The sequence below is a fragment of the Streptomyces sp. HNM0575 genome (assembly GCF_012726265.1).
Classification (GTDB): domain Bacteria; phylum Actinomycetota; class Actinomycetes; order Streptomycetales; family Streptomycetaceae; genus Streptomyces.
This window is the reverse complement of record NZ_JAASAG010000009.1, coordinates 229,438-287,108: the sequence shown is the minus strand read 5'-3', so window position 1 is coordinate 287,108 and position 57,671 is coordinate 229,438. Positions and strand designations below refer to the sequence as shown.

The following is a 57,671-nucleotide window of genomic DNA, read 5'->3' as shown; positions in this document are numbered from 1 at the left end:
ACGGTACGGCGCCACCGCGTCCCCCGCGCATGCGCTGGACCATCGTCACTCACCCACGGTTCGTGCTCGTGGTGCTGCCCGCCAGCCCGGCGGCCTTCGCCGCGGCCACCGTGGCGTACGTCGTGCTGCCGCCGCTGGTGATCGACCAAGTACACGGCCACGCACCGATGTTCAGCGGCCTGGTCGTGGGGGTGACGATCGCGACGGGCGTCGCCGTGCAGCCGCTCGCCACATGGCTGGACCAGGCGGGCAGCGCGCGCTCCACGCTGGTCGCCATGGCCACCGTCGTGGTCGGGCTCCTGGCGGGCGCCGTCGCCGTGTATCTGGACTCCCCGCTGCTGGTGCTGCCCGCCGCCGTGGTCCTCGGCGCCGGCTACGGGCTGACCCTCGCGTCCGGGCTGAAGGAGATCGAACGGCTCGCGCACGGGCCCGCGTTGCCCACCGCCTCCTCGGTCTACCAGGGCGCCACCCACAGCGGTTTCCTCGCGCCGCTCCTCCTCGCGATGAGCGCGGGAGCCGCCCCCTATCCGGCACTTCTGGTGGGACTGGCCGCGGTCGGCGTGCTCTTCCTCGGGATCACGGCGTTCTACAGCCGCCGCCATCTGCCCGCCGTGATGGGAGCCGCCCAGGAGCCGCCTTCGGCACCCGAGCCGGGACCGTCCGAGCGGGCCCGGGCAGAGAGAAGCGCGACGCGGGACGAGTGACCGTACGGCGCGGGGCCCCGGCGGGCCGCCCGTTCCGTACGTACGGACGAGACGGCCGCCGAGGCCCCGGGTCTGCGTTCAGCGTGTGAACACCGGTCAGCCGGTGAACAGTTGTAGTGCCGCCTTGACGGCGTTGAACAGGCCGTACGCCAGGACGAGGACGACGAACGTCCACGCCACGGACCGAGCCGGTCCGTGCGTCCGGTCCGGCCCGGCTTCGGTGTCGCGCGTCCCGTCCCATCGGGCCGGTGAATACACCGCGTTCAGCCGAGGCACCCTCCGCCAGGTCGCACGGTCGACTCGTCGTCGCGCGGTGCCGGAACGGGGATCGAGGCGGGGATCGAGGCGGTGCAGCGCACACGCCCTTCAGGCGGCTTGCCGGGCCGCCCTCACGCCTTTCTCAAGGTGATCGCGCCAGCTTACGATTTCGCCGGCGTCCGGCCGCGCCGGTTCGGTACGCAGCGCACAGCCGGAAGGGGAGCCAATGACGCGCAACGGACTGGCCGACCTGGCGGCGTGGGCCAGCGATCGGCTTCCCCGGTTGATCGACGACGCACACGCCACGGTCCTCGACCGCATCGAGATCTACCGCGACGGCGAGCCCGTGTCCTCCGAGGATCTGCGGCGCTCCATCGCGCACAACCTGCGGGCCATGGTCGGCGCCATCGGTCACCCGCAGGACTCTCTCGACCTGTCCGCCCCCCGGGAGACGGGCCACCGCCGCGCGCATCAAGGGGTGCCGCTTCCCGAGGTGCTCCAGGCGTACCGGATCAGCTTCGCCACCCTGTGGGACGCGCTGGTGGAGCACGCCCGCCGCGGTCAACGGCCGTCCATGGCGGACACGTTGCTCACCGCCGCCAGCATGATCTGGCAGCTCACCGACGAGCACGCCCTGGCTCTCACCGAGGCGTACCGTGCCGCCACCGCCGAGCTGCTGCTCGCTCAGCAGCAGCGCCGCTCCGCCCTCGTGGAGGCGCTGCTCACCGGCGGTCCCGGTCCGGAGGTCGGCCCCTGGGAGGCGGCCAACCTGCTCGGGCTGCCCCCTGACGCGCAGGTGGTGGTCGTCGCCGCGGAGACGCGCGGCCTCGCCGAGGAAAGCCTCCCCGGCATCGAACGCAGGCTGGCCGCGCACGGAATCGTCTCCGGGTGGCGGCTGACTCCGGCGCTGCAACTCGGGATCGTCTCCCTGCACAGCGACGTACGCGAGACCGCGCTGGCCGTGCTGCGTGAGGCCGCCGGCGCCCGCACCGGCGTCAGCCCGCCCTACCAGTCGCTGGCCGACAGCCCCCGTGCGCTGCAACTGGCCCGGACGGCGCTCGCCACCCTTCCCGCGGGACGGGCCGAGGTCCGGATGTTCAGCCCCAGCCCGCTCGCCGCGCTCATGGCCTGCGATCCCGGCGAGGGCCGGCGTCTCGCCAAGGAGGTCCTCGGCGCCGTACTCGAACTCTCCCCGGACGACCGTGCCGTGCTGCTGGACACCCTCAACGCCTATCTCGACCATGACGGTTCCAGCGAGCGCGCCGCCGAGGTCCTCTACTGCCACCCCAACACCGTTCGCTACCGGCTGCGCCGCGTACACGAACTCACCGGACGGTCACTGTCCGACCCGCGCGGCATCGCCGAACTGGCCACCGCCGCCGACGCCCTGAGCCTCAGCTCCAACGTCCTGCTGCAAAACGGTCACTCGTCACGCTCCCAGTGAGCCACCGCGTGCGTCTTCCACGACCGTCCCCACCACGAGACGGCAGCCACGGGTGATGCGGCCCGGGGGGATCTCATCGGCGGGTCGCTCCGCGTCGATGTCGAGAGTGCCAAGGCGCACTGACAGCGCGAACAAGAAGACCGGCGCAGACAGGGTCCGGCCGCCCGCGGGCGATAGCCTGGCGATCTCTCGTGAGAAAGACGCTTAAGGGGATCGATGGCGCATCAAGGGCAACCGCAGCACGTGTTGGCACCGCCGGCCAAGGCGGCGATCTTCCTCGTGGTCACGGTCCGTGCGGGTGCCGAGGAGGACGCGCGGGATCTGCTGTCCGATCTCGCGGGGCTGACCCGAGCAGTGGGTTTCCGCAATCCCGAGGGCGAGTTGAGCAGCGTGGTGGGAGTGGGCGCGGAGCTGTGGGACCGGCTCTACGACGCACCGCGCCCCGCGGGCCTGCACCCGTTCCGTACGGTGGCCGGCGCGGTGCACACGGCGGTCTCGACCCCGGGCGACCTGCTCTTCCATCTGCGGGCCGGCCGGATGGACCTGTGCTTCGAACTGGCCCGGCAGATCATGGACCGGCTGGCCGGGTGCGTGGACGTCGCCGACGAGGTGCACGGGTTCCGGTACTTCGACGAGAGGGACCTCCTGGGGTTCGTCGACGGCACCGAGAGCCCGTCCGGTCCGTCCGCGCTCGCCGTCGTGCACATCGGAGACGAGGACCCGGCCTACACCGGTGGCAGCTACGTCGTCGTGCAGAAGTACCTGCACGACCTGGACGCCTGGGGCGCCCTGCCGATCGAGGAACAGGAACAGGCGATAGGCCGCCGGAAGCTCAGCGACATCGAACTGCCCGACGCGGACAAGGCGTCGAATTCCCACGTGGCGTTGAACACGATCGTGGATCCGGACGGCACCGAGCACAAGATCGTGCGGGACAACATGCCCTTCGGTGCCGTCGGCGACCGGGAATTCGGCACCTACTTCATCGGGTACGCCGTCAACCCCGACGTGATCGAGCGAATGCTCCGGAACATGTTCATCGGCGACCCGCCCGGAAACCACGACCGCATTCTCGACTTCTCCACAGCGGTCACCGGCGGACTCTTCTACGTCCCCACCACGGAGTTCCTGGACGACCAGCCTCCGCGCCCCACCGTCTCGGCCGCGACCGCGGCCGCGACCGCGACCGCGACGGCGGCCGCGACCGACGCAACCGCGGAACCGCCGCGTCCGGACGGCTCGTTGGAGATCGGCAGCCTGAGAGGGGCGGGCCGCGTCACTGGTGACCGCTGACGAGCGCCACACCCGCCTCGGCCGTGAACACGAGGAATGTGAACGACTCTTGGAGGTACAGCTCCACTTCCGCGGAGTCATGGCTCAGGTAACCGACCGAGACGTCCTGGCCGATCCCCAGCTCGAAGTCGCCGCCGCGCGTGGTCAGCAGGAACGCACCGTCGATGGCCGGGGCCCAGACGATTTCGCCGCCGACGACCTGGCGCAGGTGGTCGTGGATCGGGTAGCCGTTGTCCGAAGCCTCGCTCACCGTGGTGAAGGCGTCCGCGGACATCGCGAGCGCGTACGGGCCCTCGACGCCCGCGAGCCGCAGTGAGCTGACGGCGCGGCTCACCACTTCCGGATACTCGCGGGCCTGCGCGGGGAGCGCGAGGGGCGCGTTCGAGGACTCGGCACGGATGCCCCTGATGGCTGCCGCTCCATAGCCTTCGAAGACCGCGCGGTCCTCCGAGAGCGCCAGCCGTCGAGCGGCTTCCTTCACCGGACCCCAGTCCGCGTCCTTCGCTCCCTGCTCCACGCTGTCGACCTGTGCGCGGGAGACGCTGAACGGAACGCGAAGCTGCACCAGCGGTTGGGCGCGGCGGAGATCGGCGAACACGCCGTCGGCAGGCGGCTGGATCGTGTCCAGGTGTCCCGTGGAGAGTGCCGCCAGCTTCACCCCCGCCGGCTCGGGCACGTCCACGAGCCGTCGCGCGGCGACATTGCGCTGGAACGTGCGCCGGGCCTCGGCCTCCAAGTCCGCCCAGGCGGCGTCGGATACGGGGGCGAGCTCGCGGTGCAGGTTGTTCATGGGGGCAGCGCTCCGATTCAGGTAAACATTACGAAAGCCACGTTGAGGGGATGCGGCTCATCGCGGCTTCCTGAGTCAACCTATCGTGCGGCAGAGTACCGGCACAGCATTACGGCGGCTGGTTTGGCCTCCACGACAACCGGGGTTGTGTATCGCACTACGACCTTGCGTCGCCGCACACACGCACGCGTGAAATCACCCTGCCGTAAGCCTTCGGCGTCGTAAGCCCACGGTCTTACGCGACCGGGCCGGACCGCCGAGACGGAGCGCGAACTGTGAATGATTTGCGTCACCTTGCGTCCGTCGGGTCCGGACGGCGTCGGAGCCGCGGACCGGGATGAATGAAGCCGGTGAATGAAGCTACTGCATGGAACCCTCGCCCCTGTCGTCGCTGTGCGGCGTTTGTCCCGTGCGACAAGGCCGTTTGTTGCCGGTGCCAGCGCTGGAATGGAAGGCTTTCGGAATCCGGCGCTCGGCCATAGCGTCCAGGGTGAGCAGCTCCCGTTGCGGGCTTTTCAAGATGGTTTATCGAATGCATGCAGGGTGATGAACGATGCGCTATGAAGTGACGGAAGCCGATACGGCGATGGCGATCGGCAGCGGCGATGTGCCCGTTCTCGCCACCCCGCGGTTGATCACGTGGATGGAAGCAGAGACCGTACGGTCGGCCACGCCGCTCGTCGCAGACGGCCAGACGACGGTGGGGACCGCCGTCCGCGTCGACCACCGCCGTGCCACACCGGTGGGCGGGGTGGTCGAGGTGACGGCCGAACTTCCGGCCACCGCAGCCGGCCGGAAGCTCACCTTCGCCGTGCGCGCCGTGGACGACTGCGGTGAGCTTGTCGCGGCAGGGGAGATGGACCGGGCGATCGTCGACCGGCAGCGGTTCCTGCCGGTGACGTCTGCTTCGAGCGGGCACAGCCTGGCGGGATAGCGCTCCCGGTATCGCGCCGCCCGTCTCATGAAGAGCAGCGGGGCAGATCAGACCCCGGGCCCTGCCCGGGATCAGCTGCTGACGATTCCGACGACGAGGTTGATCGCCGTGGCCAGGATGCTGGTGCCGAAGGCGTAGGACAGCAGGCAGTGCCGCAGCGCCATCGCACGGATCGCTGAATTCGAGACGTCCGTGTCGGAGACCTGATACGTCATGCTGAGGTTGTAGCTGAAGTAGAAGAAGTCCCGGTACGCGGGCGGTTGGTCGGAGTTGAAGTCGATCCCGCCCGCGGCGTCCACGTAGTAGAGATACGCGTAGCGAGTCGCATACATCAGATGCAGTGCCGCCCATGCCATGAATACGCCGGCGAGCGCCGCCGCGGCGTGGCTGGTGTCGGAGTTTCCGAGCAGAAGCACCACGATTCCGCCCAGGCCGCACAGAGCGGCCGCGATGACGACGAGTTCCTCGGTGAGGGGGCGGAAGTCCTCGCGTCCCGCATTGCGGCGGGTGGAATCGGCATCCATCGGCCAGAGCACCGTCCAGCCGGCCACCACGAAGCAGGTTTCGGTCGCGGCGATGGCCGCAAGAATGCCGAGCGGGGTGTCGACCGAAAATCCGACGACAGTGCCGATCGCCACTCCGACGACTGCCGCGGCGGCAAGCCGGGTAACAGCGGATATCGGCAACCAGGCGCTGTTCATGGAGGTCAACGATAGCGGCCTCCTCGCCGATCAGCGTGCCGCTGATGGCGTCTCAGGACGCTGTCGCGCGGGCGTGCTCACGGCCGTCGCTCCACACGCGCTCCGCCGTCACCCACGGCGCCCGAGGGCGAACCAGAAGACGGGGGAGTCCGGCACGGCAGGGTCGAGGACGGCGGGCAGCGCGCGGCCGGTCCCGCCGACAAGGTCCGACGGCTCCGCCAGGGCCGCGCTCCAGCCGTGCCCGGCGAGCCACGCTTCGGGATCGGTGACCGTACTGCCGAACGCGGAGCCGTTGGCCGCCAGGGTCTGCGTGCCGGCTGCGAACGCCTCGCTCCGCAGCGCCTCCGGGTATGCGTGGTCGGCGATCAGGCGGCTGCCGGGCGCCGCCAGCGCGGTGATGCGGGACAGCAGCCCGTCGTCGTCGGCGAGGTACATCAGCAGCCCCTCGACCAGCCACAGTGAGGGCTGTTCCGGCCGGAACCCGCCGTCCAGCAGCGGCGATTCCCAGTCGTCGTCCAAGTCGGCGCGGACCGCCGTGCGTTCGCAGGACGCCCGGGCGCCGACGGCGGCCAGTGTCTCCTGCTTGAAGGCGATCAGCTCCGGGAAGTCGATCTCGAACAGCCGGACGTCGCCGGGCCAGGACAGCCGATAGGCGCGCGCGTCCAACCCCGCGGCGGGCAGCACGACTTGGCGTACGCCCTCCTCGCATACCGCACGCAGCGTCCAGTCGTCGAACAGCCGGGTGCGCAGCGCGACGTAGTCGCCCATCGCGGGGCAGAGGTCGCTGAGCGTGCCGCCGTCCTGGAGCCATGGGAAGGGCCCGTCCGCCGGTGCCGCGGCGTCGACGAAGGCGCCCGCCAGCGGATCGTCGACCAGTCGGTCCTCGCGCGCCGTCTCGACGCGCCGCTCGTTCGCCATGGCGACGGCCGTCAACGCGACGCCGTGCGTGGGGGATTGGGTCATCTTCGCTCCTCGGGTACGGGCGGCGGGGGTGCGCGACGGCGAGGGCCGGGGCGCGGAGGGACGGCGACGACGCAGCACCGGCAGCGCGGGCGGCGCAGCGGGCACGCCTACTTCTTCAGGGCGTCCGCGAAGACCGGGACGACCTTCTTCAGCGCGTACGGGGTGGAGAGCACCGAGTCCGTGGCGAAGGCGGAGCTGAGCTTCTTGTCGCCGAAGACCACGGAGTGGCCCTTGCGCACCGACGGAACGGCGCGGAAGAGCGGGTCCTCACGGACCTTGTCCGCGGAGACGCCGATCGGGGAGACGACGGTGAGGTCGGCGTCGAGCAGGTCGAGGTTCTCGCGGGCGACCGGCACCGAGAAGGCCTTCCCCGCCCTGGCCTCGACCTTCGGGTTGTTGCGGAAGCCCAGGCGTTCGACGAAGTCGACGCGTCCGCCGCCGCGTACGTACGCGCCGTAGGCGTCGGCCGTACGCGACCCCAGCGTGACGGTCGTGCCCTTGAACTCCGGGTGCGCCTTGACCGCCTCGGCGAACGCGCGGTCGTTCCGGGCGATGAGGCGGCGGGCGCGCTCCTCGCGGCCGAGTGCCTTGGCGACCAGCTTGGTCTGCTGCTCCCAGCTGATCTGGTACTGGTCGCCGCCCTCGGGCACGCCCACGGTCGGCGCGATCTTCTTCAGGGTGTCGTAACGCTCCCTGGTGCCACTGGACTTGGTGTCCAGGATCAGGTCCGGCCGGAGGCCGGCGATCTTCTCGTACTCCGGCTCCAGCGTGCCGATCTTCTTCGGGCTCTTCGTGTAGCGTCCCTCGGCCCAGGGGCCGACGCCGTCGCCGCCGAAGGCCAGCCAGTCGCTCTGCGCGACCGGCTGCACCCCCAGCGCCAGTGCGGTCTCGGCGTCTCCCCAGCCCAGAGCGACCACGCGCTTCGGCTTCTCCGGCACCGAGACCTCTCCGAACTTCGTGGTGACCGTACGGCCGCCCGCGGCGTCTCCGTTCCCGTCACCCGTGGTGCCGCAGCCGGTGAGCCCCAGGAGCAGGGCACCCAGGGCGAGTGCGGCAGTGGTGGTGCGGCGCGTCCCAACTCCCGGGCGGCGCGGGGCAGTCGGGCGGCGGAAGGAGACCGGTGCCGGCGCGGGGACCTGGCTCGGCTTGCGCGGGGGATGAGCAACGGGTGTCATCTTGGTTAGGTTAGCCTAAGTTAAGTGAGAGGGGGCTGCTCGCGTGCGGACGGGACGGCCGTTCTCAGTCCCCGGCGACCACGTGGTGCCGCCCGATCGGCACGATCATCGGTGTGTGCGACGACGGGTCGGTGACCACCGAGCAGCGCATGCCGAAGACTTCGGTGACCAGCTCCTCGGTCACGACGTCCGACGGCCGGCCCTCCGCGACGATGCCGCCGTCCTTCATCACGACGAGGTGATCGGCGTACCGGCAGGCGAGGTTGAGGTCGTGCAGCACCACGACGACCGTGGTGGCGGCCGCGCGGTTCAGATCGGTCAGCAGGTCCAGCACGTCGAGTTGGTGGCTCACGTCCAGGAACGTGGTCGGCTCGTCCAGCAGCAGGATGTCGGTGCCCTGGGCGAGTGCCATGGCGATCCACACCCGCTGCCGCTGTCCGCCGGAGAGTTCGCCCACCGGGCGCTCCGCCAGCTCCAGCACGTCCGTTGCCAGCATGGCGCGCGCGACGGCCGTGTCGTCCTCGGCCGTCCGCCTGCGGAACCAGTCCTGGTGCGGATAGCGGCCGCGGCCGACCAGGTCGGCGACCGTGATGCCCTCGGGGGCCACCGGGGCCTGCGGCAGGATGCCGAGCACCGTCGCGATCTGCTTCGTCGGCAGTTCGCCGAGGCTCCGGCCGTCCAGCCGTACGGTGCCGGCCGTGGGGGACAGCAGCCGGGCCAGCGCGCGCAACAGCGTTGACTTTCCACAGGCGTTGGGCCCGACGATCATCGTCACCGCGCCCGGCGGCACGTCCGCCGTCAGGCCCGAGATCACCTCGCGGTCGCCGTAGCCGAGGTGCATCTCCCGTGTGCCCAGGGTGTGTTGGGCACCTCCCTCGACCTGCCGCCCGTCCTTCGCGTACACCGCCACCGTCAACCGCCTTTCCCCACCCGGTTCGTACGCGCCAGCAGCCACAGCAGATACGGCGCCCCGATCACGCTCGTCACCACGCCCACCGGGAACTGCGTCTCCCCGAGCAGATGCTGCGCCACGAAGTCGGCGAGCAGGACGATGAGCGAGCCCAGCAGCGCCGAGTGCGTCAGCGCCGGGCCGCGCGAGGGTGCCAGGCGGCGGGCGATCGGGGCCGATACGAACGCCACGAACGCCACCGGCCCCGCGGCCGCCGTCGCCGCGGCGGACAGCCCCACCGCGCATGCCAGCAGCGCGACCCTGCTGCGCTGCACGGCCGCACCGAGTCCGCCCGCCGTCTCGTCGCCCAGCTCCAGCACCCGCAGCGTGCGCGCGGCAAGGAAGGTGAGCGGCGTGAGCACTGCCAGGGCGCCCAGCAGCGGCCAGACGTGCTTCCAGGAGCGCTCGTTGAGGCTGCCGGTGAGCCAGACCAGGGCCTGCTGCGCCTCGGTCACCTCGGAGCGGGTCAGTACGTAGGAGATGAGACTGGAGAGCGCAGCACCCACGCCGATGCCGACGAGCACCAGGCGGTACCCGGCGACGCCCCGCCGCCACGCGAGCGCGTAGATCAGGGCGCTCGCCACCAGCGCCCCGGCAAGCGCCATGCCGGACAGCGCGATACCGGACAGCCCGAACACGAGGCTGCCCAGTACGGCTGCCGCACTCGCTCCGGCGCTGATGCCGATGATGTCGGGGCTGGCGAGGGGGTTGCGCAGCATGGTCTGGAAGACCGCGCCCGACATGCCGAACGCCGCCCCCGTCAGCAGCCCGGTGAGCGCCCGGGGCAGCCGCAGGTCGAGCAGGACGAAGCGGCTGCCGCCGGTACCCCCGCCGGCAAGGGTGCGCAGCAACTCCGGGACGGGGATGGCCACTTCGCCGTATGACAGGCTCGCGCACAGCACGGCGAGCACTCCCGCGGCGAGCACGCCGGCGACGGCCGCCGAGCGGACGGCCGGTGCGCGGCGGGCACGGCGCACCTCCCGTACGGCGGCGGCGACTTGGGCCTCGGAGAACACCGGCGGGCCCGTGCCGGTCGGCGCGCCCGTGCCGTTCCGCTCGCCGAGCGGCATGGCGTCGGGTGCGGTGAGCCCGGCCACAGCGTGCGCGTGCGGGTGCGGGTGCGGGTGCTGATCCCGGCGGCCGTTCACAGCTCGGCCGTCTTCCGGCGCCGTACCAGCGCGACGAAGGGCACCGCGCCGATCGCCGCGGTGACGATGCCGGCCTGCACCTCGCCCGGCCAGGCGATCAGACGGCCGGCCAGGTCGGCGAGGAGGAGCAGTACCGGTGCCAACAGCGCGCTGTAGGGCAGGATCCAGCGGTAGTCGGGCCCGGTGAGCAGCCGCGCCGCGTGCGGCACCACGAGGCCGACGAAACCGATCGGCCCGGCCACGACGGTCGCCCCGCCCGCGAGCAGCACCACGGCGGCCACGGCCCCGGCCCGTGCCGCCCCCACCCGCTGCCCCAGCCCGCGGGCCAGGTCGTCGCCGAGCGCGAGCGCGTTCAGTCGCGGTCCCAGCAGCAGCGCGCAGCACACGCCGACCGCCAGCAGCGGCGCGACCTGCCACAGCACGCCGGTCTCCCGCGCGGTGAGCGCCCCCACCTGCCAGAAGCGGAACTGCTCGAAGGTCTCATCGTCGGTCAGCAGCACGGCAGTTGTGAGCGAGCCGAGCACGGCGCTGGTCGCCGCGCCCGCGAGCGCCAGCTTCACGGGAGTGGCACCCGCCGGGCCGAGCGCCCCCACCCCGTGCACGAGGGCCGCCGCGAACAGCGCCCCGAGCAGGCCGAACCAGACGTACTGTCCCGGCTCGGTCAGACCGAACACGCTCATCGAGAGCACCACGGCCACGGACGCGCCCGAGTTGACGCCCAGCAGCCCCGGATCCGCGAGCGGATTGCGGGTCACCCCCTGCATCACCGCCCCGGCCAGCCCCAGCGCGACACCGGCCAGCACCCCGGCGAGGGTGCGGGGCACACGCACCTCGCGGACGATCAACTGCGCCTTGTCGGCGGGGTCGTAGGAGCCGCCGAAGGGAGCGACGGCGTGCCATACGGCCGCTGCGGAGACGTCGCCGCTGCCGATGAGGAGGCTGGCCGCCACCGTCAGCAGCAGCGCGATGGCCGCGACCGGCAGCCCGGCGGCGACGACGGCGCGGCCCCGCGGGCGGCGCCATCTGCCGTGCCCGGCACCGGAGTCGGCCGTACGACGCAGATACGCGGCGACGTCGTCCGGAGGCGCGGCCCCGTCCGGGGGTGGCTCTCCGGTTCCTGCGGTGAGGGCCGGAGCGCGTTCGCGGGGCGCGGATCGTCGCACTCTGCTGCCCCTCGTCATGCCCGGCCCGGCGCGATCACGGACGCGGGGAAGGGCTGGCCTGTCGTGAAGTAAAGTTAGGTCAGCCTATCCTAATAACGAACCGCGGCCTGACCGGCGGGCCACCACGTCGCCGGCGGCGCAGGCGCCGAACCGGGAGCAGAAGTGCCGAACCCCCAACCGGCCACCGCCGGCGCCCAGATCACCGTCGAGGACCTGCCGCCGGCCGCCGACCGCACCGGCTTCACCGAGGTCGGCTCCGCGGCCCAGCTCCGCGAACTCCTGGGCGAGCCGCACCCGATCGTGCTGGACAAGGTCCACCGGCGGCTGGCCGACGCCGACTTGGACATGCTGGCCCGCTCACCGTTCTGCCTGCTGGCCACCAGCGACGCGGACGGCAACTGCGACGCCTCCCCGCGAGGCGGCGAACCGGGCTTCGCCCGGGCACTCGACCCGGGAACGCTGGTACTGCCGGACCTGCCCGGCAACCGGCGGGGCGACAGCTTCCACAACATCCTCCGGAACCCCCGCGCCGGGCTCGTGTTCCTGGTGCCCGGCTCGACCGACGTCCTGCGCGTCAACGGGCGGGCGCGGATCCTGCGGGACGCGCCCTTCTTCGACGACATGACGTCGAAGGGCCGCAGGCCCCGACTGGCCCTTCTCATCGAGACGGACGAGATCTACCGGCACTGCCCCCAGTCGCTCAACCGGGCCGGTCTGTGGGGTCACGGCCCCCGCTGACCGCGCGGCCGGGGCCAGGCGCCGCCGGGCCGTCCGTGGCCGGACCGAGCCGGGATCGCCGTACGGGCCGTGAGTGGAGTGCAACCGGTGAACCGCTCGGCTCGCACGGCGAGGCCAACTTCGACCGGGCCGGGGTGGTGAGCTATGACGCGGGCTGACCCGGGCCCGGTCGGGCCGTGCCGTGAGGTGCCGGGCTGATCGATCCCGGGAAGCGATGGACGCACCCCCCGCCGGACGCCCCTCCCAGAGGGCCGGCCGCGTTCCGCCCGAGGCCGTGGTACGGACGGAACGATGGAGCGGGGGGTGCCGGAGAGCTGGCCCATCAGCTCTCGTCAGGGGCCGGCGGCCACGTGTCGGCGAGGCCGCCGGCCGGTTCAGGGGGTCAGCTCCCGTGCGTGGTGCCCGGGGTGCTGCGGGTGCGGCGGTGCGCGGCGCACACCGCTCCGGCACCCAGCGCGGCGAGCAGCGCCGCGCCGCCCAGCAGCGGACCGGAGGGCAGGCTGCTGCCGGTGGAAGCGAGCGCCCCGCTGCCGCCCGCACCGCCGACGCTGCCCGCACCGCCCGCGGAGGCGCCGTCGCCACCGCCCGTACCGCTTGACGATCCGGGACCGTCACCCGAACCCGCCCCGGGCAGTGAGGCGTTCTCGTCGAGCGAGACCGCCGCCGTGACCGGGTCGAGCGCGTCGCCCGCCTCGTAGAAGCCGCCGAAGGCCTCCGCTCCCTCGGTGGTGAGCGTGGCCGGGGCCTTCTTCACGGTGACGACGTCCTTGACCGGGTCCAGCGCGCCGGCGTCCAGCTTGAGGCTCGCGACGGAGAGGGCCTTGTGCGTGGTGACCTTGCCGCTCTCCCGGTCCTTGCTGCGCACGTCGGATATGAGCGTGCCCTTGGTGCCGTCCGCCTTCACCCTGAGGCCGGAGAAGGTGAGGTCGAGGCTGTAGGAGCCGTCTTCCTCGTGGCCGAGGAAGCGGACGCCGCCCTTGAACGAGGCGTTCAGGGAGCCGGATTCGGCCTTGCCGCTGCCGTCGGGGAAGCGGTAGCCGCCGTCGGTGGATCGGGCGCCGTCGGAGAGGACCACCTTGCCGTGGGCGATGGGCCCCGTGACGTATTCGCGGAAGGACTTCTTGACGCCCCAGTCGAGGTTGCCGTCGACGATGGTGCCGCTCCGGGACCCGGCGGTGCTGCTGCCCGCAGCGCTCCCGCCGGAGCTGCTCGTACCGTCCCCCTCCGGACTCCCGCCGGGGCCGCCTGCCGTGCTGCCAGTGTTCCCGGAGCCGGCGGTGCTGCCGGAGCCGGCGGTGCCCGCCGAGCCGCCTGCCGTGCCTCCGCCCCCGGAACCGCCCGAACCGCCGCTGCCCGTACGCACGTTGAGCGTCGCCGGGTCCAGCTTCTCGCCCTCCTTGTAGTAGCCCGCGAAGGCCTTGGCGCCGTCGGCGGTGAGGGTCGCGGGGACGTCCGCGAACGTCGTCGCGCCGTCCTCGCCGGTTCCCGGCTCGACGTCCGTCAGGTCGAGAGCGGCGAGGTCGACGTCCTGCTCGACGTCCTCGGGCTCGTCCGTCCCGTCCGCGCCGGTGCCGGTCGCCACATCGGCCGACAGGAAGCCGCCCTTCCCCTCGGTGGTGACCTTGAAGTCGGACAGTTCGATGTCGAGCGCGCCCTGGTGGCCGTAGAGATGGACGCTGCCGTGGAAGGCGGCGCACACGGCGTGCCCGCCCGTGTCGTACGTGCCCTCGCCCTCCGTGAAGCGGAAGGTGCCGTCCTCGTTCGTCTCCGCGCCGTCCGCGACCGTGATCCTGCCGTTGGCTATCGGCCCCGTGATGTAGTCGCGGAAGGACTTCTTGATGCCCCAGTCCAGGGTGCCGTCCGTGAGCGGGACGGGAGCGGCCGGAGCGGGCCGGGCCCCGGCGAGGGTGTTGCTCCGGGCTCCGGTCGCGGCGTGAGCGGGCAGCGCGAAGGCCGCCGTGCTCAGCACGGTCGCCGTCGCGGCGACCAGAGCGATGGCTCTGCCGCGTGAACGGCTGCGCGGGGATGGTGGGTTGGCGCTCATGGTCGTGTTTCTCTCCTCGGAGTGGCGGACGGTGGGGATCGGAGGCGGGGCGTGCTGCGCGCTCGGCTCAGCCGGCGGGAGGGTCGCCTCGCTTCCTGCGGACGACGGCGAACGCGATCGCGGCGGCGAGGAGTACGGCGGCGACTCCCGCTCCGGTCGCGATCAGCGGCCCCGACGAGGAGGCGGAGGATTCGGAGGCGGCCTTCCCGGACCGCTGCGATCCGGCCTTCTCCTGCGAGGGCGCGGAGGCTCCACTGCCGAGGTCGGGGAGTGCGGGGAGTTCGGCGTCGCGGTCGAGCGCGACGGCGAGCGAGACGGGGTCCATGGCGGTGCCCTCGGCATACATCCCGCCGAATGCCCTGGCGCCCCGGGAAGTGAGCTTCGCCGGCGCCTCGTCGAGGGCGACCAGGCCCTTGCCGTCCGGTTCGAGGGCGGACTTCTTCGCGGTGAAGGTCACCAGTGGCTGATCCTTCGCGGTCCTGCCGCCGGTGCGCACATCGGCGGAGAGGGTGCCTTCGCCGTCGTCGACGCGCACGGAGACCTTCGACAGCGCGAGGTCGAGGTGCTGGCCGGTGAAGCGGACCGTGCCGGTGAAGTCCGCCCGGAGCACGCCCTCTTCGAGGTCGTACTCGCCCTTGCCGTGACCGAAGCGGAAGAGCGCGCCGCCGTCCTGTGCGCCGTCGGTGAGCTTCCACCCGCCCTTGGCGACGGTGCCGGTGACGTACTCGCGGAAGGTGCGGCGCACGCCCCAGTCGACGGCGGCGTCCTCGATGCGGCCCGCGTCCTCCGGCTTCTCCGCGCCGTCCTTCGCGGACTCGTCCTTGCCCGCGTCGCCGCCCTTCTTCCCCTGCCGCGCCGTCAGATCGACGGAGAGGCTGACGGGGTCGAGCGGCGTGCCCTTCTTGTAGTAGCCGGCGAACGACTCGGCGCCCTCGGCGGTCAGGGAGGCGGGCACGTGGGTCAGGACGAGGGGGCTCTTGCCGCCGCGCATGTCCACGCCGGAGAGATCCAGTGCGGCGAGCGGCACTCGGGACCGTACGGACAGGTGTCCGCTGCCCTTGGCCTTGCTGCGGATGTCGGCGTACAGGGTGCCCGAGCCGCCCTTGATCCGGACGGACGGCCGGCTGACGGTCAGATCCAACTCATGGGTGCCGTCGGGCTTCTTGTGCCCGGTGAAGCGGACGCCGCCCCGGAACGCGGCGTCGAAGGCGCCGCTCCCGGGGGAGTAGTCGCCGGTCGCCGAGTGGAACCGGAACTGGCTTCTGCCGGCCGTCGCCGCACCGTCGTCGAGGGTCCAGCGGCCCTTGGCGATGGGCCCGGTCACATAGCTCTGGAAGGACTCCTTGATGCCCCAGTCCAACCGCCCGCCGGAGACGGCCTGTTGGGCCGCGTCGGCCCTGGCCGCTTCGGGAGCCGCGGCCGTCGCCGCCTCCGCGGCGGCCGCCGGCATCGCCGTCAGCGGCAGCGCGGTCAGCAGCGCCAGCGCGAGTGCGCGCGGCAGGCGTCCGGCAAACGGCATCGGTGCTTCTCCAGTCACAGCGGGCACGGCCACGGTGGTCGGCCGGTCGGGCCGGCACTCGGTGGGGCCGGGCGTGGGACCCGGGCGTGGGGCGAGGGACAACCGGGACTAGCAACGTTAGGTAAGCCTAACCTAAGCTATCCGGGACTCGACTGGAACCCCCCGGTTCCGGCACTCCACGCGAAAGGCGCAGAAGTGCATCAACGCCCGCGCACACTCGGGGCCTTGGCGGTCGTACTCGTCCTGGCGCCCGCCCTCCTCGCCGGCTGCGGCGGGGGCGCCGGCGGGGGACCGGGGAAGGGATCCGGGAGCGGTGGGGAGCGGTCCGCGCACTCGGCCGGCGACCGCGCCGAGCCCCTGAGCGGCCCCGCCCCCGAGCCCCGGCTGCCCGCCCGCGTCACGTCCGCGGACGGGCACCGGGTGACGGTGCGCGACGCCCGTCGCATCGTGCCGCTCACCGGGTCCCTCTCCGAGACCGTCTACAGCCTCGGCCTCGGAAAGCGGGTCGTCGCCCGTGACATCACCACCACGTTCGCGCAGGCAAGGAAGCTGCCCGTGGTCACCCGCGCGCACGACGTCTCCGCGGAGAGCGTGCTGTCCCTCAAGCCGTCCGTCGTACTCGCCGAGACCACGACGGGACCGGCCGAGGCCGTCGACCAGATCCGCGAGGCGGGCATCCCGCTGGTCGTCCTCGACCCCGCCCGGGACCTCGGCGACGTGGACACCCGGATCACCGCCGTGGCCAAGGCACTTGGCGTGGAGGACGCGGGCGACCGGCTGCGCGAGCGCACGGACGAGCGCATCGACGCCGTACGCGAGGCCCTGCCCGGCGGCGGCGACCGGCCCCGCGTCGCCTTCCTCTACCTGCGCGGCTCCGCCTCCGTCTACCTCCTCGGCGGTGCACGCTCCGGTGCCTCGTCCCTGATCGAGGCGGCGGGCGGCGTCGACGCGGGCAAGGAGTCCGGGCTGAAGAAGGACTTCACCGCCATCACCAGCGAGGCGCTCGCGAAGGCGGCGCCCGACGTCATCCTCGTCATGTCCAAGGGCCTGGAGTCCGTGGGCGGGCTGGACGGGCTGCTCAAGATCCCCGGCGTCGCCGAGACACCCGCCGGACAGGACCGCCGAGTCGCCTCCATCGACGACGGCGTACTCCTCAACTACGGCCCCCGCACCGACGAGGTGCTCAAGGACCTCTCCCGGCAGATCCACGAGGACGCAGCCAGGTGAGCGCTCCGGTGCGTCCCGGCGAGGGCGGCACGGACACGGAACCGGCGAAGGAGTCGGACCCGGCCGGTCTCAACACCCGTACAGCCGGGGCTCGTTCGCACGCAGCGGGGACGGGGGATCCGGGCAGACCGCCGGCGGACATCTCGGCCGCGAAGACCCCGCCCCGTAACCGCCGGGGCGCTCCCGCGCTGCTCACCGCCGGACTCGTCGCCGCGCTCGTCGTGCTGGGCCTGCTCTCCGCGAGGATCGGCGCGTACGGGATCCCCGTGGGCGACGTACTCGGCTCGCTCGCCCACCGGTCGGGCCTGGGCGGCGCGCCGCTGGACCGGGTCGCCGAGAGCGTGCTGTGGAACGTGCGGCTGCCGCGCGTCGTTCTCGCCCTTCTCGTCGGCGCCTCGCTCGGCTGCGCGGGAGCCCTGATGCAGGGCGTGTTCGGCAACCCGCTGGCCGAACCCGGCGTGATCGGCATCTCCTCCGGAGCGGCCGTGGGCGCCGTCGCCTCCATCGCGCTCGGGCTGACCTTCCTCGGCAACTGGACGGTCGCCGCCTGCGCGTTCGTCTCCGGGCTCGCCACCGTGCTGCTCGTGTACGTGCTTTCGCGCTCCGGCGGCCGCACGGAGGTGGTGACGCTCATCCTCACCGGCATCGCCGTCAACGCGTTCGCGGGCGCCCTCATCGGCCTGTTCGTCTTCTACGCCGACAACGCGCAGATCTCCCAGATCACCTTCTGGCAGCTCGGTTCGCTGGCGCAGGCCACCTGGCCCAAGGTGCTCGCTGTCCTTCCCTGCGCCCTGCTCGGGCTGCTGGTCGCACCCTTCTACGCCCGGAAGCTCGACCTGCTCTCCCTCGGCGAACGGTCCGCGCGGCACCTCGGCGTCGATGTCGAACGGCTGCGTGTCGCCCTGGTGTTGGTCGTCGCGCTGTTCACGGCGGCCGCCGTCGCCGTCGCGGGCATCGTGACCTTCGTGGGGCTGCTCGTGCCGCACCTGCTGCGCATGGCGGCGGGGCCCGGCCACCGGTTCCTGGTGCCGGGCAGCGCGCTCGGCGGCGCCGCCGTCCTCGTCGCCGCCGACCTCGCCGCCCGTACCGTCGCACAGCCCGCCGAACTGCCCCTCGGCGTCCTCACCGCGCTGCTCGGCAGCCCGTTCTTCTTCTGGCTCCTGCGCAGGACCCGGCGACGCCAGGGCGGCTGGGCATAGCTCTCCCGTCTCCGCCCCACGGACTCGTCTCCGCCTCACGGACTCGTCTCCGCCTCACGGAAAGGGCACCGTCCATGGCACGACTTCTCCCCTCCCCGTACCTGCTCCGGCGCTCCGCGCGCTCCTCGCCGCGAGGACGACCCGCCGCACCCGCCGCACCCGCCGAACCGGCCCTGCCGCCGGGCACCCCGGCGGTGGAGGCGCGCGGCGCGACCGTGCGGCTCGGCGGCCGTACGGTGCTCGACGGCGCCGATCTCGCCCTCGTCCCCGGCGAAGTCGTCGCGCTCGTCGGCCCGAACGGTGCCGGCAAGTCCACGCTGCTGGCCGCGCTCGCCGCCGACACCCGCGTCAGCGGGGGCAGCGTGCACATCGCGGGCCGCTCCGCCGGCGCATGGACGGCCCGCGAACTGGCCGTGCTCCGCGCCGTGTTGCCCCAGACCACCACGCTGTCCTTCCCGTTCACCGTCGCGGAGGTCGTCCGTATGGGACGCGCGCCCTGGACGGGCACCCCGCACGAGGACGACGACGAAGCGGCCGTGGCCGAGGCGATGGCGCTCACGGAGGTCGCGGACTTCGCGGCGCGTCCCTTCTCCGCACTGTCCGGCGGCGAACGCGCCCGCGTCGCGCTGGCCCGTGTGCTCGCCCAACGCGCGCCCGTGCTCCTGCTGGACGAGCCCACAGCGGCCCTCGACCTGCACCATCAGGAACTCGTCCTGCGGGTGTGCCGCGAGCGTGCCGCAGCGGGCGAGGCCGTCGCCGTCGTACTGCACGACCTGACGCTGGCCGCCGCCCACGTGCACCGCATCGCACTGCTGGACGGGGGCCGCGTCATTTCGGTGGGCCCGCCCGGCCAGGTCCTGGATCCGGCCGCGCTCACCCGCGTCTACCGGCATCCCGTCGAAGTCGTCCCGCATCCCCGCACTGCGGCCCGGCTGGTGCTGCCCGTACGGGACGTACCGGCGGACACCCGGGCGGATACCCCTGCCGGCTGAGGTCGCGGCGCTCGTGGAGGCGGCAGCCCAACCGCCCCCGCGGGACGGGCCGTTCACGACTGCCAGGCCGGACTCCGCTCATTAGGTTGGGCTTGCCTTACTCCAAATTCGTGTCGCCTGAGGACCCAGGGGGATCCGTGAACGGTCATGGCGAAGAGCAGGAGACGCGGCAGACGAGGGAGACGCAGCGGACAGGGCCGCCGGCCCGGCCACGGGCCGTGGAGCTCGCCTTGGGGGCGATGGCCGCGCAGACCCTGGCAACCGGCCTTCGGCTGGGCGTCTTCGAAGCCTTCCGGGATGAGCCGCGGACCGCTCAGGACGTGGCCGTCGAGTGCGGCACGCTTCCGCAGCCGACGCTCAGGCTGCTGCGTGCGCTGGCCGGTCTCGGCCTGCTCAGGGAGGACTCACCGGGCCGGTTCGCGGCTACGGGGGAGGGGGCCGTCCTGCGCGAGGACCGGCCGGACTCCATCGCCTCGTTCGTGCACGTCTTCACCGATCCGGCGATGCTGCGCGGCTGGGACCGTCTCGACGACAGCGTCCGTACCGGTGAGACGTCCTTCGACGCGGTCTTCGGCAAGGACTTCTTCACCCACCTCAAGGAGAACCCCGGGCTGTCGGCGCGCTTCAACGCCGCGATGAGCCAGGGAACCCGGTCGACCGCCGAACTGCTCCCGAAGCACTACGACTTCACGGGTTTCCAAAGGGTCGTCGACGTCGGCGGCGGGGACGGCACCCTGCTCTCGGCGGTCCTGCGCGCCCAACCGGGGCTGCACGGCGTGCTGTTCGACTCCGCCGAGGGCCTCGCTCAGGCGGGAGCCGTACTCCAGGACGGCGGGGTGGCGGACCGCTGCACCCTCGAGACGGGTGACTTCTTCCGCTCCGTCCCCGCCGGCGGCGACCTGTACATGCTGAAGAGCATCATCCACGACTGGAACGACGCACAGTGCGCGACCGTTCTCGGGCACTGCCGAGAGGCGATGACCGAGGACGGACGGCTTCTGATCATCGAGCCGGTGATGCCGGACACCGTGCCGCACGAAGGCGTCGCGCCCCCGTACCTGAGCGACCTCAACATGCTGGTGAACGTGGGCGGGCGGGAGCGGACCCGCGACGACTTCGCCGCCCTGTGCCGCGAGGCCGGGTTCGCCGCTCCCACCGTCACCGTGCTGCCCGGCAACGGATTCTCCTTGATCCACGCGGCGCCCCTGCGCTGAGCGACGGTCGTACGATGAGCGACGGTCGTACGGGAGCCGCTCATGACCGGGCCCGCATACCGCGCACACCGGTGACGTACCGGGCCCCGCGTGGCCGCGGGGAACGGGGTCAGCGGAGCGGTCGCGCCTTCCGGATGCCTTCCGCGAGGCTTTCGAGCACGGGGGCGTAGCCCTCGTAGCTGTAGCGCTCCTCCATGGCCCACGGCATGGTCTGCCCGGCCCGTACGGCGGGCAACTCCCGCCATGTGGGCTTCCGTTCGAGATCCTCGGGCGTGAGGGCGGCCTCGCGGTTGTCGATCAGGATGAGGTCCGCGTGGTACTTGCCGGCGTTCTCCCAGCTCAGGAACTCCCAGAAGCCCCACTTGTCGCTCTTGCGTCCCTCGACGAGGTCGACGCCCAACTCCCGGTAGTGGACCAGATCGCAGTACGGGCCGGGCACGGCGACGTACATGTTGTCCGTGTCGCCCGTGACCGCCATGACCTTCAGTCCGGGACGGTCCCGCGCCGCCTTGCGCAACTCTTCTTCCGCCCTCTTGAAACGGGCCTTGGCCGCCTTCACCTTCTGCGTGCGCACATCGGCGCCCAGTGCGGCGGCCAACTGCTCATAGCGCCGCAGCGGGTGGGAGAGCGTGGTGTGCGAGGTCTTGATCCCGATACCGGGCGCGAGGGCGAGGATCTTCTTCGCGCTCTCCTTGGGGACGAACCACAGGTCGGGCGGTGGAAGCATGTTGCTGATGAGGAGCTCGGGCTTCAGGGCCGCGTACCGCTCGATGTCGAACTCGCCCCAGGCGGAGCCCAGATCGGTCAGGCCCTTCATCCGGAGACGGCCTGCCTGCGGGTTCGGCCTGCCGTGGACCGGGTCGCTCGGGCCGAAGACGGCGGTGCACCGTACGCCGTAGTCGTACAGGGCCGCCGCGGAGCCGACGTACGCGACGATTCGCCGGGGCGTGCGCCGCGCCCTCGCCGTTTTTCCCCGGTCGTCCTCGAACCGCCAGGCGCCCGGGGCGGATTCGGAGTCGTCGCCGTCGGTGCCGCAGCCGGCAAGCAGCGCGCCGAGTCCCAGCGATGCGGCGCTGCCGAGCACGCGGCGGCGTGGGAGCGGAGCGCGGTGATCGGCACGCACGACGGCCCCTCTCTGGAGACAGAGCAAGTTAGGCAAGGCTAGCCTAAGTTCTCTGTCAGGGATCCGTGCCCGTCGGGAAGCTAGCGCCCGGGGCGGGGCGTCTCCGCCGTCTCCCGGCCGGTTTCCTTCTTGAGGCCGTCGAGCATCTCGTCGCGGTAGTACGTCAGATGGGCCCGCCAGACCGCTGCGGCCTCAGCCGCCTCGCCGGCCTCGATGTGATCGATGACGCGACGGGTCTCCTCGACGTGCCCTTCGCGAGCGCGCGGCTCGGCGAGCGCCTGCGCCCGCAGGTCGGCCCAACGCGACGACTCCGTGTATTTCAGGGCCGATTCGAGGGCATCGGCGAGGATCGGGTTGCGGGCCGCACGGGCGATGGCCCGGTGGACGTGAAGGTCGCTGCGGTACGCGCCCGTTCGCTCGTACTCCTCCTCGAGGTCCGCGCCGGCCTGCCGCAGACGGTCGATGTCCTCGCGGTAGCGCTTCGTCGCCGCCAGTTCGGCGAGGTGGGGCTCGATGGCGAGGCGTGCTTCGAAGACCTGGGTGGGCACCACCTCTATGCCCCAGTTGGCCACATGCGAAGGGGCCGCCACCACCACGGAGCCGCGGCCCTGGTGCGATTCGATCACGCCTGCCAGTTCGAGCGCGGCGAATGCCTCCCGCAGGGTCGGCCGGCTCACCTGCAACTGCTTGGCCAACTCGCGCTCGGGCGGCAGACGTTCGTGCTGCTGGATCCGTCCGTTCTGAATCGCGGCGACGATCTTGTCCGCCACCTGTGCCGCAGCGCTGCGGACGACCACGGGGGCGGTGAACACGTCTATGGATGCTGTTCCTTCAGAGTCTGCCGTCACAGAAAGCCACTATAGACCGGTTGACAGGTGGCCTGGCCAATGTGACGGTTGGCCGGTGACTAATTGGCCTGGCCACCTGGCCCATCTGGTGAATCACGACGACGCTGCCGGCGAGCGCGGAGAACCGACCGGCCAAGGCTCCCGAGAGGTGCTGTTCGGCGCTCAGACGACAAGGGCCCTCGCGAACTTCGACTTCAGCGGGCCCAGGCTGCACGACCACCCGGACCTCCTCCGTGCGCTCGCGATGGTCAAGATCGCGGCCGCACGCGCGAACCGGCGGACGGGAGGCCTCGCCCCCGTGATCGCGGACGCGGTGATCGCCGCGGCCCGCGAGGTCCTCGAGGGGCTGCACGACGATCAGTTCCCGCTGCCCGTCCTTCAGGGAGGCGGAGGCACCTCGACGAACATGAACGTCAACGAGGTGGTGGCCCGGCGCGCCACCCAGCTGCTGAGCGTGCGCGGAGCCGGCGGCGCCGTGCACCCCAACAACCATGTGAACCGCGGGCAGTCGACCAACGACGTGATGCCGACCGTCATCGCCGTGGCGGTGCACACGGCGAGCACGCGGACCGTCGAGAGCCTCGGCCACCTCGTGGACGCCCTCTGCGCGAAGGCCGACCAGTACCCGGAGATGGAGCGGCTCGGCCGCACGTGCCTTCAGGATGCGGTGGCGCTTCCCGTCGATTCCCTGCACCGTTCCCATGCCTACGGGCTCGTGCAGGCCACCGATGATCTGCGTGCCTCGGTGCGGGCACTGCTGAAGGTCCCGCTCGGGGCCACGGCGGTGGGCACGGGGATCGGTGCCCCACCGGGGTTCGCCGAGACGGCGGTTGCGGAACTGGCAGAGCTGTCCGGCTGTCCGGTCGTCGCCGCGGAGAACCCCTATTGGGCGCTGGCGTCGCTGGAACCCCTCGTCGCCGTGAGCGAGGCGATCGACCGCTGTGCTCGTTCCGCTGCCCGCGTCGCGACGGACCTGCGTCTTCTGGCCTCGGGACCGGTGGGCGGCATCGCCGAGATCGAACTGCCCGAGGTACAGGCCGGAAGCTCGATCATGCCGGGAAAGGTGAACCCGGTGATTCCGGAGCTGGTCATGCAGACGTCGCTCCAGATCGCGGGCGAGGCCACGAGTGCCCGAGCGGCGGCCTGCGTCGGTGAGCTGGAGGTGTCGGCCATGGCTCCCGTAGTGACATCGGGCCTGCTGGGGGGCCTTGAACGGCTCTCGTCCGTCGCTCGCATCTTCGCCGACCGCTGCATCTCGGGCCTGAGTTGGAACGCGGCCGGCGTGCGGGCGAATCTCGCCGGTTCGCTGTCACAGGCCGTCGTGGCTGCCGCCTCGGAGGGCTACGACGCAGTCGCAACCCGCGTACGCCATGCGGCACATGAGGAGAACACGGGCGCAGAAGATCCGACCTGACCGTCCCCGACCCGATCAACCGCCCCCGTCCGGCAGGGGCAAGGCCCACAGCCGAGGTGACGCCGCGTCTCCGGGGCTTTCGGCCCGGCCCCTCTCCGGTCGCAGGAACAGCGCACACCGGCCCCCACCCAGGAGTACCGATACCAGGAGCAGCCATGTCCCTCCGAAAACGCCCGCGCCGAACATCCCTTCTCACGGCCGCCGTTCTGAGCCTGCTCGTGCTGGCCTCCTGCGCCGATCCGTCGTCGGTGAAGCCGGACGAGGACGAACCGAAAGGCCGGATCCCCGAGGTGAAGGCCGACCCCGACGTCGTCCGGCTCGTACCCGAAGGCGTCAAGGACAAGGGGAAGCTCGTGTTCGCGACCAACGGTCCGAACGCGCCCATCGTGTTCTTCAAAGGGGACAACAAGACGCTGACCGGCTACACCATCGAACTCGGCGACGCGATCGGCGCCACGATGGGCCTGAAGGTCGGCTGGAAGAACATCTCGTTCGACTCCGTACTCCCCGGCCTGGCGGCCCGCCGGTACGACGCCGCCATGTCCTCCTTCAGCATCGAGCACGAGCGCCTGCCCAGCGCGGACTTCGTGTCCTACTACCTCTCCGGCGGCGGGTTCCTGATCAAGAAGGGTTCGGGGATCAGGGTCAACTCGTTCGAGGGCCTTTGCGGATACCGCGTCTCCGTGAAGAAGGGCGTCAGCCAGGTCGAGGCACTGGGCGACGCCAGCGAGTACTGCCGCCGCCACGGCAAGAAGCCCGTGAAGGTGCTCCAGGTACCCGATTCGAATGCGGTGGTGCTCACCCTTCAGTCCGGCCGTGCGGACGTCGCGATGAACGACAAGCCCCAGATCCTCTACGCCGCCGACCGCTCGAACGGTCAACTGTGCGTGACCAGCGTCTACCAGACCAGCCACAGCATCGCCGGAATCGCGGTGCCCAAGGGCTCGTCCCTGGCCAAGCCGCTTCGGGCCGCGGTCAACTCGCTTCTCAAGTCCGGTGTCTACGACCGGATCGGCGACAAGTGGGGCACCGACGTCACGGAGGCAGGCGCCAAGCTGTCGAAGAAGTACCGGAAGCTCGCCGCCCCCTGGGGTGTGGGCCCCGACGGAAGGGTCGTCGAGTCGAAGATCTTCAAGGATCCGAAGGAGATCAAGCCGGGGCACACGTACTACTACCAGCCCCTGCGCAAGGGGTGTGCGTGAGCCATGCCGAACCGGACCAGCCAACTCCAGGGGCACACCGAGGAATCCGCCGCCCGCGGCCCGGCGGCGGCCGGCACGGCATCGGAAGGACCGCCCGACCTGCACATCAGGCTCGTGCCCAAGCGTCATCCGGGCCGGCTGGTGGGAGCCGGACTGGTCGGCCTCGCGCTGGCCGCGGGCGCGTGGTCCGTGGTCACCAACCCGCGCTTCCAGTGGGACGTGGTCGGCCAGTGGCTCACGGCGCGGACCGTCATGGAGGGCCTGTGGCTCACCCTGTGGCTCACCGCGCTGTCGATGGCCGCGGGCATCGCCATCGGCATCGTCCTCGCGGTGATGAGCAGTTCCAGGAACCGTCTGCTCTCCGGCTCGGCGGCCGCGTACGTCTGGTTCTTCCGCGGAACGCCGCTGCTCGTCCAGCTCCTCTTCTGGTTCAACATGAGCGCCGTCTATCCCCGCATCGTGGTGGGACTGCCTTTCGGCGGGCCCGAGTTGACGTCCTTCAGCGCCAACCACGTCATCACTCCGATGACGGCCGCCTTCCTCGGACTCGCCCTGCACGAGAGCGCCTACATGGCGGAGATCGTCAGAGCCGGGATCCTCTCCGTGCCCGAGGGACAGATCCGCGCGGCGAGCGCCCTCGGCATGACCCGCCTCCAGACCATGCGGAAGATCGTGCTTCCGCAGGCCATGCGCGTCATCGTGCCGCCGACGGGGAACCAGACGATCTCCATGCTCAAGACGACGTCACTCGTGAGCGTCCTGGCCATCCCCGATCTGCTCTACAGCGCACAGATCGTCTACTCGCGGAACTTCCAGACGATCCCCCTGCTGATCGTGGCGACGATCCTCTATCTGGTGACGGTCTCCGTCCTCACCCTCCTCCAGTCCTGGATCGAGCGGAAGTTCTCCCCCGACGCGGAGCCCCGCGGGCAACGCTCTCGAACCTGGTCCCGTACCACCGCAGCCGACCGGAGGCCGTCATGACACCGGAGGTGCTCGTACGGGCCGAGCAGGTGCACAAGAGCTATCAGCGCAACGAAGTCCTCAAAGGCGTGGATCTCGAAGTCCGGCGGGGCGAGGTCATGTGCCTGATCGGTCCGTCGGGTTCCGGCAAGAGCACGTTTCTGCGGTGCATCAACCTCCTGGAACAGATCCAGTACGGCCGCCTCTGGGTCGACGGCGAACTCCTCGGCTACCGCCGGCGCGGCGAGCGGCTGTACGAGCTCTCCGAGAAGGAGCAGAGCCGGCAGCGCGCGGACATCGGAATGGTCTTCCAGGACTTCGACCTCTTCAGCCACTGCACGGCGCTGGAGAACGTCATCGCGGCACCCATGCTCGTACGGGGCGAGTCCAGGGCCGCGGCCGTCGAGCGGGCCACCGCGCTCCTCCAACGGGTGGGACTGGGCGAGAAGTTGGACGTCTATCCGCGCCGCCTCTCCGGCGGGCAGCAGCAACGTGTCGCGATAGCAAGGGCGCTGGCGATGCGCCCCAAGCTCATGCTGTTCGACGAACCGACGTCGGCGCTCGACCCGGAGCTGGTCGGCGAGGTGCTCGACGTCATCGGCGACCTCGCGGACGAGGGGCTCACGATGATCATCGTCACCCATGAGATCGGCTTCGCACGACGGGTCGCGGACTCCCTGGTCTTCATGGACGCGGGCACGATCGTCGAATCCGGGCCCCCGGCGGACGTGATCGACGCACCACGCCACCCGCGCACCAAGGCGTTTCTGTCCAAGGTCCTCTAGCCAGGGAGTACGGAGTGACAAGCCCCCGCATCTACGACGTTGCAGTGCTCGGTCTCGGCGGTGTCGGCTCCATGGCCGCCTGGCGGGCCGCAGCACGCGGCGCCAGCACCATCGGGATCGAGCAGTTCGGAGAGGCGCACGCGCGAGGGTCCTCGCACGGCGGATCGAGAATCTACCGGCGGACGCTCTTCGAAGGGTCCGCGTACGTGCCGCTCGTCAACCGGGCACGCGAGCTCTGGCGTGAACTCGAGGCCGCATCCTCGTCCGTGCTGTTCCAGAGAACGGGCGGGCTGTGCATCGGCCCGCCCCGAAGCGGCGCCATCGAGCGGGCACTGGAATCCGCGCGTGAGGGAGGCTTCGAGCACGCGCTCCTCGAACCCGACGAACTCGCGCAGCGCTTCCCGCAGCACGCCACGATCGCCGACGACGTCGCGGTCTTCGAGCCGGGAGCCGGGGTGCTGAACCCCGAGAGATGTGTGAGCGCCGCCCTCACCATGGCCCGGAAGCACGGAGCCGACATCCGGCTGGGGTCTCCCGTCTCCGCGATCCACCACGACGCGGACGGCGTCCGCATCGCCACCGGGACGGAACAGGTGCGGGCGAGACGCGCGATCGTCGCGACCGGCGCCTGGTTCACCGATCTGATTCCCGAACTCGGGCTGCCTCTCCGTATCGTGCGCTCCCCGCTGGTCTGGTTCACCGGCCCGCACCCCGAGCTCTACGGCCCGGAGAGATTCCCGGTCTTCGTGCGCAAGAGCGGCGATCTCGACGGCTGGGGGATCACCGACGTCGACGGAGCCGGGGTGAAGATCGGCGCGGGGCCGTCCGCGCCGAAGCCGCGCCTCCAGCACGCCGACGACAACACCTACCCGATCGACGCCCGGGACACCGACCCGGCCGAAGCCTTCTGCCGGCGGGCCTTCCCCGGCCTCAACCCGGTGCACACCGCCGCGCAGCCCTGCATGAACTCGGCAACGCCCGACCGGGACTTCGTGATCGGCGTCTCCTCGCTGGCACCCTCGCTGGTTCTCGCTGGCGGCTTCTCCGGGCACGGATTCAAACACGCCACCGCCAGCGGCGACGTATGCGTCGACCTCGCTCTCGACGGCGCCGGCTCGGTGCCGATCGGCCAGTTCTCGCCCGACCGCTTCCGCGACAAGGAGTCCTGAGGTGCAACACCGAACGCTGGGCCGGACCGGCCTGCGGGTCGCTCCCGTAGCACTGGGCACGATGAACTTCGGGCCCGCCACCCCCGAGGCGGAGGCCCACGCCGTCATGAGCGCCGCCCTGGAGGCCGGGGTCAATCTGCTCGACACCGCCGACGTGTACGGAGCGGACGCGAACCGCACGGTCTCCGACCACTCGGAGGCGAAGGGCGAGACCGAGAGAATCATCGGCCGCTGGCTCGCCCGCGATCCGGGACGCCGCGACGACGTCGTCCTCGTGACGAAGGCGTACGGGCGGATGGGCAAGGGCGCCAACGACATGTATCTGTCGGCCAGGCACCTGCGGAAAGCCTGCGAGGCGTCCCTCGCGCGCCTGCGGACGGATGTGCTCGATGTGTTCATGCTGCACCACGTCGACCGCATGACGAGCTGGGACGAGCTGTGGGAGGTACTGGACGACCTCAGGCGTGAGGGAAAGATCCGCTACGCCGGCACCAGCAACTTCGCGGGCTGGCACCTGGCCCGGGGCCAGGAGGCGGCACTGAGGCGGAACCTGCTCGGCATCGTCGTCGAGGAGAGCATCTACAACCTGATGGAACGGACCGTCGAGCTCGAAGTGCTGCCGGCCTGCCGTGCCTACGGCATCGGCGTCATGCCCTACAGCCCGCTGAACTCCGGCCTCCTCGGCGGCGTCCTCGCCAAGGACGAGACCGCCGCACGAACGGCCAGCAAGCGGGCGGCCGATGGTCTCTCCCGCAGCCGGCGGCAGATCGAACGGTACGAGCAGCTGTGCCGGGACATCGGGCAGCCGCCGGCCGTGGTCGCACAGTCGTGGCTGCTGCACCAGCCGGGCGTGACCGCGCCCATCGTGGGAGTGCGCACGATGCGGCACCTCGAAGACGGGATCCGGGCGGCGAACCTGAGCCTGTCCGAGGGCGAACTCGCCGAACTCGACCGGATCTTCCCCGGGCCGGGCGCCGCACCGGAGGCGTACGCGTGGTGACTTGGTCGCGCCGAGCTCGCGGCCTCACGTCCCCTCGGGCAGCGCCAGCTCGACCCAGATGGTCTTGCCGTAACGCCCGGATCTGCTTCCCCAGCGCTGGGTCAGCTGGGCGGCGATGAACAGGCCACGGCCGCCTTCGTCCAGGGAGCGGGCCCGGCGCATACGGGGCTGGGTGTCGCTGGAATCCGTGACCTCGCACACCAGGACCTTGTCGTGGAGCAGTCGCAGCCCGATGGGACTGCCGCCGTAGCGGATGGCATTGGTGACGAGTTCGCTGGCGACGATCTCGACTGTGAAGACGAGTTCGTCAAGGCCCCAGGCGGTCAGTTGCCTGGTGACCAGAGTGCGTGCCTGAGCGACCGCTTCATCGTCCTTCGGCAGCTCCCAGAAAGCGGTGTTCGCCGCCGGGACGGCGTGCGTGCGGGTCAACAGCAGCGTCGCGTCGTCCACCGGGTGCGCCGGCATCATGGCGGTGACGACGTCACGGCTGAGGTCCTGCAACCCGGTGCCGGTCTGAAGGGCGGCGTCCCCGACCTCGCGGCGAAGCTTCTCCATTCCCACGCCCATGTCGCTTTGCCGCCGTGCCACCAGCCCGTCGGTATAGAGGGCGAGCACGCTGCCGGGCGCGAGTTCCAGCTCCGTGGTCTCAAAGGGCATGCCGCCGATGCCCAGCGGAGGCCCCGGATCCAGGCCGACGAAGCCGACCGTCCCGTCGGGCTGGGCCAGGGCCGGTGGCGGGTGTCCCGCGCTGGCAAGAACGCACCGGCGGCTGACGGGGTCGTACACGGCGTACAGGCAGGTGGCCCCCGTCGCGCTGCCCTCACCCGAGCCCGAGGCCGTCTCCTGCTCGGCCGCGGCACGCAGCACGAGGTCGTCCAGCCGTGAGAGGAGCTCTTCGGGGTCCAGGTCGAGATCGGCGAAACTCTGAACTGCCGTGCGCAGACGTCCCATCATGGCCGTGGCCTGTAGTCCGTGTCCGACGACGTCACCCACGACGAAGGCGGACCGCAGCGACGACAGCGGGATGATGTCGTACCAGTCGCCGCTGACGCCCGCCCCTACGCCGGCCGACACGTAGATGCCGGCCGTCTCCGCTGCCGTGCTCTTCGTCGAGGGCCGGGGCAGAAGGCTGCGCTGCAACGCGACGGCCGTCCTGTGCTCATGGGCGAACCGCCAGGCGTTGGTCATGTTCAGCGCCGCGCGCGGAGTGATCTCCTCCACCAGCGCCAGGTCCTCCTCATTGAACGGGACCGTGTCCGCGGTGCGAGCCAGGCCCAGAACCCCGAGCAGGCCCTCGCGGGTGTACAGCGGCGCAACGATCACCGAGCGTGCTTCCTCCGGATAGATCGACCGCAGAAACGCGGCTTGCTCGGGCTCTCCGTGAAAGAGCACCGAGAGGTCGGGGGTGAGGATGGACTGGCCTTGGCGCAGAACGCGGGTCCGCGGGGTCTCCGGCGTCTCGTGCATGACCCTGGCCCGTCGCGCCAGGTCGATGTGCAGGTCGTCCCGTGCCTGGGCGGTGGCTGCCTGCCGCTGACGGGCCGGCCAGGGACCCTCCAGATCCGGCAGCTGATCACCGTCCAGCACCGCGGCGGCCAGATCGACGGCTGCCCAGGACGCGAAGTCCGGGACGAGCACCTTCACGAGGGCCTCGCTGGTGCGGGCCACATCGAGCGAGACACCGATGTTGGCCATGACCTGATGCAGGAGGTCCAGGCGCTGCCGGCCCCGCTCACGGGCCACCGCGTCGCTTGCGAAGGTGGCCGCTCCGAGCAAGTCGCCTCCGGGACCCAGCAGCCGGAAGCCCGTGATCGACTGCACTGTCCCGCCGCCGGGTTCGTGCCGGGGCCGCATGTCGTGTTCCCAATCGACCAGCGGCTCGCCCGTTTTGAGGATCCGTCCGAGTTGATCCTCAAGCGCGTCGGCGTCCTCCGCTTCGAGAAAGTCCCGTGGCCGCTTTCCCACCGCGGAGGTCAGGGGAGGGCCGGCCTGCTGGATACTCAGATCGGGGTTGTAGACAACGAGACCCGGATGGTTCTGAGAGAGCAGAGTACGGATCAGAGCCTCGTTCTGCTCGCGGATATCCGATCGGGGAACGCTGAAGAACAGCACGAGCGAGAAACGGGAATCGTCTTTCACGGCCGGGAATTCGAACTCTTCCACCCGCACATATACAGGGGAGTTCGAGCCGGACCGATTGCGCAGCTCCCTCAGCCCGGCGAGGTCCACGAGGAGTCCGTCCCAGCTTTCGGGGTCGCTGAGCAGGCAGCTCACGTGCCTTCCGCAGAGGTCGCCCGCGGCGTATCCCAACAGCGATTCGGCCGCCGCGCTCCACCCCACGATGATTCCGTCGCCATCGACGACGGCCGCCGCCGTACCGTCGCCGGTGGGCGTCCACCGGCCGCTCTCCGAATCGGGGAGTGAGCCCATCACACCTCACTTCGCGTACGGCGGTCACAACAGTATAATCCTGCGTTTCCGATAGTTCATGCCGTGGCTCTTGAGGTGCGCTGTGCAGTGCGCGATATCCGGTTGACGATTTTGTTCCGTAGCCGATTGTGACGGTGAGTGGCTGGCTGACACAAATGAGCACACTTTTCCGTTGCCTATCCATTGGCTGGAAAAGGCGAATTGCGGCAGGACCCGGCTCAGGTTCCCGCGCCGCCGTCCACTCGCAGGATCGTGCCGGTCACGTAGGAGGAGCGGTCGCTGAGGAGCCAGGCGGCAGCCTCGGCGATCTCGTCGGGGTCGGCCGCGCGGCGCAGCGGGGTCCGGCTCGTGAGCCGCTCCTGGAGGCCGGGCGAATCCGCTTCCCAGGTGCGGATCATCTCGGTCAGCGTGTTGCCGGGGGCGATGGCGTTGACGCGGATGCCTTCCGGGCCGCAGGTGATGGCCGCCGACTCGGTGAGGCTGTTGACGGCCCGCTTCATCGCACCGTAGGCGGGCAGTTCCGGGTTGCCCCTGAGGCTGCCGACACTGGAGTTGTTGACGATGGCGCCGGTCCCGGCGGTGGCCCTGATCGCGTCGATCTCCGCGGTCATGGCCAGCCAGAGTCCTTTCAGGTTGACGGCGTAGAGCCGGTCGAAGTCGCTCTCCTGCACCTGGTCCAGCGGGCCGGGCGGCGTGATGGCCGCACCGTTGTTGAAGGCCAGGTCGATCCTTCCGTAGAGGCCGAGGGCGCGGTCCACCGCGGCGCGGACGCTTGCCGCGTCAGCGAGATCGCACACCACATGGTCCGCGGTGCCGCCGTCCGCCCGGATCTCCGCGGTCACCGCCTCGAGTTGGGACTCCGTACGGGCCGCGAGCAGGACACGGGCGCCCTCCCTCGCGAACAGCCGAGCCGCGGCGGCCCCGATCCCGCGGCCGGCGCCGCTGACGAAGGCGACCTTGCCGGCCAGCAGCCCCGGGGCGGATGTGTCGGTGGTCGGTGTGTTGTCCATGGCACCGAGAGTGCGGCGGGCCGCAGTGTGTATCCAGGCACTGCCGGTACCTGGCTGGGCCCTGCGAATCCGCGCACTATGGGGGTGTGGACAGACGAGAGCTGGCTGATTTTTTGCGCAGCAGGCGTGAGCGCATCGGGCCCGCGGAGGTGGGGCTGCCCGCCGGGCAGCGTCGCCGCACCCCGGGTTTGCGCCGCGAGGAAGCAGCACAGCTGGCGTTCATCTCCACGGAGTACTACACGCGCCTGGAACAGGCCCGCGGCCCGCGCCCGTCGCGGGAGGTGCTGGACGGGCTCTCCCGTGCGCTGCGCCTGTCGGATGCCGAGCGCGATCACCTCCACCACCTCGCCGGGGTGCCGCCGGGCCCCTTGCCCGGGCCTTCGCGCCAGGTGCGGCAGAGCATCATCGACCTGCTGCGGCGGCTGCCGCAGGCCGCCGCGATCGTGACCTCCGCGATGTACGAGGTGATCGCCTGGAACGATCTCGCGGCTGCCCTGATGGAGGACTTCTCCGCCTTGCCCCGGCGCGACCGCAACCTCGTGCGCCGTGTCTTCCTCGGGCCGCACCCGCAGGGGCGGCGGCTGTACGGAGTGTCGGACGTCGACGAGTTCGCCCGCCGTTCGGCCCGAGGCCTCCGGGCCACCGCCGCGCGCTACCCCGGCGATCCCGAGGTGACCCGGCTCGTGAATGAACTCCGCGCCGGAAGCGAGGAGTTCGCCCGGCTCTGGGAGTCCCACGACGTGTGCGCCAAGACCACGCAGCGCAAGACCTTCCAGCACCCGCTGGTCGGCCCGGTCACCGTCAACTGCGATGTTCTCGACATCACCGACCGCGACCAGCAGGTCGTGATCTACACGGCAGCCCCGGGTTCGGCGTCCGAGGAGGCGCTGCGGCTGCTGTCGGTCATCGGCACACAGGACATGGACGTCGCCCACTGAGTCACGCCGGTACGAAGCGGCTGCCGACGGCCGACGGCCGACGGCCGACTGTCGGCTGACGGCTGACGGCTGCCAGCGCCATGCCCATGGCGCTGCGGCCTGGGTTGATGCCCGTACAGGCACCTGCCTTCGCTCCGGAAAAGCGTGAGCGCGAGAAGAGCCGCCGGACTAGTTTCATACGGTGACCGAACAACGAGCAGACGGCAGCGCAGGCGATGCGGACTACGGCGCCATCGGGTCCACCTACAGCTCCTACCGTCGTCCGGATCCGCGGATCGCGGAGACCATCTCCCAGGCACTCGGCGACGCCCGGACCGTGGTCAATGTGGGGGCGGGTGCCGGATCGTACGAGTCCACCACGCTGAAGGTGACCGCGGTGGAGCCTTCACGGTCCATGCGAGCCCAGCGCTCGCCTGCGCTCTCGCCGGCGGTGGATGCGACAGCCGAGCAACTCCCGTTCAGTGACGACAGTTTCGACGCGGCGATGAGCACGTTCAGCGTGCACCAATGGGGCGATCTCGAAGCGGGGCTGAAGGAGATGCGGCGCGTAAGCCGCGGCCCGGTGGTCCTGCTTACGTGTGACCCGGTGCTTGTTCGCGATTTCTGGCTGTACGAGTACGCCCCGCTCGTCCTGGAGACCGAAGCACGGCGCTACCCGGCGACAAGTGAGATCACCGGAGTTCTCGGGGGCGACTCCACGGTGAAGCGCGTCCCGATCCCGATCGACTGCACCGACGGCTTCAACGAGGCGTACTACGCCCGTCCCGAGCTGCTTCTCGACCCCGCGGCCAGACAGGCGTGCTCGGCGTGGAGCTTCGTGGAACCGGCCGTACAGGAGCAGTACACCGACCGGCTGCGATCAGACCTCGACTCGGGGCTCTGGGACGAGCGTTACGGCTCCCTCAGGGAGCAGCCCACCTTGTTGGGGTCCCTCGTGCTGATCCGTGCGGTCCCCTGAGGGGGAGAGGCTTCGCGCCGGTGAGCAACTCGTTGCCGTGCCGCGTCCGGTGCTGCTCGGCGGGCGAACCATTCGCCGCGATATGACGAGAGACGTCCATGGAGTCAGCGCATGACAGACGACGATGAGCGGGCCGTCCAGGCGGCTGTCGCGGCGGAGTTGCGGCTTCTCGACCCTGACGTGCGTGCTTCGCCGGCCCTTGTCTCGGAGCTGCTGGACCCGGAGTTCACCGAGTTCGGAGCGTCCGGGCGCCGGTGGGACGCAGGATCGATCCTCACCGTGACGAGTGCCGGATCGAGCGATCCGGGGCGTCCGGTCGAGGTCAGCGAGATGTCAGGGGCCGTACTCGCCCCGGGGATCGTTCACTTGACGTACTTCTCCGACAACGGAGGGCGCCGGGCCTGGCGAAGCTCACTGTGGCGTCTGACGGAAACCGGCTGGCGCATCTACTTCCACCAGGGCACCTTGGCGGACTGAACGGTGCCTGGGAATTCCCGAGCGCGTCCCATCAGCTCTCAATGCGCATGGCATCTCAATGCACACGACTCAACGTCGGTACGCATCAGGCGAATTGACAGGCAATCAGGCTCAGTTCAGCAGCAGGCCGGCTTAAGTACATCTGAGAGACGGGTCCGGAATGGAGCCGGGTCGTGGAGATCGCGGTGATTACCGCGATCCGAAATCAGCGCACTTCGACGGGCTGATGCCGCGACGGAAGCCGCACTCCGTGGGCGCGGTATGCGAGCCGTACCCGGGCAATGGGGCCGTGGCCGATAGAAGTGACGGACCTAACACCGGACCCCGGATCCTGCAATAGCTTTGCTTGTCGCTGGGGGGCTTCTCACAGGTCCCGACCGTAAATCGTGATCGGGGCGATACGTCGCCGTGAACTGTCCTACCCTGTGGGAGTTCGTGCGCCCTTTGCCGCCCGTCTCATTTGTGCGGGCGGAAGCGGTTGAATGCTCAAGGGACCTCAGCGGGGTCGTGTGGAAGTTCCATATATGGGGACAGCAAGGAGCGATGTGCAGGAGCCGTACGGCCGCGGGTCACCCTTCAATTCCGGCTCCGGGGCCGTGCCCACCGCGAACGCGACGTGCGGTTCGAGGCCGAAGACCTCGATGCCGTGCAGCCCGTTCTTCCCCCGGGACGCTTCACCTGCGACAGCCTCAAGGCTCAGATCGACGAGGGGCAGCGAGATGGACATCGGCCTGACGGTCCGGCAACTCCCGCCGGCCGCGCGTTCCTTCCGTCCCCGCCTGTGTGCTGCTCGCAGACCGACCAGTCGGGAACCCGGTACGCCAGCCGGTCCCGACGTCCCGCCTCCTTCGAGGAAACCGTGACTTCCAACACCTTCCCACCCCCCACATCCGCCCGTCACGACACCGACTCGGGAACGGATTCCAGCGGTGCCGCCGACCGGGACGAGGCAGAGGAGTTCCTGCGCCGGTTCCACGCCGAGCAGCCCGATCAGCCGGTCCCGCTCAGCCGGCGTCTCCGCGAGGTCCGTGCCGCCATCGACACCAAGGGCACCTACCGCCACACCCGCGACGAACTCGCCTTCGGTGCCCGTGTCGCGTGGCGCAACTCCAGGCGCTGCATCGGCCGCCTGTACTGGAACAGCCTGCGCGTCGTGGACTGCCGTGACGCGACGACCCCCGAGGAGATCCACCAGCACCTGCGCGAGCACCTGCGTCAGGCGACCAACGGCGGCCGCGTCCGCCCCATGATCTCCGTCTTCGCCCCCGACGCCCCCGGCAAGCCCGCCCCCAGAGTGTGGAACGACCAGCTCATCCGCTACGCCGGGCATCGCCTGGAGGACGGCACGGTGCTGGGCGACGCGGCCTACGTGGACTTCACCGATCTCGTGCGCCGCTTCGGCTGGCGGGACCCCGAGGGGCCCTTCGACATACTGCCCTGGCTCATCGACGCCCCCGACGACAAGCCCCAGCTCTTCGACGTGCCACGGGAGTTGGTCCTCGAGGTCGAGATCGCCCACCCGCACTGCCCGGGGATCGCCGACCTCGGCCTGCGCTGGCACGCCGTACCGGCCATCTCCAACATGAGCCTGCGCGTCGGCGGCATGGACTACCCGCTCGCGCCGTTCAACGGCTGGTACATGGGCACCGAGATAGGGGCCCGCAATCTGGTCGACGAAGGCCGCTACAACCTGCTGCGCGACGTCGCCGCCTGCTTCGACATGGACACCAGCGAGGAGAGCACGCTGTGGCGCGACCGTGCGCTGATCGAGCTCAACGTCGCCGTCCTGCACTCGTTCCGTGCCGCGGGGGTCCGGATCACCGACCACCACACGGAGTCCCGCCGCTTCCTCACTCACCTGGCCAAGGAGGAGCGCCAGGGCCGGACCGTGCCCACGGACTGGAGCTGGATCGTCCCGCCGGTCTCAGGCGGCATCACCCCCGTCTTCCACCGCTACTACGACGACGCGGACCAGCGGCCCAACTTCTACCCCAACGACCCCGCCCACTACGACGATTCGTTCCACCACGGATGCCCCCATCGGCAGTGAACCCGCACTGGCGGGACGAGGACGCGGCGGAGTTCACGCATCCCGTGGTGTTCCGTTGCTCCTGAGAGCCAAGGCGATCGAGGACGCGAGGAAGGTCAGCCGAGCGGCGGCGGGGCGGGCCCGCACGGCCAGTCGACGTCGCCGTCAGGAGAAGTCCAGCACCAGCCGGCCGCGCACGCCGCCGGCCTCCAGCATGCGATGGGCCTTCGCCGCGTCGTCGGCGGGCAGCACTTCGGCGACGTGCAGCGTCAGCGTGGACTCCTCGGCCTGGCGGCACAGCGTGTTCAGCCCCTCGGTGTCGGTGATGCCGTCCGTCACCATCACCGGGCGCACGCGGACGCCGCGTTCGGCCGGGCCGGACCAGCCCCGCAGCTCGGCCAGCGTTCCGCCGTCCGCGACGGCGGGCACCGTCTCGCTGGTCTGCGTCGAGACGTCGACGAGGCCGGGAACACCGTGGGGTGCCAGTGCGCGAATGCGAGCGGCGACATCGGGGCCGCGCTCGACGACGTGGTCGGCGCCGAAGCCGCGCACCCGGCCGGTGTCGTGCGGGGCGGCGTCCGCGATGACGGTCAGCCCGTCGGCCTTGGCCAGCTCGACCGCGTACCCGCCGACGGCGCCGGCCGCACCGGTCACGGCGACGGTCGCGTCGTGCGGCAGGGCCAGCGCGTCCAGGGCGAGGCGCGCTGTCATGGCGTTCATGAGCAGGGTGGACGCGGCGGGGAAGTCCACCCCCTCGGGCGCCGGCACCACCGAGGCGGCGGGCACGACGACCTGCTCGGCGTAGGCCCCGCCGTGCGGACCGCTGAACAGCACCATGGCGACGACCCGTTGGCCCACGGCGAGCCGGCCGTCGGCGCCGGGACCGAGCTGGTCGATCACGCCGGCGGCGTCCATGCCGGGCACGAACGGGGGCTGACGGCCGGTCATGCGGACGGCGTGGCCGCCGGTCCGCAGCAGGACATCGGTCGGGTTCACCGACGCCGCGTGCACGCGGATGCGGACCTCACCGGGGCCCGCCTGCGGTTCGGGCAGCTCCAGTGCCCGCAGCACTTCCGGACCGCCGAAGTCGTGGAGACCGATTGCCTTCATACCGCGGTGCAACCTGCCTCGCCGGCACGGCATTCCCGGCCTCCGTCTCCGCGCTCGGGCAGCTCGCCCTCACCGCCTCCCGGCGGCGGGGCGGGTGCCGACGGCGGTTGGCGCGCCCGGGGGTTCCGCGCGTGCCGCACCGCGTGCCGACCGCTGTATGGCCGCCTCGTCCGGGTCCAGCACCGGCACGGCTGCCAACAGGGCCTTCGTATAGGGGTTCTGCGGCGATGCGTAGAGAGCCTCCGCCGGGCCCTCCTCCACGACGAGTCCGTCGCGCATGACCGCGACCCGGTTGCTGGCCTGGCGCACCACCGCCAGATCGTGCGCGATCAGGACCATCGAGAGCCCCAGGTCGCGCTGCAATCCGGCGAGCAGGTCGAGCACTTCGGCCTGTGTGGTGACGTCGAGCGCCGAGACGGGCTCGTCGCACACGACGACCTTCGGGGAGGGGGCGAGGGCGCGGGCGATGCCCACGCGCTGGCGCTGGCCACCGCTGAGTTCGTGCGGATAACGGTGGTACCAGCCGGGATCCAGCCCCACCCGCTCCAGCAACTCCCGTACGCGGGCGGTGATCTCCCGGTCGGTCGACGTCCTGGCGGCGCGCAGCGGGTCGGCCACGGACTCCCCGATGCTGCGGCGCGGGTTGAGCGAGGAGAGCGGGTCCTGGAAGACCATCTGAAGGTCCCGGCTGATGCCGTTCAACTCCCTGCCGCGGTAGCGCACTTGGCCGCTGCTGGGCCGCAGGAGCTGTACGAGCACCCGCCCGAGCGTGGTCTTTCCGCTGCCGGACTCGCCGACGACGCCGAGGGTCTCGCCCTCGCGGACGCTCAGGGAGATACCGTCCACCGCCTTCGTGCGGGACGTGCGGCGCCCGAACTCCTTGTGCACGGCCACGGCTTCGAGCAGGGCCTCGCCGTCCGGCGGGGAGGAGGGAGCCGCGAGCGGCGCCTCGATCCCCGGGACCGCGGCGTCGATCCGCGGGACCGCGTCCAGCAGGCGGCGCGTATAAGGCTGCGACGGGGAGTTCAACGTCCGGCGCACGGGGCCTTGTTCGACTTCACGCCCGTCCTTCATCACGAGCATCCGGTCCACGCTGCCCGCGATCACGCCGAGGTCGTGCGAGACCAGCACCAGGCCCAGGCCGCTCTCGGTGCGCAACTCGTGCAGCAGGTCCAGGATTTGGGCCTGCACGGTCACGTCCAGGGCCGTGGTGGGCTCGTCCGCGACCAGGACACGCGGCTCGCACGCCAGCGCCATCGCGATGAGCGCGCGCTGCCGCATGCCGCCGCTGAACTCGTGCGGCCGCGACCGCGATCGGCGGGCCGCCTCCGGGATGCCGACCCGGTCCAGCACGGCGACCGCGCGCTGCCGTGCGGACCTGCGGGTGGCGCCCGGAGTGTGCACGCGGTGGACCTCGGCGATCTGGTCGCCGACCGCGAGGAAGGGGTCGAGGGAGGAGAGCGGGTCCTGGAAGACCATCGCCGCCGTGCCGCCCCGCAGCCGCCTCAACTCGCGTGCGGATGCGCTCTGCACGTCCGTGCCGTCGACTTGGACACGGCCCGTGACCCGTGCCCCGGTGCCCCGGTGGAGGCCGAGCAGGGCGCTCGCCACGGTGGACTTGCCGGAGCCGGACTCGCCCACGATGCCCAGCGCCTCCCCGTGCGCCAGCCCGAAGGTGAGCCTTTCCACGGCCCGGACGGTCTCGGTGCCCACGAAGAAGTCGACGGTCAGGTCCGCGACTTCGATGAGGGGGAGGGGCCGGGTCATGGAAGGGACACCCTTCTGTCGGCGAGGGCGTGCACGACGTCCGCGACGGCGTTCGCGGCGACGACGGCCGCTCCGATGACGAGCACGATCCCGACGACCAGCGGCAGATCGACGACGCGTACACCGTCGATGAGCAGGTGACCGAGCCCCGGCAGTCCGAACAGCGTCTCGGTGAGCACCGCGCCGCCCAGCATCGTGCCCAGGTCCAGCGCGGTGAGGGTGATCACCGGGGGCAGCGCTCCGCGCAGCGCGTGCCGGGCGACGACGGCCCGTTCGCTCACCCCGTACGCACGGAAGGTGCGGATATGGTCCTCGGCGAGCGTCTCCAGGGTCGAAGAGCGGGTCAGGCGCGCGTACTTGGCGCTCTCGAACAGCGCGAGCGTCGTCCACGGCAGCAGCATGTTCCAGGCCCACTGCTCCGGGTCCTCGCCGAGTGGCACGTACGTGGGGAAGGGCAGCCACTGGAGGTAGGCGCAGACCGCCATCATCAGCAGCAGGCCGAGAATGAAGACCGGAGTGCTGCTGCCGACCAGCGTGAGAACGGTGAGGGTGCGTTCGGTCAGTCCGCCGCGGCGCAGCGCCGACAGCAGGCCCGTACCGACACCGAGCAGCAGCCACAGCACCATCGCGCCCACGGCGAGGGAGAGGGTGACCGGCAGCCGGTCCAGCAGAAGGTGAGTGACCTGCTGGTCGTTGCGGTAGGAGATCCCGAGGCAGGGCGCGTCGCAGTGCAGGACGGAGGTGCCCGCCGAGAAGTCGCGGCCGGCCACGACGCCCTGTAGGAAGTGCAGGTACTGGGTGAACACCGGTTCCGTCAGGCCCAGTTGGTGACGCACGAGGGCGACCTGCGTCGGGCTGCACCGCTCCCCGCAGGCCAGCCGCGCCGGGTCGCCGGGCGCGAGATAGAACAGCGCGTATACGGCGGCGCTGAGCGCGAGGAGCACGAGCACGGCCCCCGCCAGCCGCCTGGCTCCGAACCGGACGAGGTTCACGCGGGCTTCTCCGTCTTCTCCCTGCGGGTGCCCGCACGCAACCGGCCGGCTTCGCGGGGGTCGAGCGCAGCCCGCACGGCGTCGCCCAGCACCGTGAAGGCCAGCACGGTGACGAACAGGAACCCGGCGGGCAGCAGCACGTACATCGGGTCGGCGCGGAACCAGGTGGTGGCGGTGGAGAGCATCTGCCCCCAGGAGGGCGTGGGCGGCTGCACGCCGATGCCGAGGAACGACAGGGACGCCTCGACGACGATGTTGGTGGGCAGCAGGATCGCGGCGTAGGTGATGACGGGCGCGGCAAGCGACGGCAGCAGCTCCCGGCGTGCGATGCGCAACGGCCCCGAGCCGCCGAGCCGTGCCGCCTCGACGTGGTCGAGGCGCCACAGCGCCTGGGTCTGAGCCCGTACGACGCGTGCCGTGCCGCCCCAGCCGAGCAGGCCGATGACGAGGATGAGGAGGGCGGGGCGCGGGAAGTCCTCCGGCACCACGGCCGTGAGGGCGACGGCCAGGATGAGCATCGGCAAGGCCACCATCACATCGGTGATCCGGCCGAGGACCTGGTCGGCCCACCGGCTGCCGAGCGCCGCGGTGAGTCCGATGACGACGCCGGCCGCGACTTGCAGCGTCGTGGAGCCGACCGCCACCAGCAGCGAGACCCGCGCTCCATGGAGGAGTCGCGCGAACAGGTCGCGTCCCGTGCCCGGTTCGACGCCCAGCCAGTGTTCCGCCCCGGCGCCCCCGAAGGCGCCCAGCGGCGCACCGCCGCTCGCCGAGTCGATCAGATCGTCGTGGTAGGTGAACGGGTCCTGGCCGCCGAGCGCCGTCAGCAGTGGCGCCGCGAGCGTCGCCAGAACGAGTACCGCCAGTACCGCGGCCGAGACGACGGCCGCGGGCCGGGCGAGCAGTCTGCGCCCGACGCCCCTCCCGCCTGCGGCGGGGCCCGGCGCCGCACCGGGCGGGAGAGGCGCCAACAGGTCCTGTGCGGCCACTACTTGACCGCCACCTGCGAGATGTCCAGCACGCCCGTCCAGTTGCTGATCACGACGTTCTTGACGTCCTTGCCGACCAACTGCCGGTAGACGGGGTGGAAGAGCGGCACGCTGAGGGCCTTGGCGCCGATCTTCTCATCCAGCGCACCCCCGCGCTTCGCGGCGGCATCGGGATCGGTGATGCTGCCGACCTCGTCGAACTCCTTGTTGATCTCCGGGTCGTTCAGGTGCGCGTGGTTGAAGTTGGCGCCGTCCTTGACGATCTGGCGCCCGTCGAAGATCGGCGCGAGGAAGGGCTGGCCGCCGGGCCAGTCGGCGCCCCAGCGGGAGAGGAAGAATCCCGGCTCGCCCTTGACGCCGGTGCGCTCCTCGTAGAAGTCGTTGTCCTCCAGCCCCCGCAGCCTGACCTTGATGCCGGCCTTCTTCAGGGACTCCTGCACGGCGGTGGCGATCTCGGGCCCCGTCTCGCGGTTGCGCTGCGTGGAGTGGGTGAGGGTGACCGTCAGGCCGTCGCCGTGCCCGGCCTCCTTCAGCAGCTTCCCGGCCTTGGCCGGGTTCCCGTCGGCACCCGCCGGGAAGTGGTCGTACGGCCTGTATCCGAACGCCTTCTGGTTCGGCAGGAAGGTGGTGGCGCGCTCGGCGAGAGAGGAGCCGCCCGCGGCGTTGACGACGCTCTTGCGGCTGACGGCGTAGCTGATCGCCTGCCGCACCTTGGGGTCGTCGAACGGCTTCACCTCGGGGTTGAACGCGAGGTAGTCGGTGTAGCCGAAGTGGCCGACGCCGACACGGTCCTTCAGCCCCTCGTCGTCCTTCAGCCGGGCGAGTTCGGCGGGGCCGAGGTTCACGTCGGTGGTGATCGCCTTCGCGTCGGCGCCCGAGCTGGTGGACAGCCGCTGGTTGACCACGGCCTCGTCCAGTCCGGACCGCACATCGATCCTGTCCGGGTAGGCCTTGCGCTCCCTGTCGGTGCTCGCCGACCAGTGCGGGTTGCGCGCGAGTTGCAGCCGCTCGCCGTCGCCGGTGTTCTTGACCACTCTGTACGGACCCGAGGAGAGCGGGCGCTTCTCGTACTCCGTGCCTGTGTCCTTCTTCTCCGGCACCGGCGCGAACTGCGTCTGCGTGGCCAGGAAGGGGAAGTCCCCGACGGGCTTCTTCAGCCGGAAGACGACGGTGCGCTCGTCCGGCGTCTCGATGGAGTCGAGGGATGCGCCCTTGCCCTGCTTCCCCTTCCCGAAGGGGCCCTCGTACTTCTCGCCGCCGATGAGCCAGTCCCGCAAGTACGGTGCGCCGCCGGAGAGTTCGGCGGCGAAGGAGCGCTCCACGCCGTACTTGACGTCCGAGGAGGTGATGGAGGAGCCGTCCTCGTACTTCAGGCCCTTCTTCAGCTTGTAGGTCCACACCGTGGCGTTCTTGCTCGGAGTGCCGAGGCCGGTGGCCAGGTCCGGCACCACCTTCGTTCCCGCGGCGCCGTCGGCGCGGTGGCGGGTGGTGAGCGTACGGAAGACGAGCGAGGGGACGTTGCCGCCGCCGGAGGTGTAGAGCCGTGCGGGGTCGGAGTTCGTCTGCGGATCGGCGTTGAGGACGGTCAGTTCGCCGCCTCTTGCGGGTTTTCCGTCGCCCGGGCCGTCACCGGAGTTCTGCGGCCCGGCGCAGGCGGAGACCCCCGTCAGGAGGACCACTGCGGCGGCCGTGGTGACGGCAGGGCGTGATATCGGTCTGTCGTAACGCATCGAGGACGGGGCCTTTCGGGCTGAATTGCCGTCAGAAGGCAGCCGGAAGGGCCCTGAGCCGTACCCGCGCGCGCTTCCGACGACGAGGGAAGGGAGACCTGCGTCTGGTCGGGACGCCGGACTCGGGGCGCAGTGCCTCGGCGAGCCCGGGAAAGGCTCAGCGACAGTGGATGTCGGAGACCGCGTGCTCGCTCACGCCGAGCAGCACGAGCCGGTAGGCGGTGCGCTCGGGGAGGTGGTGTCGCGGCATGCGCAGAACCCTGTCCGAACTTCCCCGCCCGCACAACCTGTTCTCACCATTCGGGACGTGGTGTCCGATCGGTGGAAACCGATCCGTTGAAACCCCGATTCAGATGACGGTGCCGATGTCCTGGGCGCGGATGGTGTCCATCGCGCGTTCTGCCACGGCGGCGATGGTCATCGACGGGTTGCACGCTCCTGTGGTGCCGGGGATGAGGGCGCCGTCGAGTACGTAGAGGCCGCGTTGGCCGTGCACCCTGCCTTCGAGGTCGCAGACGGTCTTCATGGAGGCGCCGCCGAGCGGGTGCCAGGTGCTGTTGACCAGCCGGTTGGTGTCGGTGAGGGTGCCGAGCCCTCGGGAGACCTTCGAGATCCGCCGGTGGATATGGCTGTGGCTGGCCTCGTCGCCGTTGCGGGGCCAGTGGAGCGCGACGGAATCGGTGGCCGGCTCGTACCGGAAGCGGCCCCGGTCGGCGCTCACCCCGAAGCCGACCAGCATGGTCGTCCTCGCATCGAGTCCCAGCGGGGGCACCGAGGCCTGGATGATGGTGTTGGCGGTCGCCGGTTCGTCCCAGGCCTTGCTGCCGTAGACCACCGGGCCGCCCTGCTCGGCGCCGAAGTCCTCGTCGAGGCTGGTCCAGGCGTAGATCCGGTCGCCGTTGGTTCCCCATCCTTCGCCGAGTCCGGTCGGCAGGTCGCGGATCGCGCCCGTGGCGCCCGCGCGTACGAGGAGCTTGCTGGTGTTGAGGCTGCCGGCCGCCATGACGAGGGCCCGCGTGGTGAGGATCTTCTGCTCGAGTACGCGGCCCGTGTCGTCGGTCCTGTCGACGTGCACTCGCCAGCGGCCGTCCTTGGCGCGGGCGATGCCGGTGACGTGGTGGCGGGTGGCGACGGTGACCCTTCCCGTCGCCTCGGCCTGCTTCAGATAGGTCACGTCGACGGAGTGCTTGCCGCCGTTGTTGACGCCGAGCGCGCAGTCTCCGTTGGTGTAGGAGGCCTTCATCTCGCCGCGCAACTCGGCCAGGGCGTAGTCCCAGTCGATCGGCATGGGGATCTTCTCCAGTCCGTAGCCCGCCTCCCGCACGCGCTCGGCGAAGAACCTCGACGCGGTGTAGTTGGGGGTACGGATCAGCGACTGCGGCGCCGTGGCGACCCGCAGCATCTTCGCGACCCTCGGGTAGTGCACGCGGTGCATGCGCCGGTAGTCCAGTTCCTCGGGCAGCCAGGTGTTGAACACGGCCTCCGACGGCTCCAGCGTCATGCCCTGGTACACCAGCGAGCCGCCGCCGACTCCGGCCGCGCACATGGCCAGGATGTTCTCGCCGAGCACCGGTTCGAGAAGTCCGACGTAGGGCTGGAAGTCCAGCGGAGCGCCGGCGAGCCGCGCCAGCGGCCGGAGGGCTTCCGGGACGGTGCCGTACCACAGGGCGCGCTTGTCCAGGCTCGCCATGCTGGGGAACGTCTCGGCGTCCGGGCCGGTCGGCCAGCGCCGTCCGCGCTCCAGGACGGTGACCGGTACTCCGGCCTGCGCCAGCCGCAGGGCCGCCACACCGCCTCCGAATCCCGAGCCGATGACGACGGCACGGTGTTCCTCCCTCGTCAGCCTCACGCGTGCCGGTGAGGTCGCGGCGGCGGGAGCGGCGAACAGGTTCGCTGCTCCGAGTCCGGCCGCGCCCGCGAGCACGGTGCGCCGTGTGGTGGCCATGGGCAACTCCTTCGGAAGGCTTGATGAGGGAACAGGCAGGAGCCGGACCGGGATTGGGCGCCCGGTCCGGGGGTGTGAGCCGGAGTCGCGCAGCGCATGCGGTCGAGGGGTGATGTGACCTGGAGCGACCTGGAGCGACCTGAACCGCACATGGACGGGGTCCCGTTCTGTGCGGCGCGCGTGTAAGTCCCCCCGGAAACCGAGTAGTTACCGGTGGTACGGGCGGGAGTCTAGAAGGCCGTGTCAGTCAGTGACAAGGCGTCTTCATGTGACACATCGGTGTCTCGTATGCTGCCGTGATCGGACACATGTTGGAGGGGCGGACGGACGTGTACGACAGAGCGGCACGGAACCCGGCGGCGGTCCGGCCCTCCGATCATCGGCCGTCACTCGCCGACCGCCGCAGGGACGCGCTCCGGCTCGACATCGCCCGGGAAGCCGTCCGCCTCTTCGCCGCGCAGGGCGTCACACCCACCACCGGCGAGGAGATCGCACAGAGCGTGGGCATATCGGCCCGCACTCTGTGGCGCCACTTCCCCAACAAGGAGAGCTGCATACGCCCGCTCCTGACGGCCGGCCTGGAGGTCGCGATCGACCACCTGCATCACTGGCCGCGGGAGACGGGCCTGGTGGACTACCTCACGGCCACCTGCCGGCAGGGCAACTTCGCACCGCCCGACGCCGCCGTCCTGCACCTGATCCGGATGACCCGGACCGAGCCCGCCTTGCGAGCCGTGTGGCTCCAGGCCCACGACGACGCGTTGCCGGTGTTCACCGAACTCCTGGCCCGGCGGGCCGGAAAGCCCTCCGACGATCTCCGGGTGAAGGTGCACGCCGCCACGATCAACGGGGCGTTGCGCGCTGCGGCCGAGGACTTCGCGCTGCACTGCACGGACGACGACGCGGACACCTCGCAGAGCACGCTTGCCGCATCCCTGCACGTCGCCCTAGAGGCGGCAGCGGGCGGCCTGCCGTACTGATACGGCAGGCCGTGCTGATGGGTGGCCCCGGCAGCTTGAGCCGGCAGGCCGCGATCACTGCTCGATGCGGATGGCCACGGCGGGGCAGACCGCCGCGGCGTGCTGCACGTCCTCCGCGTCCGCGGGGGCGGGGGAGTCGTCGAGCAGGACCGCGATGCCGTCGTCGTCCCGCTGGTCGAACACCCCGGGGGCGGCCATGACGCACTGGCCCGAGGAGACGCACTTGTCCTGGTCGAGGATGACCTTCACGCTGCACTCCTTACGAGAGGACCCGCCCGGCTTCCGGGCCGGGGGACGGTGGTGTGGGAGGACGGGGCGCCGAAGTCACCAGGTGACCGGCAGTTCGTACACGCCGTAGACCGAGCCGTCGTGCTTGAACGGGACGTCCTCCAGCGCGGCGGCGAGACGCAGGGTGGGGACGCGGCGGTACAAGGTGCCGTAGACGACCTGGAGTTCCATCCGTGCCAGGGGCTGTCCCAGGCACTGGTGGACGCCGAAGCCGAAGGCGACGTGGTGCCGGGCGTCGCGGCGGATGTCCAGGCGGTCGGGGTCGGCGAAGGCCTCAGGGTCGCGGTTGCCGATGTCGTTGGGGATGACCAGTCCGTCACCGGCTTCGATCAACTGCCCGTCGATCTCGATCGGTTCCAGCGCCACGCGGCGCCGTCCGTTGTGGGTGATGTGGAGGTAGCGCAGCAGTTCCTCGACTGCTCCGGCGATCAGCTTCGGGTGGGTCGTCTCGCGGAGCGCGTCGAGTTGGCGCGGGTTCTCCAGCAGGGCGAGCGTCCCCAGCGCGATCATGTTGGCCGTCGTCTCGTGGCCCGCGATCAGCAACAGCACGCCCATGCGTGCCGCTTCGGGCCGGGCCAGCTCGCCGTCCTTCACGCGTTCCGCGAGCCGGGAGAGCAGGTCCTCGGCGGGGCTGCCGGTCTTCTCGCCCACCAGCGCGTCCAGATACTCCGACAGGCGGCCCAGGGCGGCGCCCCGCTCCTCGACGGTGGAGTGGCGGTTGATGATCGTCCGGCTGTTCTCCTGGAAGAAGTCGTGGTCGGCGTAGGGGACTCCGAGCAGTTCGCAGATGACCAGCGAGGGGACGGGCAGGGCGAAGGCCTCGACCAGGTCCACCGGTTGGGGCCCGGAGAGCATGTCGTCGATGAGGGAGTCCACGATCTGCTGGACCCTCGGCCGCAGGCTCTCCACGCGTTTGATGGTGAAGGGCGCGGTCACCATCCGCCGCAGCCGCGCGTGTTCGGGGTCGTCCATCAGGATGAAGCCGATGTTGTTGGTCCGGCTCGCGGCCTGGCTGGGATATCCGGGGCGTGTGATGTCCGCGCTGACCCGGGGGTCGGTGAGCAGTGCCCGCTGGTCGGCGTACCGCGTCACCAGCCACGGCGTACTGCCGTCCCACAGGCGGACCTTGGTGAGCGCGCCCTTCTCCTGCTGTTCACGCAGTTCCGGCGGCGGGTCGAACGGGCAGGCCGCCGCGCGTGGCATCGGGTATTCGGGGATCTCGGCCTGTTGCCGTTCGGCCGGGGAGAGCGTTCCGGTCATGTCGTCCTCTCAACTCGGATGGCCCGCTTCGCCGTTGACGACGCCGTCGGGCGTACGGGCAGGGCGCGGTCGGGCCGGGCTGTGCGGGGGCGTTCGGCTACGGAGTGGAAAGTGGGGAAGGGGCGCAGGGGTCAGGGCGCCGGAGTGAGCGCGGAGTAGGCCTTCACGAGCTCCCGTCTGTACGGAAGCGTCTGCTTCGGCATGTTCCAGCCGAGGACGCCGGTGGTCGCACCGCCGCGTCGGTAGAGGGCGACGAAGCGTCCGTCGGCCATGTCCCCTTCCACGACGGTGAATTCGTCGTCGCCGGCGGGTCGTCCGTGGACCTGGACCTTGACGTCGAACTGGTCGGTCCAGAAGTACGGCACCGGACGGTAGGGCCGGTCCCCGCCCAGGAGCACCGAGGCCACGGCGAGTGCTTGTTCCGTGGCGTTCGTGCGGTTCTCCAAGCGCACATGGGCTTCGAGCACTTCGTGGTGCCAGCGTGCGACGTCTCCCGCGGCGTAGACGCCGTCGGCCGCCCGGCAGCGGGAGTCGCACACCACTCCGTCGTCCGTGGGCAGCCCGCTGCCCTCCAGCCAGTCCGTGGCGGGTACGGCGCCGAGCGCGACCACGACCACGTCGGCGGGCAGCGTCTCACCGGTCTCCAGCCGGACCCCCGTGACGCGCCCCCGCTCGCCGGTCAGGCTCTCCACGGCGGCGCCGGGCCGCAGCCGTACGCCGCGGGAGGCGTGCAGCCGGGCCAGCAGCCCCGCCGCGCCGTGGCCGAGCTGTGCCGCCATCGGCGCGGGCTGCGGGCCCGCCAGGGTGACCTCCGCGCCCATCTGCCGTGCGGTGGCGGCGACTTCACAGCCGAGCACGCCGTCCCCGACGACGACGAGCCGCTTCCCCGAGGCGTCCGGCGAGCCCGATGTCCCCGTTGTCCGGGGTGAGTTCCCCGTTGTCCCGGGTGAGTTCGGCCGGTCCGCCCCGGGCCGCGCCAGCAGATCGGCGCGCAGTGCCAGCGCGTCGTCCAGGGTGTGCAGCACGTGCACCCCGGCGAGGTCCGGCTGTCCGGGGAGCCTTCTCGCCCGTACCCCGGTGGCGAGCACGACGGCGTCGGCGCACAGGCTGCGTCCGGTGGCGGTGCGGACGGTCCGTGCCCCGGCGTCGAGTCCGACGGCACGCTCGCCGAGTACGAACTCCGCGCCCAGCGCGGCCAGTTGAGCCTCGTCCCGGAGGGCGGCCCGCTCGTGCTCCCAGTGCCCGGCCAGCACCTGCTTCGAAAGCGGCGGACGGTCGTACGGCGCGTGAGGCTCCTCGCCGAGCACGGTCAGCGTGCCCTGGTAGCCGCGCCGGCGCAGGATCTCGGCGGTGGCGAGTCCGGCGGCGGAGGCGCCGACCACCAGGACGGAGGCGGGCACGGTCACGAGCCGCTCACGGTGATGGCTCCGGCCGGGCAGACCTCGGCGGCCTCGCGCACCGCCGCCTGTTCCGCGGCGTCTGGCCCGGCGTCGAGCAGGACGACGATGCCGTCGTCGTCACGCTGGTCGAAGACGTCCGGGGCGGCCAGGACGCACGCCCCGGCACCGCAGCACTTGTCCTCGTCCACGGTCACCTTCACGCAGTGTCTCCTTCGTCTTGGGGGAGGCGGTCCCGTAACGGAGCGGGACCGCGGAGGGCGGCGGCGGTCACGGCCCGGTGGTCACCGGCGCCAGCCACAGCCCGGTGATCGCGTCGATGAGGCCCGTGGCGTGCGCGTCCCAGTCCGGCCGCGCGGTGTGGGCGCCGTCCGCGAGCGCCCGTTCGCGCTCGGCCAGGGTGTGCACCAGCAGATGGCGTGCCATGTCGCCGCGCTCGATCCTTACGGGCAGCGGCAGTTCGGGCAGACAGCGGTTGAGCCCGTCCATGGTCCGCTGGATCGACGGCCCGAACGTCTCGTCGACCATCAGCTCGCGGAGCACCGGATCGGTCATGAGCTGGGCGCCGAACCGCGCGTACCAGGTGGGGCACCCCAGCTCCGTCAGATGCCGGGTGCTGGGACGCACCAGGCAGGCCACCCAGTCCCGTACGTCGGCGGAGTCGCCGGCCTCGGCCAGCATCGCGTCGCGCAGCTCGTCGATGCGGTCGCCGTGTTTGCGGACGATGGCCCGCAGCAGATCGGTCTTGGTGCCGAAGTGATATCCGACGGCCGCGTTGTTGCCCTGCCCGGCGGCCTCGCTGATCTGCCGGTTGGAGACGGTGAACACACCGTGCTCGGCGAACATCCGCTCGGCGACAGTGAGGATCGCCTCCCGTGTCGCGGACACCTTCTCCGAACGGGCCGTTCCCGGATTCTCGGAGCGGGCTGCTCTCGGGGTCATCGTCACCACCTCACCGGGACTTCGCGCAGACCGCCGACGACCAGCCCCTCGACCGGACGCAACTCCTCGGGCGGAACGGCGAGTTCGAGGGTGGGCAGGCGGCGCAGCAGCACGTCGAGCACGGTCTGCAACTCCGTACGGGCGAGTGACTGGCCGAGGCAGGAGTGCGGTCCCGCGCCGAAGGCCAGATGAGGGTTGGGGCTGCGGTCCAGCCGCATCCGGCCGGCGTCCTCGAAGGCCGCCTCGTCCCGGTTGGCGGCGGCCATGCTGCACACCAGCGTGCTGCCGCGGGGAACTTCGGCTCCGGCGACCTCGACGTCCTCCTTCACATAGCGGGGCATGCCGAAGCCGGGGTTCGCGTCGAACCGCAGCACTTCCTCCACGGCCGTACGGACGAGGGAGCGGTCGGCCACCAGGCGCTCCCACCGGGTCCGGTCGGAGAGCAGCATCGCCGTCATCTTGCCGATCATGTTCGCGGTGGTCTCGTGCCCGGCGATGAGCAACGCCTGTCCGGTGGCCGCGAGTTGGCCGTCGGTGAGCCGTCCGCCGTCGGTGTCCGTCGTGGTGATGAGCGTGCTGAGCAGGTCGTCACCGGGGTCGCGGCGCTTCGCCTCCAGATGACCGGCCATGTACGCGTGGAACTCCGCCTGCGCCGCGTCGATCTCCTCCTGGCCGTACCGGGTGAGGTTGAGCAGCATGTCGGACCAGCGGGCGAAGCGGTCCCGGTCGGAGTCCGGCACGCCCAGCAGGTCGCAGATCACCCACACCGGCAGCGGGAAACCGACGCTCGCCTTGAGGTCGGCCGGGTGGCCGCGCTCGACCATCTCGTCCACCAGCCGGCCCGTCATCGCCTCGATGCCCGGACGCAGCATCGTCATCCGCTTCGCGGTGAACCACCTGGTCAGCATCCGCCGCCAGCGCTGCTGTCCGGCCCCGGCGAGCGACTCGGCCATGGAGTCGTTGAAGACCCCGCCGGACTCGTTGGCCGACACCCGCGCCGCGTCGTCCGCGTCGAGCTGCCGTGTGCACCGCGGCTCGGACAGCACCTGCTTCACGTCGTCGTACCGCGTCACGAGCGACGCCCCGTCCCCGCTGGGCAGCACCACCGGCGCGATGGGGGACTCCTCGCGCAGCACCGCCCACTGCGCGGGCGGCTCCAGCGCCTCCTCCAACGGCAGTGGGTAACTCAGCGCGCTGCCACGGCCGTTGTCGCTCACCGCTGTCTCGCTGCTCACCACGCTCTCCCTTCGACCCGGGACCGAGGTGGTCAGTGAACGCCGTCCGCTAAGGTAAGTCAAGCGCGTGACTTAAATTGTTCCGTGCCCCGATACCGACCTGCCTGCTCCGCGCCCGTAAGCGCGCGGACGAGAGAGACGGAGGACCTCCGTGGCGTCCACTCCTGCCGCGCCGCCCGACGAGAGCCCGGAGCCGGGGCCCGACAAGAGCCCGCCTGACGAGAGCCCACAGGACGGGAGCCCACAGGACGGGAGTCCACTCGACGGGAGCCCCGGACCCGCCCGACGGGCACGAGCGAACGCCATGGTGGCGGTGCTCGCCTTCGCGGGCATCGCCGTCGCACTGATGCAGACCCTCGTCATCCCGCTGGTGCCGCAGCTTCCCCGGCTCCTCAACTCCTCGGCGGCGGACGCCGCTTGGGCGATCACCGTCACGCTGTTCGCGGGCGCCGTCGCCACACCCGTGATGGGACGGCTCGGCGACATGTACGGCAAGCGCCGCATGCTGCTGCTCAGCCTCGCCCTGCTGGTGGGCGGATCGGTGGTCTGCGCGTTCAGCGACAGCCTGCTGCCGATGGTCGCCGGACGGACGTTGCAGGGTCTGTCCGCGGGCGTCATCCCGCTCGGCATCAGCATCATGCGCGACGAACTCCCCGCCCACCGGCTCGGATCGGCGACCGCGCTGATGAGCGCCTCACTCGGCGTCGGCGGCGCCCTCGGGCTGCCGGCGGTCGCCTTCCTCGCCCAACGCATCGACTGGCACATGCTGTTCTGGGCCGCGGCGGGCATGGGCGCCCTGGCCACCGTGCTGGTGGTGAGCGTCGTAGCGGAATCCCCGGTCCGCACCGGCGGACGCTTCGACGTCATAGGCGCCGCCGGACTCTCCACCGTGCTGGTCTGCCTGCTGCTCGCGATCTCCAAGGGCGCCGACTGGGGCTGGACCAGCGGCAGCACGACGGGGCTGATCGCCGTTGCCGTCGCCGTACTGCTGCTGTGGACCCGGTGGGAGCGGCGCGTGGCGCGACCGCTGGTGGACCTGGCGGCCACCACGCGCCGTCAAGTGCTGCTCACCAACGCCGCTTCCGCCGTCTTCGGCTTCGCCATGTTCGCGATGTCGCTCGTGCTGCCGCAGGTGCTCCAGCTCCCGGAGGCCACCGGTTACGGACTCGGTGCCTCCATGGTGACCGTCGGCCTGGTTATGGGGCCCTCGGGGCTGGTCATGATGGCGATGGCACCCGTCTCCGCGGCCGTCTCCCGTACGAAGGGCCCCAAGGTGACGCTGATGACCGGGGCGCTCGTGGTCGCCGCCGGATACGGCATGAGCATCGCGATGATGTCGGCCCTGTGGCACCTGGTGCTGGTCTCCGCGGTGATCGGCGGCGGCATCGGACTGGCGTACGGCGCCATGCCGGCCCTCATCATGGCTGCCGTGCCGGTCTCCGAGACAGCGGCGGCCAACAGCCTCAACACGCTGATGCGCGCCATCGGGACCTCCGTCTCCAGCGCCGTCGCGGGAGTCGTCCTGGCACAGATGACCATGCCGTTCGGCCCGCTGGCCGTGCCCTCCCAGAACGGATTCCGCACCGTCATGGCGATCGGTGCGTGCGCGGCCCTGACCGCCCTCGCCCTCGCCTCCTTCCTTCCCCGGCATTCACCGGCGGCCCCGCCGCCCCGGCACGACCAGGATCCGGAGCCGGCCACGGCACTCACCGGCAACTGAACGCCCGGCGCGAAAGGGGCACCGCCTCGGGCGACGCGCGGTCGCGGTCGGGTCGTAGTCGCAGTCGCAGTCGCGGGTCCGGAGAGAGGGGGCGCTGCGTGGACGCGTTCGCGGTCCAGGCAGGGGCAGTGTCTACGGATATGGGCCTGCTGCCAGTGGTGTTGAGGATGCGGACGGCACGGCCTCACGCCTCGTAGGTGTAGCTGAGCGCGTTGCTGGTGCCGCCGGGCGTGTGGAGGGTGACGGGAACCGTTCCGGTCCCCGGGGGCGCGGTCGCCACGACGATGGCGTCGGAGACGGCGGCATAGCCGGCGGAAGCCGAGCCGAAGAGGACCTCGTCGGTGTAGGTGAGGTCCGTGCCGTTGATGGTGACGCTGGTACCACCGGCGGCCTGACCGGAGTCCGGGGTGAGTGCCGTGATGGCGGGCTGGTGGAGATAGGTGTAGTACGGGTTGCCGGTGGTGGGTTCGCTTGTGCCCGCCGGAGTGGTGACCGTGACCTCGACGGTGTCGGCGTCGGTGCCGGCGGGTGCGGTGACCGTGATCTGGGCGTCGCCCTGGACGTCGATGCCGGTGGCGGCCTCGGCGCCGAAGTGCACGGCGGTCGTGCCGGAGAGGTTCGTCCCGGTGATGATGACGGTGTTGCCGCCGCCGATGGGCCCGTAATGCGGATTGAGATCGGTGAGGGTGGGCGCCGGCGCCGTGGTGTAGGCGTAGGTGACGCTGTTGCTGGTGCCCGCGGCGGTCGTCACGCTGACGGGGACGGCGCCCTGGCCGGGCGGTGCCGTGGCGGTGATCTGCGTGTCGTTCACGTTGACGTAGCCGGCGCTCACCGCGCCGAAGTGGACGGCTGTGGCGCCGCCGAGGCCTGTGCCGGAGATGACGACCTGATTGCCGCCGCTGGTGGGGCCTTGGCCCGGATTGAGCCCGGTGATGGCGGGGGCTGCCAGGTAGGCGTATGTGAGGGCGTTGCTCGTACCGCCTGGAGTGGTGACGGTGACCGGTACCGAGCCCGAACCCGGCGGCGCGGTGGCTCTGATCGAGGAGCTGCTGCTCACGGTGTATCCGGCGGCTGTTCCGCCGAAGCGCACGGCGGAGGCGCCGACTAGGCTGTTGCCGGAGATGACGACCTGATTCCCGCCGGCGGCGGGGCCTTGAGCGGGATTGAGCGCACTGATCACCGGTTGCATGGAGCGGGCCTCTCTCGCTGGTTGCCGTCGTTCGGACGGGGATGCCCGTAAGGCTTGTTCTTCGCCTCCCGGACCGGCGCTGCACAGTGTGCTCTGGCCTGGGCCAGAGCACACAGGGGCCGGACGTCCGGGTCAGGTGGTGGTGAAGGTGGCCGCGGGGTTGACGGCGGTCGTGCCACCGGGGTTGGTGATCGTGACGTCGAACGCCGTCGCCGCGGGGAGCGTGGCGGGCGTGGTCACGAGCACCTGTGTGTCGCTCAGCCCTGCGAAGTCGGACACGGGGTAGTCGGTCGTGGTGGTGGGATCGGTGAACGTGACGCCGGTGACGTCGTAGAGACCGGTGCCGGTGACGAGGACGCCTTCCTCGCCGGCCGTTCCGGTGCCGGGGGAGACACTGCTGACGGTCGGAGTGTCGTAGTAGGTGTACTGCGAGGAAGCCCCGCTCGGGGTGCTGGTGCCGCCCGGGCTGGTGATCGTGACATCGACGGTGACGGGGGCGCCCGTGACCGGATTGTCCGGTGGCGTGACGGTGAGCCCGAAGTCGCCGTTGTGGCTGACCACGGTGCCGGCGGTGCCACCGAAGGCCACGGCGGTGGCAGAGGCGAGGCCGCTGCCGGTGATGGTGGTGTTCGGTGCATCGGCCTCGGGGCCGGTGGTGACGCTGAGGCCCGTGCACTCCGGGACGGCAACGTAGAAGAAGGCCTTGCCGTTGCTGATGGATCCGGCCGCGGTCACCGTGACATTGACCTGCCCGGCGCACGCGGAGGGGACTGTGGTGGAGACGGTGGTGCCGGCGGCTGTTCCGGCTACGGTCTTGTTGCCCACGCTGACGTTCACCGTGCCGGTTCCGAATCCGGAACCCGTGATGGACAGGGGATCACCGCCCTTGCCCTGGGTGGTACTGAGCGAGGTGATGGTTGGCATCTGAACTCCTTCGTTGAGGTACTCCACTGGGTTGCGCTGGCTCAATCGGCTGTGCTGTGCGCCCAACGGTGAAAGGCGGTGGGGCCTATGGCGCTTTTGGCATGCGCCGCGGTGGGCCGTGGTGGTCTGGGACGGGCCGTGCAGGATCTGCGGACGTCTGCTCCGCGGGCATGGCGAGCTGAACTGTCCGTGCCAGTACGGATTTTGACGGCTGGGTTTGCTGGATTCGGAGAGTCGGCCGGAGTCGCTTGTCGTAGCTTCCAGCTGGTGCCGACTGCTAAAGAAAGGCCAGTCGGTGAATCCGGTCTCCTCCGTTGAAGACGCCCGTGACAACGTTGCTGAGCGGGACGTCATGAAGACCGTGATACGGGCCACCCGACGCCTCAACGGAGGGGAAGAGCAGCTCACTTGATCGGACTTCAGTCAGTAGGCCATAAGTACCAAGCAGAGACAAGGGGGTTGACGAATCCATCACTCGAAAGACGTATTAGAGAGTTCATTTTACGTATATGGATATGACTTCATGGCTGACCGCCGGACGACCACTATGACTGGAACAGTCGCCGGATCCATTCACCGGCGTCACTGGAGTTGACCGGACCCGACCGTTTCAGGATCAACCGGCCGCCGCTGACGTCGAGTTCGTCGCCGCGCCAACCACCAGGCTCTTTTCGCCGTCCCAATTACTGGGAATCACATCCGAGTTGCATAGCACCGCCCCCACGCAGCGTGTGCTGCGTGGGGGCGGCCGGTGTTCTCGACGCGGTCAGTTGTTGGTCACCGTGATGTTGTTCTCATCGTGAATGGAGTTGTTGCTCCCGGCGTTCTCGTTGTTGGTGTAGATGAGGGTCAGACCGCCGCCGGACGGGGGTGTCGGGCCGTCCTGACTCACCTGCACCGTGGTGGTGTCATTGGACGCAAAGCAGTTGTCGTTTCCGTTGTAGCTCGCGGTGATCGTGTGCGTTCCGACGGTTTGGAAGACGGCAGTGACGGAAGCGCTTCCGTCCGGGGCGACGGGCACGGTGGCCAGGATTTCGCCTCCGTCGAAGAACGTCACGCCCAACTGCCCGCTCGGGTCGGCCGTACAAGTGACCTGGCTGTTCAAGGTCACGGGATCGCCCACGGCCACTGATGCGGGAGTCGCCTGGACTGTCGTCGACGAAGGCTCCTCGGCCACGGCCGGCGCCGCGAAACCCAATACCATCGCAATTGCCGCACAGGCGGCCATCTTCCATGTCTTGCGGCTTTGCGCGAACCTCATCAGTTGACTCCTCGTTTCATCCCCCGGTTCAGGCACCCGATTTCGCCCGTCACCTTATGGGGAAGGGTCGTATTCCAGAGGTGAATTCAGTCGCCGTAATGCACACGGACGACCAAGTTCCCCCGTACAGCGCAGGAATCATGAACCCCGGTCGGGCGGGCAGTTGGGCCGGAGGACGGTGTCCGGACGGGCAGAAGCTTCAACTCGCCGCTGGGGGCGGTGGTTGGGGGGCTCGCGGAACGGAACCAAGTGCGGTCTGACGGCATCTCACTGGGCGGTGATCGGTTGGCCGTCGCCGCCCGGTGGGCGGGCGGCCGTGATTCTGGGGCGATATCCGGGATTTCCCCGATTCCTCCCTCGTGGATCGGCTCTATCGTGGCCGCAGACGGAGGCCTCCGGCCTTCGCTCCCCGAAGGAGGCCGGATGAGGGCGCTCGTTCAGGATCACTACGGTTCACCCGATGTGCTGCGGGTGGAGGACATCCCGGTGCCCGCCGCCGGTGCGGGAGAAGTGCTCGTCCGAGTCCACGCGGCCTCCGTCAACGCCCGTGACTGGCATCTGATGCGCGGCGAGCCGCGGTTGGCACGTCTGGCCGGTTCGGACTTCGGCCGGACCGGGCCGAGGTCGAGAGTCCGTGGCACCGACTTCGCGGGGATCGTCGAGGCGGTGGGGCCGGGCCTGACCGCGTGGCGGCCCGGCGACGAGGTGTACGGCGAGTCTGCCGGGGCGTTCGCGGAGTATGTCGCGGCCCCCGCGGAAGTCGTGGCGGCCAAGCCCGCTTCTCTCACCTTCGAGGAGGCGGCCGCGATGCCCCTGGCCGCCAACACCGCCCTGGTCTGCCTGCGCGAAGGCGGCCTGAAGGCGGGACAGGCCGTGCTGATCAACGGCGCGTCCGGGGGCGTCGGTACGTTCGCCGTGCAGCTCGCGAAGTCCTGGGACGCGCGGGTGACTGCCGTCTGTAGCGACCGCAACGCCGATCTCGTACGCTCCCTCGGCGCCGACGTGGTCGTCGACTACGGACGCGAGGACTTCGCGAAGTCCGCCCGGCGGTACGATCTCGTGCTCGACCTGGTGGGCAACCGGTCCCTGTGTGACCTCCGCCACGTGCTGACGCCGGGCGGCTGCATCGTGCTCTCCGGCG

Annotated in this window: 51 protein-coding genes (2 of these 51 only partly in view); 22 read left to right on the top strand and 29 right to left on the bottom strand. The window is 70.7% G+C overall.

The annotated features are described in order from the left end of the window. From HCC61_RS22170 to HCC61_RS22160, 3 genes are all read left to right on the top strand, one after another. Positions 1-704, top strand: the 3' portion of a protein-coding gene (locus tag HCC61_RS22170; protein WP_169137968.1) for an MFS transporter. Its footprint begins 580 nt before the window's first position; the window shows 704 of its 1,284 coding nt (coding positions 581-1,284); its start codon lies off the left edge, out of view; it ends in the stop codon at positions 702-704. Positions 705-1,188: 484 nt separating this feature from the next. Further along, positions 1,189-2,406 (top strand): PucR family transcriptional regulator, encoded by a 1,218-nt coding sequence (locus HCC61_RS22165; RefSeq protein WP_169137966.1) that lies wholly within the window; start codon positions 1,189-1,191, stop codon positions 2,404-2,406. Between the two features lie 216 nt (positions 2,407-2,622). Further along, positions 2,623-3,699, top strand: coding sequence for a Dyp-type peroxidase (locus HCC61_RS22160; RefSeq protein WP_169137964.1), 1,077 nt, complete (start codon positions 2,623-2,625; stop codon positions 3,697-3,699). Here HCC61_RS22160 and HCC61_RS22155 read toward each other — a convergent pair. Further along, positions 3,683-4,489 (bottom strand): family 1 encapsulin nanocompartment shell protein, encoded by an 807-nt coding sequence (locus HCC61_RS22155; protein ID WP_169137962.1) that lies wholly within the window; start codon positions 4,487-4,489, stop codon positions 3,683-3,685. The two genes, HCC61_RS22160 and HCC61_RS22155, sit on opposite strands and share 17 nt — an antisense overlap. Before the next feature lie 553 nt (positions 4,490-5,042). Between HCC61_RS22155 and HCC61_RS22150 the strand changes: the two genes are divergently transcribed. Continuing rightward, complete coding sequence (locus HCC61_RS22150; protein WP_169137960.1) at positions 5,043-5,423, top strand: thioesterase; 381 nt, start codon at positions 5,043-5,045, stop codon at positions 5,421-5,423. Positions 5,424-5,494: 71 nt separating this feature from the next. Here the strand turns inward: HCC61_RS22150 and HCC61_RS22145 are convergent, their stop codons facing one another. The 6 genes from HCC61_RS22145 to HCC61_RS22120 all read right to left on the bottom strand — a co-directional run bounded on the left by HCC61_RS22145 (position 5,495) and on the right by HCC61_RS22120 (position 11,420). Beyond that, on the bottom strand, positions 5,495-6,124 hold the full coding sequence (locus HCC61_RS22145) for a DUF1345 domain-containing protein (protein WP_169137958.1): 630 nt from the start codon (positions 6,122-6,124) through the stop codon (positions 5,495-5,497). A 108-nt stretch (positions 6,125-6,232) separates the two neighbouring features. Then, positions 6,233-7,087: an SAM-dependent methyltransferase gene (locus HCC61_RS22140; protein WP_169137956.1), complete on the bottom strand. Its 855-nt coding sequence runs from the start codon at positions 7,085-7,087 to the stop codon at positions 6,233-6,235. 107 nt (positions 7,088-7,194) lie between these two features. Next, positions 7,195-8,262: an iron-siderophore ABC transporter substrate-binding protein gene (locus HCC61_RS22135; RefSeq protein WP_169137954.1), complete on the bottom strand. Its 1,068-nt coding sequence runs from the start codon at positions 8,260-8,262 to the stop codon at positions 7,195-7,197. Positions 8,263-8,326: 64 nt separating this feature from the next. Continuing rightward, positions 8,327-9,103 (bottom strand): ABC transporter ATP-binding protein, encoded by a 777-nt coding sequence (locus HCC61_RS22130; RefSeq protein ID WP_169138151.1) that lies wholly within the window; start codon positions 9,101-9,103, stop codon positions 8,327-8,329. A gap of 71 nt (positions 9,104-9,174) precedes the next feature. Further along, entirely contained in the window at positions 9,175-10,281 is a 1,107-nt protein-coding gene (locus tag HCC61_RS22125; RefSeq protein ID WP_169138150.1) for an iron chelate uptake ABC transporter family permease subunit, read from the bottom strand. A 74-nt stretch (positions 10,282-10,355) separates the two neighbouring features. Then, the gene (locus HCC61_RS22120) at positions 10,356-11,420 is read right to left on the bottom strand and encodes an iron chelate uptake ABC transporter family permease subunit (protein WP_240969195.1); all 1,065 of its coding nucleotides are present in this window, start codon (positions 11,418-11,420) and stop codon (positions 10,356-10,358) included. A gap of 315 nt (positions 11,421-11,735) precedes the next feature. On the opposite strand from HCC61_RS22120, the gene HCC61_RS22115 reads away from it, so the two are divergent. Then, positions 11,736-12,260, top strand: a complete 525-nt coding sequence (locus HCC61_RS22115) for an MSMEG_1061 family FMN-dependent PPOX-type flavoprotein (protein WP_206322887.1) — start codon at positions 11,736-11,738, stop codon at positions 12,258-12,260. A 382-nt stretch (positions 12,261-12,642) separates the two neighbouring features. On the opposite strand, the gene HCC61_RS22110 is transcribed toward HCC61_RS22115, so the two are convergent. Next, on the bottom strand, positions 12,643-14,304 hold the full coding sequence (locus tag HCC61_RS22110; RefSeq protein WP_169137950.1) for an HtaA domain-containing protein: 1,662 nt from the start codon (positions 14,302-14,304) through the stop codon (positions 12,643-12,645). 67 nt (positions 14,305-14,371) lie between these two features. Continuing rightward, entirely contained in the window at positions 14,372-15,823 is a 1,452-nt protein-coding gene (locus HCC61_RS22105) for an HtaA domain-containing protein (protein WP_169137948.1), read from the bottom strand. A gap of 225 nt (positions 15,824-16,048) precedes the next feature. Here HCC61_RS22105 and HCC61_RS22100 point away from each other — a divergent pair, with 225 nt between their 5' ends. From HCC61_RS22100 to HCC61_RS22085, 4 genes are all read left to right on the top strand, one after another. Then, positions 16,049-17,050 (top strand): ABC transporter substrate-binding protein, encoded by a 1,002-nt coding sequence (locus tag HCC61_RS22100; RefSeq protein WP_206322832.1) that lies wholly within the window; start codon positions 16,049-16,051, stop codon positions 17,048-17,050. 140 nt (positions 17,051-17,190) lie between these two features. Beyond that, entirely contained in the window at positions 17,191-18,249 is a 1,059-nt protein-coding gene (locus HCC61_RS22095; protein ID WP_169138148.1) for an iron ABC transporter permease, read from the top strand. 74 nt (positions 18,250-18,323) lie between these two features. Beyond that, entirely contained in the window at positions 18,324-19,241 is a 918-nt protein-coding gene (locus tag HCC61_RS22090) for a heme ABC transporter ATP-binding protein (RefSeq protein ID WP_169137944.1), read from the top strand. Between the two features lie 218 nt (positions 19,242-19,459). Then, the gene (locus HCC61_RS22085; RefSeq protein ID WP_346777335.1) at positions 19,460-20,455 is read left to right on the top strand and encodes a methyltransferase; all 996 of its coding nucleotides are present in this window, start codon (positions 19,460-19,462) and stop codon (positions 20,453-20,455) included. Positions 20,456-20,564: 109 nt separating this feature from the next. Here HCC61_RS22085 and HCC61_RS22080 read toward each other — a convergent pair whose 3' ends face one another. Both HCC61_RS22080 and HCC61_RS31300 read right to left on the bottom strand, forming a co-directional pair. Next, entirely contained in the window at positions 20,565-21,578 is a 1,014-nt protein-coding gene (locus HCC61_RS22080) for an ABC transporter substrate-binding protein (RefSeq protein WP_346777324.1), read from the bottom strand. Between the two features lie 80 nt (positions 21,579-21,658). Continuing rightward, entirely contained in the window at positions 21,659-22,426 is a 768-nt protein-coding gene (locus tag HCC61_RS31300) for a GntR family transcriptional regulator (RefSeq protein ID WP_346777323.1), read from the bottom strand. A gap of 55 nt (positions 22,427-22,481) precedes the next feature. Here HCC61_RS31300 and HCC61_RS22070 point away from each other — a divergent pair, with 55 nt between their 5' ends. From HCC61_RS22070 to HCC61_RS22045, 6 genes are all read left to right on the top strand, one after another. Then, on the top strand, positions 22,482-23,840 hold the full coding sequence (locus tag HCC61_RS22070; RefSeq protein WP_169137940.1) for a lyase family protein: 1,359 nt from the start codon (positions 22,482-22,484) through the stop codon (positions 23,838-23,840). Between the two features lie 155 nt (positions 23,841-23,995). Next, the gene (locus HCC61_RS22065; RefSeq protein ID WP_169137938.1) at positions 23,996-25,042 is read left to right on the top strand and encodes an ABC transporter substrate-binding protein; all 1,047 of its coding nucleotides are present in this window, start codon (positions 23,996-23,998) and stop codon (positions 25,040-25,042) included. Between the two features lie 3 nt (positions 25,043-25,045). Continuing rightward, positions 25,046-26,026 (top strand): amino acid ABC transporter permease, encoded by a 981-nt coding sequence (locus tag HCC61_RS22060; RefSeq protein WP_169137936.1) that lies wholly within the window; start codon positions 25,046-25,048, stop codon positions 26,024-26,026. Further along, positions 26,023-26,790 (top strand): amino acid ABC transporter ATP-binding protein, encoded by a 768-nt coding sequence (locus HCC61_RS22055; RefSeq protein WP_169137934.1) that lies wholly within the window; start codon positions 26,023-26,025, stop codon positions 26,788-26,790. The genes HCC61_RS22060 and HCC61_RS22055 overlap by 4 nt, the downstream gene beginning before the upstream one ends. Before the next feature lie 14 nt (positions 26,791-26,804). Next, positions 26,805-27,959, top strand: a complete 1,155-nt coding sequence (gene solA, locus HCC61_RS22050) for an N-methyl-L-tryptophan oxidase (protein WP_169137932.1) — start codon at positions 26,805-26,807, stop codon at positions 27,957-27,959. A 1-nt stretch (position 27,960) separates the two neighbouring features. Beyond that, positions 27,961-28,959: an aldo/keto reductase gene (locus HCC61_RS22045; protein ID WP_169137930.1), complete on the top strand. Its 999-nt coding sequence runs from the start codon at positions 27,961-27,963 to the stop codon at positions 28,957-28,959. Between the two features lie 24 nt (positions 28,960-28,983). Here HCC61_RS22045 and HCC61_RS22040 read toward each other — a convergent pair whose 3' ends face one another. Then, on the bottom strand, positions 28,984-31,389 hold the full coding sequence (locus HCC61_RS22040; protein ID WP_169137928.1) for a SpoIIE family protein phosphatase: 2,406 nt from the start codon (positions 31,387-31,389) through the stop codon (positions 28,984-28,986). Between the two features lie 218 nt (positions 31,390-31,607). Continuing rightward, complete coding sequence (locus HCC61_RS22035; protein WP_169137926.1) at positions 31,608-32,399, bottom strand: glucose 1-dehydrogenase; 792 nt, start codon at positions 32,397-32,399, stop codon at positions 31,608-31,610. Positions 32,400-32,485: 86 nt separating this feature from the next. Between HCC61_RS22035 and HCC61_RS22030 the strand changes: the two genes are divergently transcribed. From HCC61_RS22030 to HCC61_RS22015, 4 genes are all read left to right on the top strand, one after another. Further along, positions 32,486-33,337, top strand: coding sequence for a helix-turn-helix domain-containing protein (locus tag HCC61_RS22030; RefSeq protein WP_169137924.1), 852 nt, complete (start codon positions 32,486-32,488; stop codon positions 33,335-33,337). Between the two features lie 181 nt (positions 33,338-33,518). Then, the gene (locus HCC61_RS22025; protein ID WP_169137922.1) at positions 33,519-34,295 is read left to right on the top strand and encodes a class I SAM-dependent methyltransferase; all 777 of its coding nucleotides are present in this window, start codon (positions 33,519-33,521) and stop codon (positions 34,293-34,295) included. A 111-nt stretch (positions 34,296-34,406) separates the two neighbouring features. Next, the gene (locus HCC61_RS22020; RefSeq protein ID WP_169137920.1) at positions 34,407-34,772 is read left to right on the top strand and encodes a DUF4440 domain-containing protein; all 366 of its coding nucleotides are present in this window, start codon (positions 34,407-34,409) and stop codon (positions 34,770-34,772) included. Between the two features lie 859 nt (positions 34,773-35,631). Next, the gene (locus HCC61_RS22015) at positions 35,632-36,822 is read left to right on the top strand and encodes a nitric oxide synthase oxygenase (protein WP_169137918.1); all 1,191 of its coding nucleotides are present in this window, start codon (positions 35,632-35,634) and stop codon (positions 36,820-36,822) included. A 144-nt stretch (positions 36,823-36,966) separates the two neighbouring features. On the opposite strand, the gene HCC61_RS22010 is transcribed toward HCC61_RS22015, so the two are convergent. The 7 genes from HCC61_RS22010 to HCC61_RS21985 all read right to left on the bottom strand — a co-directional run bounded on the left by HCC61_RS22010 (position 36,967) and on the right by HCC61_RS21985 (position 45,334). Continuing rightward, on the bottom strand, positions 36,967-37,911 hold the full coding sequence (locus HCC61_RS22010; protein WP_169137916.1) for a zinc-binding dehydrogenase: 945 nt from the start codon (positions 37,909-37,911) through the stop codon (positions 36,967-36,969). 69 nt (positions 37,912-37,980) lie between these two features. Then, the gene (locus tag HCC61_RS22005; RefSeq protein WP_169137914.1) at positions 37,981-39,678 is read right to left on the bottom strand and encodes an ABC transporter ATP-binding protein; all 1,698 of its coding nucleotides are present in this window, start codon (positions 39,676-39,678) and stop codon (positions 37,981-37,983) included. After that, a complete protein-coding gene (locus HCC61_RS22000; protein WP_169137912.1) occupies positions 39,675-40,670 on the bottom strand; it encodes an ABC transporter permease in 996 nt (331 codons plus the stop codon). Before HCC61_RS22000 ends, HCC61_RS22005 begins: the two co-directional genes overlap by 4 nt. After that, positions 40,667-41,641, bottom strand: a complete 975-nt coding sequence (locus HCC61_RS21995) for an ABC transporter permease (RefSeq protein ID WP_169138145.1) — start codon at positions 41,639-41,641, stop codon at positions 40,667-40,669. The genes HCC61_RS22000 and HCC61_RS21995 overlap by 4 nt, the downstream gene beginning before the upstream one ends. A gap of 17 nt (positions 41,642-41,658) precedes the next feature. Further along, a complete protein-coding gene (locus HCC61_RS21990) occupies positions 41,659-43,389 on the bottom strand; it encodes an ABC transporter substrate-binding protein (RefSeq protein WP_169137911.1) in 1,731 nt (576 codons plus the stop codon). Positions 43,390-43,546: 157 nt separating this feature from the next. Then, on the bottom strand, positions 43,547-43,639 hold the full coding sequence (locus HCC61_RS31550) for an Ms4533A family Cys-rich leader peptide (RefSeq protein ID WP_346777322.1): 93 nt from the start codon (positions 43,637-43,639) through the stop codon (positions 43,547-43,549). Between the two features lie 99 nt (positions 43,640-43,738). Next, positions 43,739-45,334 (bottom strand): GMC oxidoreductase, encoded by a 1,596-nt coding sequence (locus tag HCC61_RS21985; protein WP_169137909.1) that lies wholly within the window; start codon positions 45,332-45,334, stop codon positions 43,739-43,741. 296 nt (positions 45,335-45,630) lie between these two features. Between HCC61_RS21985 and HCC61_RS21980 the strand changes: the two genes are divergently transcribed. Further along, complete coding sequence (locus HCC61_RS21980) at positions 45,631-46,314, top strand: TetR family transcriptional regulator (RefSeq protein WP_346777321.1); 684 nt, start codon at positions 45,631-45,633, stop codon at positions 46,312-46,314. Between the two features lie 54 nt (positions 46,315-46,368). On the opposite strand, the gene HCC61_RS21975 is transcribed toward HCC61_RS21980, so the two are convergent. From HCC61_RS21975 to HCC61_RS21950, 6 genes are all read right to left on the bottom strand, one after another. Continuing rightward, positions 46,369-46,563: a ferredoxin gene (locus HCC61_RS21975; RefSeq protein WP_169137907.1), complete on the bottom strand. Its 195-nt coding sequence runs from the start codon at positions 46,561-46,563 to the stop codon at positions 46,369-46,371. A 75-nt stretch (positions 46,564-46,638) separates the two neighbouring features. Further along, complete coding sequence (locus HCC61_RS21970) at positions 46,639-47,862, bottom strand: cytochrome P450 (protein WP_169137905.1); 1,224 nt, start codon at positions 47,860-47,862, stop codon at positions 46,639-46,641. Between the two features lie 131 nt (positions 47,863-47,993). Further along, a complete protein-coding gene (locus HCC61_RS21965; RefSeq protein ID WP_169137903.1) occupies positions 47,994-49,268 on the bottom strand; it encodes an FAD-dependent oxidoreductase in 1,275 nt (424 codons plus the stop codon). Continuing rightward, complete coding sequence (locus HCC61_RS21960; protein WP_169137901.1) at positions 49,265-49,462, bottom strand: ferredoxin; 198 nt, start codon at positions 49,460-49,462, stop codon at positions 49,265-49,267. The genes HCC61_RS21965 and HCC61_RS21960 overlap by 4 nt, the downstream gene beginning before the upstream one ends. Positions 49,463-49,529: 67 nt before the next feature. Continuing rightward, positions 49,530-50,201 (bottom strand): TetR family transcriptional regulator, encoded by a 672-nt coding sequence (locus HCC61_RS21955; RefSeq protein ID WP_169137899.1) that lies wholly within the window; start codon positions 50,199-50,201, stop codon positions 49,530-49,532. A 2-nt stretch (positions 50,202-50,203) separates the two neighbouring features. Further along, on the bottom strand, positions 50,204-51,418 hold the full coding sequence (locus tag HCC61_RS21950; protein WP_169138142.1) for a cytochrome P450: 1,215 nt from the start codon (positions 51,416-51,418) through the stop codon (positions 50,204-50,206). Between the two features lie 322 nt (positions 51,419-51,740). On the opposite strand from HCC61_RS21950, the gene HCC61_RS21945 reads away from it, so the two are divergent. Further along, positions 51,741-53,156, top strand: a complete 1,416-nt coding sequence (locus HCC61_RS21945; RefSeq protein ID WP_206322879.1) for an MFS transporter — start codon at positions 51,741-51,743, stop codon at positions 53,154-53,156. 184 nt (positions 53,157-53,340) lie between these two features. Here the strand turns inward: HCC61_RS21945 and HCC61_RS21940 are convergent, their stop codons facing one another. The 3 genes from HCC61_RS21940 to HCC61_RS21930 form a co-directional block, all read right to left on the bottom strand. After that, positions 53,341-54,345: an IPT/TIG domain-containing protein gene (locus tag HCC61_RS21940; protein ID WP_169137895.1), complete on the bottom strand. Its 1,005-nt coding sequence runs from the start codon at positions 54,343-54,345 to the stop codon at positions 53,341-53,343. Between the two features lie 132 nt (positions 54,346-54,477). After that, positions 54,478-55,269: an IPT/TIG domain-containing protein gene (locus HCC61_RS21935; RefSeq protein ID WP_169137893.1), complete on the bottom strand. Its 792-nt coding sequence runs from the start codon at positions 55,267-55,269 to the stop codon at positions 54,478-54,480. Between the two features lie 766 nt (positions 55,270-56,035). Continuing rightward, complete coding sequence (locus HCC61_RS21930; RefSeq protein ID WP_240969166.1) at positions 56,036-56,530, bottom strand: Ig-like domain-containing protein; 495 nt, start codon at positions 56,528-56,530, stop codon at positions 56,036-56,038. 423 nt (positions 56,531-56,953) lie between these two features. Here HCC61_RS21930 and HCC61_RS21925 point away from each other — a divergent pair, with 423 nt between their 5' ends. Then, positions 56,954-57,671, top strand: partial view of an NAD(P)-dependent alcohol dehydrogenase gene (locus tag HCC61_RS21925; protein ID WP_169137891.1) — the 5' portion only. It continues 263 nt past the right edge of the window; 718 of the gene's 981 nt are visible here — the first part of the coding sequence; its start codon is at positions 56,954-56,956; its stop codon lies off the right edge, out of view.

Bases quoted from the DNA above. Each gene is read 5' to 3' on its own strand.
- HCC61_RS22165 (WP_169137966.1), top strand. From the start codon at position 1,189: ATGACGCGCAACGGACTGGCCGACCTGGCGGCGTGGGCCAGCGATCGG.
- HCC61_RS22160 (WP_169137964.1), top strand. From the start codon at position 2,623: ATGGCGCATCAAGGGCAACCGCAGCACGTGTTGGCACCGCCGGCCAAG.
- HCC61_RS22155 (WP_169137962.1), bottom strand. From the start codon at position 4,489: ATGAACAACCTGCACCGCGAGCTCGCCCCCGTATCCGACGCCGCCTGG.
- HCC61_RS22150 (WP_169137960.1), top strand. From the start codon at position 5,043: ATGCGCTATGAAGTGACGGAAGCCGATACGGCGATGGCGATCGGCAGC.
- HCC61_RS22145 (WP_169137958.1), bottom strand. From the start codon at position 6,124: ATGAACAGCGCCTGGTTGCCGATATCCGCTGTTACCCGGCTTGCCGCC.
- HCC61_RS22140 (WP_169137956.1), bottom strand. From the start codon at position 7,087: ATGACCCAATCCCCCACGCACGGCGTCGCGTTGACGGCCGTCGCCATG.
- HCC61_RS22135 (WP_169137954.1), bottom strand. From the start codon at position 8,262: ATGACACCCGTTGCTCATCCCCCGCGCAAGCCGAGCCAGGTCCCCGCG.
- HCC61_RS22130 (WP_169138151.1), bottom strand. From the start codon at position 9,103: ATGCACCTCGGCTACGGCGACCGCGAGGTGATCTCGGGCCTGACGGCG.
- HCC61_RS22125 (WP_169138150.1), bottom strand. From the start codon at position 10,281: ATGCCGCTCGGCGAGCGGAACGGCACGGGCGCGCCGACCGGCACGGGC.
- HCC61_RS22110 (WP_169137950.1), bottom strand. From the start codon at position 14,304: ATGAGCGCCAACCCACCATCCCCGCGCAGCCGTTCACGCGGCAGAGCC.
- HCC61_RS22105 (WP_169137948.1), bottom strand. From the start codon at position 15,823: ATGCCGTTTGCCGGACGCCTGCCGCGCGCACTCGCGCTGGCGCTGCTG.
- HCC61_RS22090 (WP_169137944.1), top strand. From the start codon at position 18,324: ATGGCACGACTTCTCCCCTCCCCGTACCTGCTCCGGCGCTCCGCGCGC.
- HCC61_RS22065 (WP_169137938.1), top strand. From the start codon at position 23,996: ATGTCCCTCCGAAAACGCCCGCGCCGAACATCCCTTCTCACGGCCGCC.
- HCC61_RS22060 (WP_169137936.1), top strand. From the start codon at position 25,046: ATGCCGAACCGGACCAGCCAACTCCAGGGGCACACCGAGGAATCCGCC.
- HCC61_RS22055 (WP_169137934.1), top strand. From the start codon at position 26,023: ATGACACCGGAGGTGCTCGTACGGGCCGAGCAGGTGCACAAGAGCTAT.
- HCC61_RS22040 (WP_169137928.1), bottom strand. From the start codon at position 31,389: ATGGGCTCACTCCCCGATTCGGAGAGCGGCCGGTGGACGCCCACCGGC.
- HCC61_RS22035 (WP_169137926.1), bottom strand. From the start codon at position 32,399: ATGGACAACACACCGACCACCGACACATCCGCCCCGGGGCTGCTGGCC.
- HCC61_RS22020 (WP_169137920.1), top strand. From the start codon at position 34,407: ATGACAGACGACGATGAGCGGGCCGTCCAGGCGGCTGTCGCGGCGGAG.
- HCC61_RS22010 (WP_169137916.1), bottom strand. From the start codon at position 37,911: ATGAAGGCAATCGGTCTCCACGACTTCGGCGGTCCGGAAGTGCTGCGG.
- HCC61_RS22005 (WP_169137914.1), bottom strand. From the start codon at position 39,678: ATGACCCGGCCCCTCCCCCTCATCGAAGTCGCGGACCTGACCGTCGAC.
- HCC61_RS21990 (WP_169137911.1), bottom strand. From the start codon at position 43,389: ATGCGTTACGACAGACCGATATCACGCCCTGCCGTCACCACGGCCGCC.
- HCC61_RS31550 (WP_346777322.1), bottom strand. From the start codon at position 43,639: ATGCCGCGACACCACCTCCCCGAGCGCACCGCCTACCGGCTCGTGCTG.
- HCC61_RS21985 (WP_169137909.1), bottom strand. From the start codon at position 45,334: ATGGCCACCACACGGCGCACCGTGCTCGCGGGCGCGGCCGGACTCGGA.
- HCC61_RS21970 (WP_169137905.1), bottom strand. From the start codon at position 47,862: ATGACCGGAACGCTCTCCCCGGCCGAACGGCAACAGGCCGAGATCCCC.
- HCC61_RS21955 (WP_169137899.1), bottom strand. From the start codon at position 50,201: ATGACCCCGAGAGCAGCCCGCTCCGAGAATCCGGGAACGGCCCGTTCG.
- HCC61_RS21945 (WP_206322879.1), top strand. From the start codon at position 51,741: ATGGTGGCGGTGCTCGCCTTCGCGGGCATCGCCGTCGCACTGATGCAG.
- HCC61_RS21940 (WP_169137895.1), bottom strand. From the start codon at position 54,345: ATGCAACCGGTGATCAGTGCGCTCAATCCCGCTCAAGGCCCCGCCGCC.
- HCC61_RS21935 (WP_169137893.1), bottom strand. From the start codon at position 55,269: ATGCCAACCATCACCTCGCTCAGTACCACCCAGGGCAAGGGCGGTGAT.
- HCC61_RS21930 (WP_240969166.1), bottom strand. From the start codon at position 56,530: ATGAGGTTCGCGCAAAGCCGCAAGACATGGAAGATGGCCGCCTGTGCG.